Source organism: Coprobacter fastidiosus (assembly GCF_982245605.1).
On record NZ_CEVCIF010000028.1, the window covers coordinates 1 to 49,294 of the forward strand.

At 38.8% G+C, this 49,294-nt stretch carries 30 protein-coding genes and 1 riboswitch; of the genes, 17 read left to right on the forward strand and 13 right to left on the reverse strand.

Translation table 11 applies throughout. The features are described from left to right. Positions 1 to 269: 269 nt before the first annotated feature. The 5 genes from AC0UMU_RS08465 to AC0UMU_RS08485 are packed head-to-tail and all read right to left on the reverse strand — an operon-like array spanning position 270 to position 5,382. Positions 270 to 1,430: a MalY/PatB family protein gene (locus AC0UMU_RS08465; protein WP_022599557.1), complete on the reverse strand. Its 1,161-nt coding sequence runs from the start codon at positions 1,428 to 1,430 to the stop codon at positions 270 to 272. 3 nt (positions 1,431 to 1,433) lie between these two features. Next, positions 1,434 to 2,867 (reverse strand): MATE family efflux transporter, encoded by a 1,434-nt coding sequence (locus tag AC0UMU_RS08470; RefSeq protein ID WP_022599555.1) that lies wholly within the window; start codon positions 2,865 to 2,867, stop codon positions 1,434 to 1,436. Between the two features lie 18 nt (positions 2,868 to 2,885). Then, positions 2,886 to 3,752: a DUF3737 family protein gene (locus tag AC0UMU_RS08475; RefSeq protein ID WP_022599553.1), complete on the reverse strand. Its 867-nt coding sequence runs from the start codon at positions 3,750 to 3,752 to the stop codon at positions 2,886 to 2,888. Positions 3,753 to 3,769: 17 nt separating this feature from the next. Then, positions 3,770 to 4,339, reverse strand: coding sequence for a sugar O-acetyltransferase (locus AC0UMU_RS08480; RefSeq protein WP_022599551.1), 570 nt, complete (start codon positions 4,337 to 4,339; stop codon positions 3,770 to 3,772). 14 nt (positions 4,340 to 4,353) lie between these two features. Beyond that, complete coding sequence (locus AC0UMU_RS08485) at positions 4,354 to 5,382, reverse strand: cyclophilin-like fold protein (RefSeq protein ID WP_288641923.1); 1,029 nt, start codon at positions 5,380 to 5,382, stop codon at positions 4,354 to 4,356. 489 nt (positions 5,383 to 5,871) lie between these two features. Further along, positions 5,872 to 6,087: riboswitch (cobalamin riboswitch) on the forward strand. A 701-nt stretch (positions 6,088 to 6,788) separates the two neighbouring features. Between AC0UMU_RS08485 and AC0UMU_RS08490 the strand changes: the two genes are divergently transcribed. Further along, on the forward strand, positions 6,789 to 12,878 hold the full coding sequence (locus AC0UMU_RS08490; protein WP_473979912.1) for a BNR-repeat neuraminidase N-terminal domain-containing protein: 6,090 nt from the start codon (positions 6,789 to 6,791) through the stop codon (positions 12,876 to 12,878). A 66-nt stretch (positions 12,879 to 12,944) separates the two neighbouring features. Here the strand turns inward: AC0UMU_RS08490 and AC0UMU_RS08495 are convergent, their stop codons facing one another. Beyond that, a complete protein-coding gene (locus AC0UMU_RS08495; RefSeq protein WP_122304750.1) occupies positions 12,945 to 13,616 on the reverse strand; it encodes a DUF2461 domain-containing protein in 672 nt (223 codons plus the stop codon). A gap of 134 nt (positions 13,617 to 13,750) precedes the next feature. Here AC0UMU_RS08495 and AC0UMU_RS08500 point away from each other — a divergent pair, with 134 nt between their 5' ends. After that, positions 13,751 to 15,733, forward strand: coding sequence for an OPT family oligopeptide transporter (locus AC0UMU_RS08500; protein ID WP_022390683.1), 1,983 nt, complete (start codon positions 13,751 to 13,753; stop codon positions 15,731 to 15,733). A 78-nt stretch (positions 15,734 to 15,811) separates the two neighbouring features. On the opposite strand, the gene AC0UMU_RS08505 is transcribed toward AC0UMU_RS08500, so the two are convergent. Both AC0UMU_RS08505 and AC0UMU_RS08510 read right to left on the reverse strand, forming a co-directional pair. Continuing rightward, positions 15,812 to 16,174, reverse strand: coding sequence for a hypothetical protein (locus AC0UMU_RS08505; protein ID WP_009316728.1), 363 nt, complete (start codon positions 16,172 to 16,174; stop codon positions 15,812 to 15,814). 462 nt (positions 16,175 to 16,636) lie between these two features. Then, entirely contained in the window at positions 16,637 to 19,150 is a 2,514-nt protein-coding gene (locus AC0UMU_RS08510) for a Kelch repeat-containing protein (protein WP_337929201.1), read from the reverse strand. A gap of 342 nt (positions 19,151 to 19,492) precedes the next feature. Between AC0UMU_RS08510 and AC0UMU_RS08515 the strand changes: the two genes are divergently transcribed. Together AC0UMU_RS08515 and AC0UMU_RS08520 are read left to right on the forward strand one after the other, a co-directional pair. Then, a complete protein-coding gene (locus tag AC0UMU_RS08515) occupies positions 19,493 to 23,344 on the forward strand; it encodes a glycoside hydrolase family 3 N-terminal domain-containing protein (protein WP_288640594.1) in 3,852 nt (1,283 codons plus the stop codon). Positions 23,345 to 23,502: 158 nt separating this feature from the next. Then, a complete protein-coding gene (locus AC0UMU_RS08520; protein WP_278715658.1) occupies positions 23,503 to 24,858 on the forward strand; it encodes an MATE family efflux transporter in 1,356 nt (451 codons plus the stop codon). Positions 24,859 to 24,938: 80 nt separating this feature from the next. Here AC0UMU_RS08520 and AC0UMU_RS08525 read toward each other — a convergent pair whose 3' ends face one another. From AC0UMU_RS08525 to uvrB, 4 genes are all read right to left on the reverse strand, one after another. Beyond that, positions 24,939 to 25,940, reverse strand: coding sequence for a hypothetical protein (locus tag AC0UMU_RS08525; protein WP_288640597.1), 1,002 nt, complete (start codon positions 25,938 to 25,940; stop codon positions 24,939 to 24,941). Positions 25,941 to 26,088: 148 nt separating this feature from the next. Then, complete coding sequence (gene dpp5 / locus AC0UMU_RS08530; protein ID WP_472300794.1) at positions 26,089 to 28,191, reverse strand: dipeptidyl-peptidase Dpp5; 2,103 nt, start codon at positions 28,189 to 28,191, stop codon at positions 26,089 to 26,091. An 11-nt stretch (positions 28,192 to 28,202) separates the two neighbouring features. Next, a complete protein-coding gene (locus AC0UMU_RS08535) occupies positions 28,203 to 30,095 on the reverse strand; it encodes a YgiQ family radical SAM protein (protein WP_473979911.1) in 1,893 nt (630 codons plus the stop codon). 54 nt (positions 30,096 to 30,149) lie between these two features. After that, the gene (gene uvrB / locus AC0UMU_RS08540) at positions 30,150 to 32,180 is read right to left on the reverse strand and encodes an excinuclease ABC subunit UvrB (RefSeq protein ID WP_122303990.1); all 2,031 of its coding nucleotides are present in this window, start codon (positions 32,178 to 32,180) and stop codon (positions 30,150 to 30,152) included. 228 nt (positions 32,181 to 32,408) lie between these two features. Between uvrB and AC0UMU_RS08545 the strand changes: the two genes are divergently transcribed. The 4 genes from AC0UMU_RS08545 to AC0UMU_RS08560 all read left to right on the forward strand — a co-directional run bounded on the left by AC0UMU_RS08545 (position 32,409) and on the right by AC0UMU_RS08560 (position 35,540). After that, the gene (locus tag AC0UMU_RS08545; protein ID WP_009316738.1) at positions 32,409 to 33,710 is read left to right on the forward strand and encodes a phenylacetate--CoA ligase family protein; all 1,302 of its coding nucleotides are present in this window, start codon (positions 32,409 to 32,411) and stop codon (positions 33,708 to 33,710) included. Between the two features lie 14 nt (positions 33,711 to 33,724). Further along, a complete protein-coding gene (locus AC0UMU_RS08550) occupies positions 33,725 to 34,150 on the forward strand; it encodes an ACT domain-containing protein (RefSeq protein WP_009316739.1) in 426 nt (141 codons plus the stop codon). A gap of 240 nt (positions 34,151 to 34,390) precedes the next feature. Then, positions 34,391 to 35,194, forward strand: coding sequence for an outer membrane protein assembly factor BamD (locus AC0UMU_RS08555; RefSeq protein ID WP_022599526.1), 804 nt, complete (start codon positions 34,391 to 34,393; stop codon positions 35,192 to 35,194). 13 nt (positions 35,195 to 35,207) lie between these two features. Further along, a complete protein-coding gene (locus AC0UMU_RS08560; protein WP_009316741.1) occupies positions 35,208 to 35,540 on the forward strand; it encodes a DNA-directed RNA polymerase subunit omega in 333 nt (110 codons plus the stop codon). Positions 35,541 to 35,662: 122 nt separating this feature from the next. Here AC0UMU_RS08560 and AC0UMU_RS08565 read toward each other — a convergent pair whose 3' ends face one another. After that, positions 35,663 to 36,478 carry a phosphate ABC transporter substrate-binding protein gene (locus tag AC0UMU_RS08565; RefSeq protein ID WP_009316742.1) on the reverse strand — a complete coding sequence of 272 codons (816 nt, stop codon included), beginning with the start codon at positions 36,476 to 36,478 and terminating at the stop codon, positions 35,663 to 35,665. Between the two features lie 193 nt (positions 36,479 to 36,671). Here AC0UMU_RS08565 and pstC point away from each other — a divergent pair, with 193 nt between their 5' ends. The 9 genes from pstC (at position 36,672) to cas2 (ending at position 48,990) form a co-directional block, all read left to right on the forward strand. Continuing rightward, complete coding sequence (gene pstC / locus AC0UMU_RS08570; RefSeq protein WP_022599525.1) at positions 36,672 to 37,856, forward strand: phosphate ABC transporter permease subunit PstC; 1,185 nt, start codon at positions 36,672 to 36,674, stop codon at positions 37,854 to 37,856. 4 nt (positions 37,857 to 37,860) lie between these two features. Continuing rightward, positions 37,861 to 38,751: a phosphate ABC transporter permease PstA gene (pstA, locus tag AC0UMU_RS08575; RefSeq protein WP_022599524.1), complete on the forward strand. Its 891-nt coding sequence runs from the start codon at positions 37,861 to 37,863 to the stop codon at positions 38,749 to 38,751. Between the two features lie 12 nt (positions 38,752 to 38,763). Beyond that, complete coding sequence (pstB, locus tag AC0UMU_RS08580; RefSeq protein WP_009316745.1) at positions 38,764 to 39,516, forward strand: phosphate ABC transporter ATP-binding protein PstB; 753 nt, start codon at positions 38,764 to 38,766, stop codon at positions 39,514 to 39,516. A gap of 23 nt (positions 39,517 to 39,539) precedes the next feature. Next, a complete protein-coding gene (phoU, locus tag AC0UMU_RS08585) occupies positions 39,540 to 40,220 on the forward strand; it encodes a phosphate signaling complex protein PhoU (RefSeq protein ID WP_022390672.1) in 681 nt (226 codons plus the stop codon). 261 nt (positions 40,221 to 40,481) lie between these two features. After that, positions 40,482 to 40,973, forward strand: coding sequence for a discoidin domain-containing protein (locus AC0UMU_RS08590; RefSeq protein ID WP_278715648.1), 492 nt, complete (start codon positions 40,482 to 40,484; stop codon positions 40,971 to 40,973). 39 nt (positions 40,974 to 41,012) lie between these two features. Beyond that, a complete protein-coding gene (locus AC0UMU_RS08595) occupies positions 41,013 to 42,731 on the forward strand; it encodes a sialate O-acetylesterase (RefSeq protein WP_288640610.1) in 1,719 nt (572 codons plus the stop codon). A 468-nt stretch (positions 42,732 to 43,199) separates the two neighbouring features. Then, positions 43,200 to 47,498 (forward strand): type II CRISPR RNA-guided endonuclease Cas9, encoded by a 4,299-nt coding sequence (gene cas9 / locus AC0UMU_RS08600; RefSeq protein ID WP_288640612.1) that lies wholly within the window; start codon positions 43,200 to 43,202, stop codon positions 47,496 to 47,498. Between the two features lie 230 nt (positions 47,499 to 47,728). Continuing rightward, entirely contained in the window at positions 47,729 to 48,658 is a 930-nt protein-coding gene (gene cas1 / locus AC0UMU_RS08605) for a type II CRISPR-associated endonuclease Cas1 (protein ID WP_288640614.1), read from the forward strand. Then, complete coding sequence (gene cas2, locus AC0UMU_RS08610; protein WP_288640616.1) at positions 48,658 to 48,990, forward strand: CRISPR-associated endonuclease Cas2; 333 nt, start codon at positions 48,658 to 48,660, stop codon at positions 48,988 to 48,990. The genes cas1 and cas2 overlap by 1 nt, the downstream gene beginning before the upstream one ends. Positions 48,991 to 49,294 lie beyond the last annotated feature (304 nt).

Consider the following 49,294-nt stretch of genomic DNA (forward strand, 5'->3'; position numbering starts at 1 on the left):
AAGAGCAATTAACCTACGCTCATTTCCAATAAATTACACTCTTTTCGTAACTTCATGCTGCAAAGATATAAATTTTTAAAACAAACAGCTTGGTAATTGGCTTGTAAAATAAAAGCCCGTTTAAATTCTGTTCAAGATTATTTCGAAGAATCTTTTCAGGGATATTTTATATCATCGTTAAACTTATTAATGTTATAACAATAGAATATTAAGATATTAACAATGTCTTTTAATCAGCCCTTAGTAATAATTTCGGAAATTTAATTTTATCAATGTCCAAGAACTTTGGCGAGTCTTTTCAGACCTTCGATAAGAAGCTTTCTGGGGCAAGCAATATTTAAGCGGATAAATCCTTCTCCACCTGGGCCGTATAATGTACCGGAATTAACCATTAGTTTCTGTTTGTTTTGCAAACATGAAGTTATGTTGTCTGATCCGATTCCGGCGGCTCGGCAATCGATCCAGACCAGATATGTACCTTCAAGCGGAAGTACAGAATATTGAGGTAAATGCCGTTTAAAAAAGTAACGAATATATGTGTAATTTTCCCAGAGATATTTTCGTAAGGCATCGAGCCATTCTTCGCTTTTCTCATAGGCCGCTATTGTGGCGATGACACCGAATGGATTGACGTCGCACACTTCATTGTCGTTGATCGCTCGGTCTATCCGGCTGCGGATATTGCTGTCTGCTGCCACGATATTAGCAATCTGTAAACCTGCAAGATTAAAAGCTTTGCTGGGTGAGATGCAGGTTGCAGAATGCAATCGGAATTCTTCGGATAGAGATGCAAAAGGGGTATAATTGTGACCTTCATATGTCAGTTCGCAATGTATTTCATCTGCAATTATAAATACTCCGTTTTGCAGACAAATATCACCGATACGCTGTAATTCTTCTGATGTCCAAACTCTCCCGACCGGATTGTGCGGATTGCATAACAGCAAAAGTTTTGTTTCTGGATCGGCGGCTTTGAGTTCGAGATCATCGAAATCAATTGTGTAGCGTCCTTCTTGATAAATAAGATTGTTAGCTATCATTCTACATCCATTATTCCGGATTGACGAATAAAAACAGTTATAGACAGGTGTTTGGACGATTATTTTGTCACCGGGTATGGTCATGGCCTTAATAATAGCCGAGATTGCCGGAACTACTCCGCTTGTATAGATAATCCATTGAGAATCTATTTCCCATTGATGGCGGTTTATGAACCATTTGACTATTGTATCATAATAATTTTGCGGTACTTTGGTGTAACCGAAGATTCCGTGTTCCACTCTTCGTCGCAAAGTTTCGATAATTGCCGGAGCTGTGCGGAAGTCCATATCTGCGACCCACATAGGCAGTACATTCTCTTCCTCAGGAGTATCCCATTTATAGGAATTTGTCCCGCGACGCGGGATTATTTCATCAAAATTGTATTTCATAATTTATATTTTTAGTCGTACTTTATAAATCCATTTGCCTTGCCATAATCTGAAAAGAAATATCACTCCGCGGAAGCAGAGTTCGATACACATGGCCAGCCATACGCCTCGTAATCCCATTGTTGGGGCGAGCAAAGCCGCCAGTGTTAGTCTTATACCCCAAATACTTCCGAAATTCATCAGGCTGGGAATGAACGTATTGCCCACTCCGACAAATATGCCATAGGTTACGATAGCTGCTGCGAACATAGGCTCGGCAAAAGCCTCTATCCTTAAGATATCAGTTCCCAACGTTCTGATTTCTTCTATCGGAGTCATTACGCCGATGATTTGCGGGGCTGCTATATACATAAATACACCCATGATTCCCATAATCGATATTCCCGACCATACGGCTATATTTGCAAAGCGACGAAGCAATTTTAATCGGTTTGCACCAAGACTTTGCCCGACTAATGTTGTTGCTGCCTCGGAAATACCGTATCCGGGCATATAGCAGAGACTTTCGGCAATGATGGCAAACGAGTTGGCGGCAATGGCTATGATACCGAGTGGTGCTACTATAATTGTTGTCATAATCTGAGCACCGCATATAGCTATATGTTCAAATCCCATTGGAAAGGATATGCGGACAGCATTTCGTAATGTATCTTGCCGGAGTAAAAAATATCCTCGTTCCCCGGATAATTTCAGTATGGGCGAACGGTAACAGAGATACCACATCATCCCTCCGGCAGTTACCAACTCGGCAAGTACTGTTCCCAATGCTGCGCCTTTTACCCCTAAACCTGCGCCATAAATGTCGATATTCAGACCCATGATTTCGATCTGTCGTTTCGGAAATATCAGAAAGAAATTGAATATTATGTCAAGCAGACACATCAGTATATTTAATATGCTCGGTATATACATATTTCCACTACACCGTAACATTCCGCTGGCCAAAAAATTCATTTGTAATACCGGTAAAAAGAGAGAAAAAATCAGAAAATAGACAGATGAATCTTTTCTGATTATCTCGTCTCCGCCCAACCAGCCGGGGAGAAAGTCACTGATGAAAACTCCGATAGCTGCTAATGAAGAGCCGAATAGCAATGTCGCAGTAATGGATTGACGTAAAATTTTTCTTGCTCCGGCAAAATTTCCAGCTCCGATAAGATGTGCCACTTGCACGGAGAAGCCTGTTGCAGCTGCTGCACACAATCCCCAAAACAACCATGTCGTTGTTGATACCAGTCCGATAGAAGCCGATGCATTTGCTCCCAAACTGCCGACCATCGATGCGTCTACGTATTGCATGACAATAGAAGACAGTTGTGCCATAATAGCCGGGATACTGAGGTATACAGTTAGTTTTAACTGCTGTTTCAGGGTCATTTTTTTACCTTCCCGGATAAGAGATAAAAGATAGTCGGTTTTATTTACCCTTGTTCTCATCGATACATAAAGAATTTATTAATCGGAGAAACAAGTTCTTTCATCCCAAAGTTTCAATTTACAATCAGCTGGAGACTTGATATTCTTGTCAAGAATGATTTTACCGTAACTGTCGGCCGTTATACTGCCGGTGCGAGGATTTTTTACACTATGTATAGGACTCTTGATCGTGGCATTTACACTGCTGTACTCAAAAGCAAGATCGCAATCATCGGCCATGATGCAGTTTTCCAATATGAGATTTTCGGCATAGCATAATGGTTGAGTGCCAGAAATTTTGCAATTTATAAGACGCAGGTTGCGTGAATGCCAACCTAAATATTCACCGTTTAATTCAGAATCGTAAATTGTTACATTTTCCGTTTCCCACAAAGCATCTTTCGTAGTAATTTTTGCATTGTGCAGCTCTAAATTTTTCACGTATTGGAATATATATTTGCTGTCACTTTCCAGTCCGTCGATATAAATATCGTTACAAAACATAAACGGGTAAGTCCCTCCGTGTAGTTTCAAATTTTTTATATTCAGTCTGTTGCACCTCCAAAATACTTCGTCGGCATCTGTTATCTCAACATTGTTTATTTCGATATCGTGCATCTCACGAAACATTTTAGGCGCATCGATCCGAGTATTGGTCATTTTTAAATGATCGGAATACCACAAGGCAGAACGTCCTCCGATATCGAAAAAGCATCGGTCGATAATAAAACCATGTACGTGCCAAAAAGGATAATTCCCTTCAAATTTGCAATTTATGGCCTCTATGTTGCTGCATTCTTTAATAGCCGATTCTCCGGCATGAATAATCACATTTTCTAAACGAAGGTCATGTGACTCGAATAAGGGGCGTTCGCCCCCGAATTCGGCATTCGATATAGTTTTCATTTGTTGTAATTTTAGTGTTATTTATTTTCGATCAATTTGATAAATCGTGCAGGACTTCCGCCTACAATTGTATTAGCCTCTACATTTTTTGTCACGACCGCTCCTGCTCCGATAATGGCATTATCTCCGATACTGACATCTTGAAGAATAGTTGCATTAGAACCTATCCAGACATTCTTGCCGAGTATAATGGGTGCAGGATAAGTCGTTTTACGGTCTTCCGGAGCTAATCCGTGATTGAGTGTAGCAAACACTACGTTGTGTCCGATTTGGCAACCATCCCCGATTGTTATTCCCCCGTGGTCTTGGAAATGGCAACAAGCGTTGATAAATACATTCTCACCTATGGAAATATTCTTTCCGAAATCAGTATAAAATGGAGGGAACACTCGAAGTGTCTGCGGAACAGAATAGCCAAACAGTTCGGAAAGTAATTCTCTGACTTTATCGGGAACATGATATGCCGTATTCAGCCGGAATGTGATGCGTCTCGCTTCATTGCTCATATCATCCATGAAGTGGTGAATCTCCTCTGTATTAAGAGCCTTACGTGCTTTTACATATGCTTTGAAACTTTCGATAGTCATATTAATTAGTCATATTATTGTTGCTCGATTTTTACTTGTATGTCTCCATCAATGCTTAAAGCCTCGATACCATTACCGTTTATATGTCCTATTTTTATCAGATCATTACTATGTGACCAATTTTTGCAGAAAATGGCGACATTTCCCCATGGAACATAAATAGTAATGTCACCGGATATGGGAGTACAACCGCGAGTAACACCTTCAGTTGTCAAGGCTGGAGAAGGATAGAAGATTTTTTCGGTTATATTATTGTAGTCATTTAACGTTACTTCCAATGGCAGACGGGAAAGAAAATCTCGTGCAGCAGCGTTGTCTTCCATTGTTGCGGTAATGGTGCGGTCACCGATCTTGATGTTTATAATTGGGGAAGAACTCTCTGGTATATCCGATTCCTCCCGATCAGCACCTATTCTGTCGAGCCATTCAGTAATACGGCTCTCCATTTGCGGAAGGGTTGAAGAGGTCAATAGTAATGACTGCTCGATCAGGATAGACTCGGTACAGATCGATTGTGCTTCGTTAACAGAGGAGGTAATACCGCTGCTGCCGCTTGTAGCAAACAGGGCTATTTGTTTTCCGGAAAGTTTTGAAGCATGTTGATACAAAAAACTCTGCATCGGTGTTGCCATGCTTCCGTACCAGATCGGATAGCCGATAAATATAATGTCATAATTGTCAAAATTATCGACAGAAGTTTTGATAGCAGGATAATTGCCTTGGCGGATTTCTTCTAATTCTTTTTGTGCTCGATTGAGCATAGAATTATAGTCATCATCGTAGGGAATCTGAGGTTCAACCTCTAAAATATCGCAATCGAGTATTGATTGAATTGTTTGTGCCACATGTTCGGTATTATTTGTACGTGAACTGTAAAGGACTAAATAATGTCCATTTTTTCCGGAGATAGGTGTATCGGTTTTATCGTTATTCTCATTTCTGTTTTCTGTTTGTTCCGAAATAAACGATTCATCTGATTTTTCACAGGCTGTTATTGATAGAACAATAAACAGCAGAAATAAAATTGATAAATTTTTTTTCATTGTTTTTATTTTTGTAGTTAATATTCAACTTATGTTTTGAGGTGGAGTTTGGAAAATTTTTAAGTTTATGTTTTCGTTCATTATTGTATGACAAAAATAGAGAGTCTTAAAAAGAACTTTTGTAGATAAATTATCGGTTTGTTTAACCAAATTACGGATTATTGTTTGAAGGAAAATCAGGAAGAAGTCTCATAAGTAATGTCTTTTTAGGGGGGACATACTCGCTCAATAGGGGATAAAAGATGTGTAAAAACGCATAAGATTTTAACTTTTAATACGAAACAAACATAAATATGGCGTAAAGATTAATCTGTAAAAGAAGTATGTTCTGATAATATTTTCTTATTGGAAAATTTAGACAGCTTCTTCATACTCTTAATAAGAGTTCTATCGAGAGAGAAACAGTAATAAATAAATTTTTTAATTATAGGTAGTATATGTTATTTTATTATTTTAACATAGTAAATCCGATTAACAAAGATTAAACAGGTAAGTTTGCATTCGTATTGGTTCGCCTGCGTTTTTCTGCTCAGGTGATTAAAAGGGAATCAGGTGCAAGTCCTGAACAGTCCCGCTGCTGTAATTCTCGTTGATTCCGGACATTCATGTCACTGGGAAAATCGAAAGGCTCGTTTCGATTATGCTGGGAAGACGTCCGAAAGAGGAGAGATAAGTCAGAAGACCTGCCGTACATTTTCAGAATATCTTATGCTTTCGGGGGTTAAAGCAAAGGTAAGTATAAAATGTAACGTTAACGGGTTACGCTGGCTCTATACTGTATCTTTTCCTATAACTTTTTGTAAGTATAAGTTATTCGGTGATTTGAATATTATGTTTTGATTCAAATAATTGTTTAATTTAAAATGCTTATGAAAAGAATTGTTACATTCTTGATTGCTTTTACTCTTTTATGTGAGGCGAGGCAGGTTTGGGGCGAGACGACTGCCGTTACAATGCCGTACGGAGAAACAAAAACCGTTACGGTAACCGATCCGATAACATTTTATGATAGTGGCGGAAGCTCAGGCAATGCCGAATCGTGGAGCGATTATCCCGCATCAGTGTGTTTTGTGCCGGGAAATGCAGGCGAAGTTATAGAAGTCTCTTTTGAAGCAGTCGATGTAAAATCTGCTCAATTTAGAATTTATGACGGTTTTGTCGATGTCGGTTATGATGATTTACCCGACGGAGACAAAGGTGTAATTGCAGCAAATTCTGTTTTTCAGTCGGCTTCTCCTGACGGGAAGATGACAGTCGGCTATTATTGTCCGGGAATGTCGGGTACAGGCTGGAAAGCGGTCGTGAAAAGCGTATCTCTTAAAGATATGATAATCGGTGAATGCATCGCTCTTTCTACGGGCGTTTCTTCCGTTCCAGTAGGTTCGGAATGTCAACCGGTAATGCTAATTAACGTAAAGGCGGAAGGAAGTCTTAATCCGTTAACGGTAAGTGAATTATCTTTTAATCTTAACGGTACGGTTTCTGTCTCGGATTTACAGAATTTAAAAGTTTATTATTCGGGAAATAAATTACAGTTTAATGATGCTCATCTTTATGCTTCCGAATCGTCAGGTAGTTCTGATATTAAGGTATCCGGCTCGCAAGAACTTGCATCGGGAAATAATTATTTTTGGTTGGTAGGAGATGTAACGGCGGCGTATGTTGTCGGGAATAAAATAGCGGCACAATGTACGTCGATAAAGGTTGCCGGAAACGAGGTGCTTGAGACCCCGATTGCTTCTGTAGGAGAAGTTTATATCGGTAATGAGTTGAGCATGTCTGCGATGTGGCAGAATTGTTATGTAGGCCGGACATCTTTGAATTTTTATGATGATGGCGGGCCTGACGGAAAAATATCGGAGGGTTTTAAAGGGCAGACGACTTTTATACCTTCGACATTGGGTAGGCGGATTCAAATTGAATTTAAGAAAGTAGCATTATTCAGTACCACGACCAGCGATAAAAGCGATATACTAAAGGTGTATAACGGTAAATCGGTAAATGAGGCTGACTTGAATATTCAAATTTCCAATGGAGATATAATTACCGTAACATCTTCTTCAGACGATGGAGCATTGACTGTTGCGTTGACCAGTGTAACGGGTGCATTGTTCGGGGATGGTTTTGAAGCCGTAGTTTCTGAGGTCGAGCCCAAAGAAATGGCTGTGAAATCTATTGTTGCTGCGCAATATACCGACGGAACAATTATGGCTGGAGATCTTTTGCAACCTATTTTGTCGTTGAATATACAAACAGAGAATGTCCTTCCTATAATAGCGCAGACTTTTAAGTTTACTATATCCGGAACGACCAATCCTGCGGATTTGACAAAAGCATCGGTTTATTATACGGGTAAAAAAGCGGAATTCGGTTCTTCCAATAAAATAGGAAAGGTTATTTTAAACGGTAGTTCTGATTTTGAAATAACTGGTTGTACTCAGGAGCTGGGAGAAGGAAACAACTATTTTTGGTTGGCATACGATATAGATCCGAGAGCTGTGGCCGGAAATAAAATCGATGCGGGATGCACCGCTGTTGTCTTGTCGGGTAAGGAAGAGATTATTGCCGATACCAATCCGGAAGGCGACCGTACGATAAAAAATGAATACGTTTCTACGGTAGGAACATTTGAAAAAACGATTTATGGTAGTTGGACTTATACGCATACCCCCAAAAAGTATGGTAGTGGATATGAAGCTGTACAGGGAAATCAAATTGTTACATTTATTCCGTATTCTGAAGGTAAAATTATAGAATTGGAGTATCAGGATTTTGCCGTGAGTGCAAGCTCTGGATATTATGGAGTGGATGCTACTTATATAATTTATAGCGGTAAAGGAACGACCGGAGAAGTATTGTGGGAAGCAAATACCGCAGATAAGCGAAAAAACGGGCTGGAAACTATTATTCGTTCTAAATCGGAAGACGGAGCTGTCACTGTTCTTTTCAACGCCAATGATTCGTTTTATAATGCAGACGGCTGGCATGCTTTTGTAAGAGAATATCAATCGAAAGATATGTCGTTCGACGGGATAGATGTCGTGCAGGCAAGTTCGGACTTTGTAGCCGGAGGTACTGCCGATCAGGAAATTTTGCGGTTTAAGATAGTGACCGGAGGCGATAAAAACCCGTTGCCTTTAAATAAAATTGCTGTTGATCTGAAAAACAGTCAATCTTGTGTAGATAAAGTCTCCGTTTATTATACAGGTAAGAATGATGCGTTTGCAACAACAAATAAAATCGGCAGTGTTGATGTCGACGGTTCTGTCGGGAATCTGGAGATTCCTGTGTCGTCTGACTTTATTTTGGAAGAAGGAGATACTTATTTTTGGATAACTTACGATGTCAAATCCGGAACTGCACCATCACAGAAGTTAGATGCAAAATTATTGTCGGTTACCATAAATAATGTTTTGCAATCGGTCGAAAACGGAGATCCGGAAGGCGATCGGGAAATAAAGAATGTTTGTCTGTTACCGGTATCGGGACATGAAACAATCAATGTGGGAGATTTTCCTTATGTTTGTTATGATGACGGAGGTGCAGACGGAGAATATAGTGAGACCCAAGAAGGTGCTCTGACATTTGTTCCGAAACCGGGAGATGTAATAAAGCTGACATTCAAACGGTTCAAGACCAGTGTCCGTGATTATTTGGAAATATACGATGGTACAGGAGTCGAGAATGAAAATTTATCGGTGAAATATGATGGAGATATGAATGAAAGTTTACCGGAATCGATTATCTCTAAGGCAGAAGACGGTTCTTTGACAATCAGATTTAACAGAACGGGATACATCGTCAATGACGGTTGGGAGATAGAGGTGAGTTCTTATACGCTGAAACCGTTGAGCTGTGGTACAGTGAAGGCGATATCTGTTAATGAAAAAAGTGAACTTCTGGGTGGTTCTCTGAATGAAAAAATGCTTAAGGTTGCCGTTGAAGCTATCGGAGATAGAGGTTCGTTTGTTGTTGATGAACTTTCATTCGGAGTAACGAATTCGGAGAGTTTGATGAATACGAAAGTTTATTTTACCGGTACGAGTGATGTATTCAGTCCTGAAAGTCAGTTCGGCACAGAACAAACAGGCAATACTCCGGTATTTACGGGAGAACAGAGTATTTCAGCACCCGGAACTTATTATTTCTGGCTGACTTGTGATATAAGAAGCGATGCTGCAATCGGAACGGCATTGGGTTTTGTTCAATCCGGTATCAAAGTTAATGGAAATTCATTTGCAATAGAATCGTCAGAAATTGCAAATCTGAAAATTAAAGATGGATTCCATGGTACGCATACTATCGGAGAGAATGGAGAATATAAAACTATTACTGCTGCAGTCGAAGCAATGAAAGATGGTATAAATGGTGCTGTCGTTTTTGAATTAGAAAACGGAATCTATAATGAGGAAGTGATAATTCCGGAAATTCCGGGAGCTTCTGCTGCGAATACGATTACATTGAAATCTAAAAGTGGAAATTATAGCGATGTGACGATTACGGCAGAAAACCATTCCGGAGGATATGACGAACAAAACTCGGCTGTAATGACCATATTCGGAGCTGATTATTTGACGGTAGAAGGAATTACTTTTACTAATCCTGATAATACATATTATTATTTGATGGATGTGAAAAATGCAAGTAATTATGTTACTATTCGGAATTGTTATTTTAAAGGAGAGGTCATGACTTCTGAACCTGTTACATCAGATCCTCATAAATTATTGCATACGAATTTTGTAAATCAAGCTGTAGAAAATACTCCGGATACCTATATGACCGTTGAGGGCAACCTTTTTGAAGGAGGTTATATTGCGGTTCAGGCAGGTGGAGCAAATCCGACAGATACGAATAAAGGAACGAGGATTATCGGAAATACGTTCAAGAATCAATGGAGTAAAGCGATTTATCTGAATTATGATGTAGATGGAGTTATAGAGAAAAACGTGATTAGCAGCAACTGTTCATCGAAAAAAGAATATAATGGGATAGATATGAATACTTGTTATAATACGGTTGTGCGGAATAATGTGATATCTGCGACAATGCCCTATATCTGCGGCATAAAGCTGAGACCTGTTTCCGGTTCAGAAGAAAAGCACTTCCGCGTATATAATAATGTATTGAATCTGAAATCTTTGACGTCATCGGATAATGCGTATGCAATTTCGGTAACCGGAGGCTCTACGACAAATAAAATCAGCTTTGTGGATATTGTGAGCAATACGATACGTTTGAGTGGAAATAATACCGAAAAATGTGCCGGAATATATAATATTTCCAATTTCAGCGAATCGATTACGGTACAGAACAATATTATACAAAATGAAGCCGGCGGTTATGTTTATTGGATAAACAGCAAGCCGCTGAAAGCAACGACACTCAATAATAATGCTCTTTATACTTCCGGAACTGTTTTTGCGAAAAATTATACTACGATCGAGAATTGGTTGACCGGTTCTAAAGAATCTAATAGTATTAATCAAAAAGTGACTTTTCAGTCAGACGAAATACTTGCACTGAAAACTTTGGACGGCCTTAATGCCGGTATTCCGTTAGATTTTGTTGTTACCGATATTGTCGGAAATGTGCGTGATACGGAACATCCGACTATCGGAGCTTATGAATTTGTTGTAGCAGAATTGCCGGCGATGGAATCCGGATATCCGGTTTTGTTAGGAGATGTGACTTATAATTCGGCGGTTGTTACTGTCAAAGTAACGGCTAATGCAGAAGTCTATTATTTATTAAAGAATGACGAAAAAGAGCCTTCTGTGGAAGATGTTATTGCTGCCGATAATAAAGTTTCGGTTTCTAAAGGACAGGAAACAGCAATCCCGTTGACCGAATTGAAACAGTATACCGAATATTATGCGTTTTTTGTTTTGAAAGGTTTGGCAGACGGTCAATTATCAGAGGTTATCGCTATGAGCGCCTTTACAACAGTTTATGCACCGACATCTGTGTCCACATTTGAAGATGTGACCGTTACGGAAACCGGATTTGAAGATGGAACAGCTCGATTCAATGGTTTTGTCGTAGAAGAGATTACTGATGGAATAGAAGATAGCCGGAAAGCAGCAAAACTCCAAACAGAAGGAACTGTTACTTTGATAAATACTTCTGATGGATTGATATTGACCGGATTTTATTTGAAGTCGGATGCCGATGTTACAATATCTGCATCGAAAGGTCAACTTGAGATTTCTACCCGGACTATAGCCTCGACTCAGGATCGGTGGATATATTACAGTTTAAAAGAATGGGGAGAAATAACTTCTATAACTTTAAGTAGCAAGGGTAATGTTTATATAGATAATTTCAGCGGTAACCCCCAAAAACTGATGGTAACGGCAGACGATAAGACTGTTTCGGAAGGTGAGTCCGTAATTTTGACATCCGATGTTTCAGGAGGAGTTTCTCCATATACATATAGCTGGAGAAACTCGAAGAATGAAATCCTTTCCACTGAAGAACAGTATTCTTTTGTTCCTCAGGAATGCGGCGACTATACTTTGACTGTGACGGATGCTTGGGATGAAACTGCAACGATAACGGTTCGGGTAATTGTAACCGGAGAAGCTGCTGCCGCAACTTTTGAAAATTTATATCTTGATTCTGAAAGCTATTGGATGGGTGATCCGGAAGAATCTATGAGTTCATTTGTAAGCGGTTCTTATAAATTCTCTAATTATTATGAGCCGGATTATGCAACATGGGCTTATTTCGGTTATTCAAATGTGACTTCAACGGTTTATAATCCGGCGGATTTCCCTTCGAATCAATTTGGGGCGGCAGCCGGTAGCGGGGTACATGAATCTGAAAATTATGCGGTTGCGTATGCTTCAAGCTATTTTGGTCCGACGCAGGTTGAAGTCTTGAATAATCCGGAGGGAGATGTTGTCAAAGGCTGTTATGTAACGAATACAGCTTGGGTGAAATATGTAACGGAACAGGGTACGGGAATGAACTCGAGCGGGAAGGAAGATGCGAATCTGCCGTTTACTATCGGGGATTATTATAAAATAATAGCTACCGGAGATAATGGTAATTCGGCAGAATTTTATCTGGTAGATTACCGGAATTCGGCAGAAGGAATCGTTGTTGACACTTGGGAGTGGTTTGATTTAACTTCTTTAGGGAAGGTCAAGAAAATCACTTTTACGGTGGACGGCTCTCGAAAAAATGATTGGGGAACGACTATCCCGACATATTTCTGTCTGGACGATTTCAATGGGACGGAAAGTATACCTGAAGGTCTGTCGAATTCGGATACCGATAATTGTAAAGTGTATCTTTCGGGTGACATGTTGAGATTCGAGCAATGTTCAGGATATACATTCAGCATATACAATATCAATGGAACTTTGTCGGATAAATTCAATATAGATGACGATTATCAGACCATCCGGTTAAATAAGGAAAAAGGTCTTTATATCGTTGTCGGAATGAATGGAAAGAACACGATTACTCGTAAAATACAGTTACGGTAACAGACTCTAATAAAAAATGGCGTATCGATTATTTGCGATACGCCATTTTTTATTTTTATAAATCGATCAGTAATCATATACTTCATCTACGGTATAATTTAGAAAGCGGTTAAGCGGTTGCAAAACTTTAAAATCGGCGGCTGTTTCTTGTATCCAGTTATTGTCCTCGAAAAAACGGTCTTGCTTTTTTCCCATTACGACGTAGTCTTTTCTCATTAGTAATTCAGGATATTTGAAATCTTTCGGGAATGGCCGTGGAATTGTTTTAAGCATTTCACCGTCGAAAGCCGGATATACTTTTTTAAACTCCGGGTTTTCCGTTATTTCGATAAATTCATCGCAATGTTCATATACCGCTTCTCGTAATTCTTTCAATAGTTTTGATTCCGGACACCATACACCTCCGCCTAATAAACAGTTTCCCGGTTCTAAGTGTAAATAATATCCGGCACGTAAGCTTTTTTTACCGCCTTTAGAAGCTATATATGCCGAAAAAAATGTTTTATAAGGCGTTTTGTCCGGAGAAAAACGTGTATCTCTATAAATTCGATATACGCAATCTTTTGCCTCTAAACCAGAAATTTCTTCATCGAATACCGAAATGAGACGAATAAGCTCATCTACTCTATTCAAAAATGTAGCTCGTAATTCATAAAACCGATCTTTACGTTCATTAAACCAATCTCTATTGTTGTGTTGACGCAGTTCTGTTAAAAAATCAAGTATATCTTTCATCACTATTCATATTTTATAGATTGCAAACATAGCTAAAATTGACGCTATTTTTATTTTTCGTTACTGAAATTTCTGTAAAAATTAGTAACTTGCCATTCTTTTATTATGATTATGCTAACCCAAACTTTATCAAAGACATGAAAGAGGAAAAAAATCAACCGGTAGAGTTGCCTGAAAATGCATTCAGAGAATTAGGTGAAGGAGAAGAGTACCAGCCGGTTATGTCGCCTTCTAAAAATTATCCGGAGGTTACTTTATGGTCGGTCTCGTGGGGAATTATAATGGCTATTCTGTTTTCTGCGGCTGCTGCTTATTTAGGACTTAAGGTCGGTCAGGTGTTCGAGGCGGCTATTCCTATCGCTATTATTGCAGTCGGTTTGTCTAACGCTACTCGTCGTAAGAATGCATTAGGAGAAAATGTCATTATACAGTCTATTGGAGCTTGTTCGGGCGTTATTGTTGCCGGAGCGATATTTACGCTTCCTGCACTTTATATTATACCTGGACTTACTGTCGATTTTATGCAGGTATTTTTGAGTTCTCTTTTAGGTGGAATTTTGGGAATACTGTTTTTGATACCGTTCCGAAAATATTTTGTATCCGAGATGCATGGCAAATATCCTTTTCCTGAAGCGACAGCTACTACACAAGTGCTTATATCCGGAGAAAAGAGCGGTAACCAAGCAAAACCCCTGATTTTTGCAGGGTTGATTGGCGGCATCTATGATTTCGTTCTTTCTACATTTGGTTGGTGGAGTGAGGTACTATCTACACGAGTATTGCCGTTCGGTGAGACAATTGCCGAAAAGGCAAAAGCTGTTTTCAAAATAAATACGGGAGCGGCTGTATTAGGACTCGGTTATATTGTCGGTCTTAAATATTCTCTGATTATTTGTGCCGGATCTATATTTGTTTGGTTTCTTATTGTCCCTTTTATGGGGCTTTTTTGGGGAGATTCGGTCTTGACTATGGGAAACAGTGATATTGCTATTGCCGTAGGACAAATGACTCCCGAACAAATATTTACTACTTACGGACGCCATATCGGTATAGGAGGTATAGCTATGGCGGGAGTTATCGGCATAATACGTTCTTGGGGAATCATAAAAGGAGCTGTCGGTTTAGCATCTAAAGAACTTGGAGGTAAAGCTGAGGCAGTTATAACTTCGGTGAAACGTACGCAGCGAGATATTTCTATGAAATTTATCGCTATTGCTTGCATCGCAACACTGATTCTGATTTTATTATTTTTCTATTTAGGCATTATCCATAATTTTACACAGGCCTTTATTGCCTTTATTGTGGTATCTGTCATTGCTTTTCTGTTCACGACGGTTGCAGCCAATGCAATTGCGATAGTCGGGACAAATCCTGTATCGGGAATGACTTTGATGACATTGATCTTGGCTTCCGTTATTCTTGTAGCTGTTGGCCTTAAAGGTACATCGGGTATGGTTGCCGCCTTAATTATCGGCGGGGTTGTCTGTACAGCTCTTTCTATGGCCGGAGGTTTTATAACCGATTTAAAAATCGGGTATTGGTTAGGTTCTACTCCGGCAAAGCAGGAGGGTTGGAAATTTTTAGGAACGTTGGTTTCTGCAGCGACGGTAGGAGGGGTTATATTGATTTTGAATGATACATACGGTTTTACTTCTGAAAACGGTTTGGCTGCTCCTCAGGCGAATGCTATGGCAGCTGTTATCGAACCTCTTATGTCGGGGAAAGGCGCTCCTTGGCTGCTATATGGTATCGGAGCATTGATTGCCGTAGTACTGACTTTTTGTAAAATTCCGGCTTTGGCTTTTGCTTTAGGAATGTTTATTCCTTTGGAACTGAATACTCCTTTAGTTGTAGGAGGATTGGTAAGCTGGTATGTCAGTACACGCAGCAAAAATGCCGAAGTAAATAAATCCCGGTATGAAAGAGGTACATTGTTGGCATCCGGATTTATTGCCGGTGGAGCATTGATGGGGGTTGTCAGTGCCGGATTGCGTTTTGGAGGATTTGAATATAGTTGCGAGATGAATGATACAATAAAACAAGTACTTGGTTTAGTATTGTATTTGGCTCTGATTGGTTATTTGTTGAAGGACAGTATGAAAGCTCATAAAGTTCGATAAGTCAAGTTCTATATATAAGTAAAGTCGCATTATTCTGATTATCGGTAATGCGGCTTTATTTTTTTCTCGGATGTTTATTTATAATTGTTTTAAATGAGCCTTAATTTCTTTCTCTCCGCAATAAATTTGATGTAATACTTTCCGAATCGGGATACCTGTTTCACGAGATATTTCTTTAACTCCTTTACCGGCTAAAAAGAGTTTTGTAGGTAGTTGATATTCTTCATTAATTTCCTCGATAATGATATGGAGAGTATCAGTAGATAAGTTTCTGTATAAATCGGGGTTGAGTCGTAGCCTTGAACAATTGTCGATTGTTGATTTTGATGGAATGAAACTGGTAATATATTCTGTAAAAATATGTGTTAAATAAGTTGAATAGTCAAACATTTTTCCGAACCTTTTGGTTATTATTTCGGAAACATCGTATTTATTGTTCATGCACTTTCTCTTTACAATTATATAAATAAAAAGAGCCTCCGGTTTTTTAAATAAAAAGGACCAATTCTTATTTTTAACATACATGACGAATCATGTAACGGAGGCTCTAAATACCTTCTTTACATGATTCATCTATGTTAAATAAAAAAGAATTGGTCTTCGTAAAAATACAAAATACCTATAAACTGGCAAATAAAATAAGAGTAATTTATCGATTATTTTATAAGATATTTGGGCTTTTGTTTAAAATAGATTTTTTATTTGGAAAATTAATATGCTGTTGTCTAAATTTTTCAGACAAGAAAATATCATCAGACCATTTTTACGTTTTCTTCAGGTCTATAACGATGTTGACAGTATCGCTACAGTTTTCTTTTCGAGAGGGAAACAGACTATTCATATGGATTTCTCTCATGCTTGACCCGAGCAAAATTTAGACGGCCCCTAAAAACAAACTTATTATTATGAGGTGGTCTTAGAAGTTACAATAGTTGAAAATGATATTTTGTAATCCGTACCTAATAATGATTTATATTGTTTGCAGAAATTGTCGTATGTGCTTTTGGCAATGCTTCTTTTATCTTTTTTGTATAAAATAGAGCATTTGACCCTCAAAGCTTCTTCATTGAAAATATCATGCAAAAAAATGGTATCTGCGATCAATAATTGAATATCTTCTTTATCTTCAAATTCTTTCTTTTGTAAAAGAGAATGTAAAAGATCTAACGTTATGTCTGAATAATCGCTTTTGAAATTATCGATCCAGTCGGCTTGAGTATTAGGTAATAACGGACCGAAGACGAGTAATTCTAACAATTGGTATAATGTAGCCTCTTTAGTAAAATCATCGAAAGAGGTATCCTGAATAAATTGTATTGCGGCAACATAATCGCAAAAAACTTCGTTTCCGAATGTGATTTTCCAGAAATTATTTTCAAAAACAACCTGTATGTCTCCGACTTTTTCTAATAAAACCCGCAATTTGCGAATAGAGACATTGCGATTATTTCTTGCAGATTTTTCATCTTTATCTTCCCATAAGATACTATCCAGTTTGTTGCTGCTAATTCCTTGCTTTGTTTTTACGCTATACAATAATATGATTAATAATAAAGATTTTAGTATAGGAGTAAATTGGTTCGTTATATCTCCTCCTTCTTTATCTTTAACATTAAATCCTCCTAATAAGCTGATGCTGCTTTTTGATCTGTCAAATGTCTTTTTGATTTCTTCCTGAGGAGCTGTTTCTTTTTCTTTTATTTCGATAGAGACCGGTTTTTTATCTTTTTTCCGACGAGAGAATTTATATAAACCGTAGCCCGATAAAAAAATCAGAAAGATGATAACTCCTACCCATAACTTATTTTTCGAAGGGGTTTTTTGAATCGTGTCTTTTAATGCAATCGGCGGGAAATCTATCGAATAAATAGAGACTTCCGGATCGCTATTCCGTATTTCCCTGTTAAATATCGTATATAGTTTGCTGCTGTCGGGAGAGTAGTACAGATTACAAAATAGATACCCTGCCGACATGTCTCCTATATTGGTTGAGCATCTTTTTATTTCAGGATGGTTTAAAGAAATTCGGACTAAATAACCTTGTGATTTTGAGACATTGATTGCATAAAAGCATGAATCTGTCGGACTATAAATCATATTTCCTCTTAATAAAAGGTCTGTCTCATCTCCAATATTTGATTTGATTTCCCATATTTTTTTTATTCCGAATGTCGCTAAATCGACAGCATACAGGTCATATAAGTTATGACTGACTTCTTCTTGGCGTCCGTTTTTGCTTCCCTTGCCACCGAAAATGTAAAGAGTATTGTTTACGATTGTCGATACGGCGGAAAATCGAGGTGAAATCTCTTTGATTTGAAGACTGTCCCATCGATGAGTATTCAAATTTACCTTGAACAATGTGTTTTTATACAGATAATATCCATATCCTCCGAACGTAATTAAAGAGGTATCTTTAGGGGATATAGCCACAGTATGGTGTATATAGGCCGGATCCATACCGTTCGTGAAAGTACCGCTCCAAGAATTATTCTCCGATGAGAATACCGAAATTGATTTCTGGTCAAGGCTGTAAGATATGAGCCTATGGTTGTACGGATCATAAGTTATTTGGTTGTTTTTTTCACTGGCTAATTTTCCCTTGATATTATCTATTGAATATGACTTTTGTGTGATAGGATTAAGTACGGTCAGTTGATTGCTCCCGTTAATGATGTAAAATAAATTTTTATCAGAATTATATGTGATTTGGGGATTTCCTTTAATTTTTTGTTTATATAATTGATCCCATGAAGAGTGATTATCGATGAGCCATATAGGATTCTCTGTAATTGCGGGACATTGTTTTATGAGATCATAACAGATACTATCTGCATGTTGTTTTAGTTCCCAATGATATATTTCGTTGTCTTTGTTGTCTAATACCCGTACATTTTTAATATTGATGGGAGCGACATCTCCGACTTGAAAGTTTTTGATTCCGGAAGTCCCGAAATGGATAGTCACATTTTTACATCCTGAAAAATCAAAAGATTGAGTGCTTTGAATCGATCCGAACGAAAAAGTGATTTTATTATCTTTCGGCATTAATTTGACGCTTATCGGTATCCATTTATTGTATGTCAGATCTTGTGTAATCGGATGTTGACTTTCGTTGAGTATCCATGCCGGATAACGATCGTTTTTCTTGTTGGCAAGATATACGAGATCTATATTTTTTTGTGTATTTGTAATGATTCTCACGACATATCCCCATACAATCTCTTTTCGCAGCATGAGGTCGAATGATATGGTTCTTCCGTTTTCTATTTTTATAGGTTTTCCTCCATTCAATACAAGTCGTGTGCGTATTGTTCCCGGTTGTTGGTGTGATCTGAAAAATAATCCGCCGTTTATGTCAGAAGAATAAACAGAAATGCTGCATAATAAGCAAAATATGACAAAAAGTTTTTTCATGATGATAATGTGTGTGTTATATCTTGATATTGTATATCCATCCTGTTTTGACATTACAAATGTAATAAAAAAATGAAAGGAGAACATTTATTCTGCTATTTTTTGAAAAAGAGATATTTCTAAATATAATTATTTTAAAATGTATATGCATGGCTGGAGTCTTTGATAAAGGTTGCCGATTAATTTTTCAATTTACCGTTTTTTTAAGTGCATTTTAATTCTCTATAAAGTGAAAAGATAATTGTTCAAGAATATTTTTGTAACAAATTTTGTAGTCGGGAGAAATTTCCGGTTGCTTGGCTCGTTTTAAATTACTAATCAATAATTAAAAACACACACAGAATGAAAAAAACATGGAGAATTGTTTTGCCTGCGTTACTGGTGGGGTCGTTTATTTCTTTTGCCGACACGAAAGACAAAAGAGAAATAAATGATAAGGCAGTAACGGAAGAGATCTGTCCTTGTGAAATGGAAGGTATGGATCTCGAAGAAGCTTACAATCGTTCGATGGCAAATGCGGGCGTATCTCAACAAGTGAGTAAAGAGACTCCAAAGTATTTAAATCCGAACATTCCTATTGAGGAACGTATCGATGACTTATTGCCCCGGCTTACTCTTGAGGAGAAAGTAATTCAATTGAGTGATAGCTGGGGTTCAAAGGGCATTGCTCGGTTGAAGATTCCTGCAATGTTGAAAACCGAAGGATTGCACGGCCAGTCTTATGCTACCGGTTCTACCATATTTCCACACGGGATTAATATGGGTAGTACGTTTGATACGGAATTAATACAAGAAGTCGGTAAAGCTACGGCAATTGAGGCTAAAGCTGCAAATTTACGGGTTTCTTGGTCTCCGGTGTTGGATGTGGCGCGTGATGCCCGTTGGGGACGTGTCGAGGAAACTTATGGTGAAGATCCTTATCTCGTTGGTCGTATAGGTGTAGCATGGATCAAGGGTTTTCAGGGTGAACACATGTTTGCCTGTCCTAAGCATTTTGCCGGTCACGGACAACCGGTCGGCGGTCGTGATAGTCATGATTACGGATTGTCGGATAGAGTAATGCGTAATATTCATTTGGCGCCTTTCCGCGATGTTATTAAAGAAGCGAATGCATTCGGAGTTATGGCGGCTTATGGGCTTTGGAACGGAGTGCCTGATAACGGTTCGAAAGAGTTGCTTCAGAAAATCCTTCGTGAAGAATGGGGATTTGAAGGTTTTGTCGTTTCTGATTGTAGCGGCCCTGAAAATATTCAGCGGAAACAGTCTGTTGTGGGTACTATGGAAGAAGCTGCCGCTATGGCTGTTCGTGCCGGAGTAGATATCGAATGTGGATCGGCTTATAAAAAGGCGTTGGCTTCGGCAGTAAAGAAAGGCATTATAAAAGAAAGCGAATTGGATGCCAACCTGCGTCGAGTATTCAGAGCTAAGATGCGCTTGGGATTGTTTGATAGACCGAGTATTGAGAATATGGTTTGGAACAAACTTCCGGAATATGATACTCCCGAACATCGGGCTTTGGCACGTAAAGTAGCAGTAAAAAGTACGGTTCTTCTGAAAAATGAAAATAATCTTCTTCCGTTGGATAAAAATATCAAGACAATCGCTGTCATCGGTCCGAATGCAGATCAGGGACAGACTGGTGACTACTCTGCAAAATATGCACCCGGTCAGATAATTTCGGTTTTAGAAGGTGTCAAAAATCATGTGAGCTCTTCTACAAAAGTTTTGTATGCGCAAGGTTGTACGCAAATCGATATGGATACTACAGGTTTTGCAGAGGCTGTGAATATTGCGAAACAGGCTGATGCCGTGATTCTTGTTGTGGGAGATAATTCGAACCGACATGAGAACGGAAACAAAAAAAGTACTACGGGAGAAAATGTTGATGGTGCTACTTTAGAAATACCGGGAGTACAGCGACAATTAATTAAAGCTGTCGAAGCAACAGGAAAACCTGTCGTGCTGGTTTTGGTAAATGGTAAACCGTTTACATTGACATGGGAAGATGAAAATATCGAGTCTATTCTTGAAACTTGGTATCCGGGAGAAGAAGGCGGTAATGCAACTGCAGACATTATCTTTGGTGATGAGAATCCGTCCGGACGTTTGCCTATCTCATTTCCTCGTCATCCGGGACAGTTGCCTTTGTGGTATAATTATGAAACTTCCGGACGTAATTATGACTATTATGATATGCCGTTTACTCCATTATACCGTTTCGGTCATGGATTGAGTTATACGACATTCCGTTATTCTAACCTTAAAGCTACTACTAAAAGCGGAGATCCTGGTTTTGTGACTGTTTCGGTAGATATTGAAAATACCGGGAAAAGGCCGGGTGAAGAAGTAGCTCAGTTATATATAACCGATTTGGTAGCTTCGGTAAATACCGCAGTTATAGATTTGAAAGGATTTAAGCGTGTTTTCTTGAAACCGGGAGAAAAGAAAACCGTTACTTTCGAACTGAACCCTTATTTGCTTTCTTTATTGAATCCGGATATGAAACGAGTTTTGGAAGCCGGAAAATTCAGAATGCATGTCGGAGGAGTTTGTCCCGAACCGCCAAAAGGTTCTACCGAACATAAGCAGAAAATCGGTTTTAAAGATCCGAGCCAAGGTATTTCCGGTGAGTTTACGGTCGATAAAGACTACAAAGCAGATTTTGAATATACCGTATCGGCACCGAAAAGTGTAAAAGGCGGAGAATCGTTTAAGGTGGTCGTAAAGGTGAAGAACAGCGGAAATTTATTGGATATCGCTGATGTTAAATTGTATGGAAATAGTTTCTTGGATGATCGTCGTGCTGAGATCGAAGCCGGAGAAACAAAAGAAATGGTTTTTGATGTGCAGATGTATGCAAGCGGCAATCAGACTTTAACCGTAATTTTAGATGATCAGATAAAATCCGTTCCTTTAAAAGTTTCGAAAGTTCCGGCAAAACTCGTTTTGGAAGGTAGTTCGATCAATATGACCGAGAAAGGAGAAATGGTTTATGTCGCAGAGGCACGAAATGTAGGAAGTGAACCTTTTAATAAGAGTTTGGATGTGAAAGTAGAAGGCGTAACCGTTGCATCGCAGCCGTTGCGTTTGGATGCTGGAGCTAATCAGCGTGTCGAAATTAAATACGCATTCCCTCGTTCCGGTACATTCCGTGTGAAAGTCGGTACTGAAGCAGAGCAACAATTGATTGTTCCGGGAGGAATCGGATTGGCATTGCAAGACCCGTTGGCTTATATAACTTTCGAAGGAGCGACAGATAAAGAAGTCAAAAATGAGATTACCGGAAAAATGTTGCCGATTCAGGGTACAGCCCAAATTGTCGATGGCAAAAACGGAAAAGGTTTTAAGAAAGACAAAAAAGAGACTTTTGTCGATGCAGGCGGTATGGATTTGTACCGGAAACCGTTTACTTTATCTGCATGGGTTTATCTGAACCAGATGGATAACGGCCAGGCTATGTTCTTCGGTGGACAAGCTCCGATGGGGGCGGATGTCGATGTAACCGGAACACGGTTGGCAGCCGGTATTTTCCAAGAAAAAACGATTCTTTCTTACGAAAATAGCGACGTTCGCGGTAACAATAAATTGCAATCGGGAAAATGGATACATTATGTTTATACCTACAATCCTGAGAAAGAAGAAGGAGCGATTTACATAGACGGTCGTTTGGATAAGAAGGCTTTCCAGAAACCTTTTGCCGGACCACTGGAACGTATTGCCGGGTCTCAGCGTTTTTCATCAGGTAAATTTATTATGGATGATGTTCTTGTTGCCCGTACGACGATGGATGAGAAAGCCGTAAAAGAACTTTATACAAATGGTGTGGAAGCTATGCGTAAAGCTCAGAAAGTAACCGATTGGCGTCCTATGGATTCGGCTGTTGAAAAAATGAAAGCGTGGGCAGAATTAAATGCCGGTGGAAAAATTCAGGTTTTTGTTGAGGTTGCAGATAATAGCGGAAAAGTAATCGATTCTAAATCGGTACAGTTGAAGAGCGGAGAAAATGAATATTCTTTGGCAGGATTAAAAAAAGGTGACAAAGTTCGTTTACGTATAGATTTGTCATCTACAGCTTGGGACAGCGTCCCAGCCTTGCAAACGGTCGTTTTGGAAGGTGCTTCACCGATCCGTTGGTCGACGGTTGAAGAATGGATGAAAGGTTCTGCTTCTAATTCTTTGTTAATAGGATTGTGAATCGTAAGTATATAGAGTTAGTTTGTTGAGTAAAGGCGGTGTTCATTGTGGGATACCGCCTTTCTTTTAGACAGACTTTAATATTCCCGAACTTATATGGTCATCGATTTGAAATAAGATTTATATCTTTGCAACCTTTGATTTGATAAAAGTGTAGTATGTTGAAAAAAACATTTCGATTATACCGGGATCATTATGTAGCATTGTTGAGATTGGGAGTTCCGATTATGATAGGACAGTTGGGTATTATCATCGTCGGATTTGCCGATAATATAATGGTTGGTCATCATACTTCGGAGGAGTTGGCTGCAGCATCTTTTGTAAATAATCTTTTTAATCTTCCGTTGATGTTTGCTTTAGGCTTTTCTTTGGGGCTTACTCCGTTGATCGGGAATTTGGTCGGAAAAAATCAGGTAGCAAAAGCCGGTCAGACTCTTCGATGTGGTCTTATCGCCAATTTGCTTTTAGCGATTTTACTGATCGGGGTTATGTCCGTAGTTTATGTTAATATAGACCGGATGGGACAACCGGAAGAACTTTTGCCTTTAATTAAACCCTATTTCTTGATTCATTTGTCGGGTTTGATTTTTATCATGCTATTTAATGCTTTCAAGCAATTTGCCGATGGTATTATGGATACTCGTATCTCGATGTACATACTTTTGTGCGGTAATGTGCTGAATATTATAGGTAACTATTTATTGATATTCGGCCCGGGCTTTTTCCCGGAACTTGGACTGCTCGGAGCAGGATTTTCTACATTATTATCTCGTATTTTCACGTTGTCGGTTTTTGTGTATCTGTTTTTCTTTACGTCTCGTTATGGCAGATTTAAAGAAGGTTTTCGTCATCTTAAAGGTGATTCGGGAAAGCAATTGCTTCATTTAACCAAAATGGGGATGCCTATTGCTTTTCAAATGGGGATGGAAACCGGATCTTTCAATTTGAGTGTTATTATGATGGGATGGATCGGTACGGCAGCATTGGCGGCACATCAGGCCGTTGCAACTTTTACTACGATCGGTTTTATGCTTTATTACGGTATCGGGTCGGCTATTACGATTTTGGTAAGTAATGCTAAAGGAGCAGGAGAGATGAATAAAGTAAGATCGATAGCAAATGCCGGGTTTCATGTAATAATACTTTTGGCCGTATGTATTGTAATCATAATGGCTTTGTTCCGACAACAGGTGGGTTATCTGTTTACAGATTCGGAAGAAGTGAACGGAATCGTAGCATTGTTGATAATACCGACTATGGTATATCAGTTCGGAGATGGCTTGCAAGTTGCCTATGCAAATGCTTTAAGGGGAATAGGAGATGTGAAACCTATGGCCTTAATTGCGTTTGTCAGTTATTTCCTCGTATGTTTGCCTGCGGCATATTTATTTGGCTTTGTTTGTCAGGGTGGTGCTATGGGTATCTGGTGGGGATTTCCGATTGGTCTGACTTTGGCAGGAGTCTTGTTTTATTCTCGTTTCAGGTATAAGATGAAGAATTCGAAAATCGTGTAGTCTGGAGTTGGCCGGCAATGTAAAATATTCCGTACTATCCGGACATTCTACCGGATAGTACGGAATATTTTGATTATTTATTATCTGTCTCCGAAATAAAAACGGATACCTCCAAGTAAATTAAACCGGTTTAAGTTTATTCTGTCATAGTCGTTATAAACTATGGTACTATGTACATTTTCCATCTTTATATTTTTCAGGAATGCAGAACCTATGATTTCATTGAATGAGATACCTATTCCCATGTGTTTGTTAAGTTTATATTCGATTTCGATTCCATAATTAAACCCGATAGTCGATACATAGGTTTTTCCTTTTTCAATTCCTGAAGATATTTTGTCTGAGAATTTTAAATATCCGATACCGACTTCTCCGTTTATCATCCATTTTTTATTGAACGAATATTTTGTACAAAATAAAGGTGCGATATATGAAAATAAGACATTATGATCCATGTTCGTCTTTTCGTAATAACTGTCAGAACTGTACCCTGAATAAAAAATTCCCCATCCGAAATTTTTAATATAATGATGGAATGCCAAATCCCATGCAAGTCCGGAAGTCAGTTTATCATCGAATTGTTTATCTGTCCCGGTGAGCCCTTCTGTTTTAGGTAACCATCCGTAACCGACATTGAATGAAAAATCGACTCTTGGAGGTAAAGGGCGTACTTTGTTCAAGACACTATTTACACTATAATTGTAGAATGTCGTTTGTGTGTTGTATGTAGAATCGGATATGCCGGATTTGAGAATATTTCCTGAAATTTGGTGGCAGGAACTTGCGACACCCGGTAAAAGGTGATCGGTGATTTGCAGAATATCTCCTCCGGCTTTTCTTGTTTCTTCTTTGGCTATTTTCAGTACTTGATCATATCGGCATCGAATAGTAAAACTTCGGTCTAAAATAGCAACTTGTCCTATCAGAGTTGCAGCGACCGGGACTTTTTCTCCCTCATTTACGATCATGATTGTATCTTCTTGAGATAAAGACGGATATTCCTGTATCTTGTTTAATACAATTTTAGGAGAACAGGAAAAAAGAGTACATAATAATACTCCGGTAAGAATTTTATTTTTCATGGATATGTGTGTATATAGTTTGTGTATTGCAAATATAACAAAAGTATGTTGTAATTTTCAATTATAAATACTTGTTTTTTTGAATAAAAAGTGGGCGCAAAGACTTTGTATAAAACCTTTGCGCCCGCTTTCTACGTTTGGGATAACTTTATTTCTTTTCTTCCGGTTTTAACCAATGGTCGAGCCAACGGAAAAATATCCGTTGCCATAAAATGGCATTTTGAGGTTGCGCAATCCAATGATTTTCATCAGGAAAGACAACCATTTCGGCGGGAACTCCTCTTAATCGGGCGGCGTTGAATGCTGACATTCCTTGAGAGGCAAGTATTCGGTAATCGTTTTCTCCATGAGTAATTAGTATAGGAGTATCCCATTGATCTATAAAACGATGTGGAGAATTGGCATAAGAACGCTGAGCAACTGCATTGTCTTTTTCCCAATAAGCGCCACCCAAATCCCAGTTGGCAAACCACATTTCTTCTGTTTCTACATATTGTTGTTCTAAATTGAATATTCCGGCATGAGCGATAAATGCCTTGAATCGTTTTTGATGATGCCCGGCCAACCAATAAATAGAAAAACCTCCGTAACTTGCCCCGATTGCTCCGAGACGATTTTCATCGATAAACGGTTCTGTCTTTACTGCGTCGATAGCAGAGAAATAATCTTTCATATTCTGACCGCCGTAATCACCGCTTATTTGTTCCAGCCATTCCTGACCGAATCCGTATAATCCTCGTCGATTAGGTGCAACGATGACATATCCGTTTGCCGCCATTAACTGCAGGTTCCATCGATATGACCAGAACTGGCTTACAGGGCTTTGCGGACCTCCTTGGCAATATAGTAATGCCGGATATTTTTTATTCGGGTCGAAATGGGGAGGATATATGATCCATGTCAGCATTTTTTTATTGTCTGTTGTGGCAATCCAGCGTTCTTCCACTTTGCCCATAGTAATTTGATCTAAAGTTTCCTTGTTCTCGAATGACAATTCCGTAATTGCTTTATTATTTAGATTGATACTATAAATTTCATCCGGTTTTGAGAAAGAATGCTGTAATACGATCAGTTGATTATCATTTATCGGTTTTATATCGGCGTAGTCGACCTGTCCGGTTGTGATCTGTTCTATTTTTTTATCATCGATATGAATGTTGAAGATTTGCTCTATTCCTTGATATACGCTTAAGAAGTAGATCGATTGTCCGTCTTCTGCCCAATTTAACATGTCTAAGCTGTAATCGAACTCGTCTGTCAGATATTTCTTTTCTCCGTTTTGTATATCCATAACGAACAAGCGGTTTTTATCTGATTCGTATCCGTCACGTTCCATACTCATCCATGCTAAATAACGCCCGTCGGGAGAAAAACTCGGATGCGTATCATAACCCATCATTCCTTCGGTCAGGTTTTTGGTTATTTTCGTCTCGGTATCGTATAGATAAATATCGGAGTTGGTAGATATGGAATACTCCAATCCGGTTTTTTTTCGGCAAGTATATGCAATACTTTTACTGTCCGGAGTCCATGCAAAACCTTCTGTACCACCGAAAGGTTTCATCGGAGCTTCATACGGTTCGCCTTCGAGAATATCATTAATATTTTCTAACGTGCTGCCGTTAAAGTCTGCTATAAAAGGGTGAGGAATGGCTTCTACCCATTCGTCCCAATGTTTATACATGAGGTCGTCGATAACACGTCCGGTTGCTTTGGGCAGGTCCGGATAAATATCCGAGGCTCGTTGACCGTATTTTACATTCGAAAAGAATACGACCTTTTTCTCATCGGGAGAAAAGAGAAAACCGTTTATTCCTTTTTCTTGATTGCTGATTTGTTTTCGGTTCGATCCGTCGGCATCCATTATCCACAATTGAGAACTTCCGCTTTCGGATGTCAGAAACGCTATTTGTTTTCCATTGTTGATCCATACAGCATTTTGTTCGGATTTAGGAGTATGGGTGATCTGAATTTTATTACTTCCGTCAATGTCCATAACAAATAGTTCCCGATTGCTTTTGTTTTCGGGTATGCTCACGTATGTTACTCCATAAAGGATTTTTTTCTTATCCGGAGATATTTCTATACCCCCGACGCGCCCAAGAGTGTACATGACTTCCGGAGTCATGATTCCGTTTTCTACTTTGGGATGGCTTTTGCCTATGATCCCTTCGCTGCTCTCTTTCTGTGTCTGACAAGCAGACAAAAGTACCGCACTTGCCATAATGAGTTTGCTGATTGGTAATTTCATAAGTTTTACTATTATTTGTATTTCTTCTTTTTGTATTTTGTTTTTGATGATGTTTCTGTTTTTGTATTTTTTATGGGAGGACCGTATAGACGATTGATTAGATCCGGCCGTCCCATTCTTTGCAGTTCCGATAAAATCTGTTTTCGTTGATCGGGTTTATACCAGAAAAAAAACTGCCTTTGAGCCAATTTCTCGTTTTGGTTGCGGGCTGTATATATTTTTTCTCCCGTATAAGGGTGATATCCTGTATAATATATCTCGGTCGAAAGCGTCATCGGGGTAGGGGTGAAATCTTGAACTTGCTCGAGGTGAAAGTTCAATTTTTTTGTGATAGCGGCCAGTTCGGCCATATCCTCTTCTCTACAACCCGGATGGCTTGATATGAAATACGGAATGAGCTGTTGGTTGAGTCCGGTTTCATCGTTTATTTTTTCGAATGTCCGTTTAAATTCTTCGAATTTTTTGAAGTTAGGTTTCCGCATTAGCATCAGAACATTGTCGGACGTATGTTCCGGAGCAACCTTTAATCGTCCAGATACATGTCGGGTAATAACTTCATATGTATATTTCGAAGTACTTGCATTTACTTTTTCATCCTCATGACGGTGTTGTAATAGATCATATCTTATCCCGCTGCCGATAAAAGACTTTTTGATTCCTTTTATTTGATCTACGCTATGATATATATTTAACAACGGAGTGTGATCGGTATATAGATTTTTGCAGACTTCGGGATGTATACAAGACGGACGTTTGCATTTACGACATATTTCCTGACGGGAACCTCGCATCTTGTACATATTGGCCGAAGGTCCTCCTAAATCGCTGATATATCCTTTGAATCCGGGCATTTCCGTAATTTGTTTTACCTCGTTCATAATCGATCGTTTCGAGCGGGAGGCTATGAATTTGCCTTGATGGGCGGAGATCGTACAAAATGCACATCCTCCGAAACAGCCTCTATGTAAATTTACAGAAAACTTGATCATTTCGTATGCCGGAATGTTTTTCCCTTTATATTTAGGATGAGGCAGACGAGTATAAGGCAAGTCGAAAGAAGCGTCTATCTCGTTTTCGCTCATAGGAGGATAAGGTGGGTTTACCTTTATAACCGAGTTTTTATATTTTTGCCATAATCGGCGAGCCTCATATCGGTTCGATTCCTCTTCGACATGGAAAAAATTGCGGGATTGTTTCTTTTTGTCTTGCAAGCATTCTTCATGAGAGAACAAAACGAGATCGGTTGCGCTTTCATGTGCGTGAGGCAACTCGTTTTCAGGTGTAATAACGGCGGTCTGTCTCAAGTCTTTGATCTGACCTGTTTTTTCACCGTTCCGAAGCCGCTTTATCAATTCTCTGATCGGGAGTTCTCCCATACCATAGATGAGCATATCTGCTCCGCTATCGATCAAAATACTCGGTCTTAAACGGTTTTCCCAATAGTCATAATGAGTAACTCGTCGCAGTGAGGCTTCTATGCCTCCGATAATAACCGGTATGTGGGGGTAGAGTTTTTTTAATATTTGAGTATATACTATTGTCGGATAGTCGGGTCGCATTCCTGCTCGTCCGTCTGGAGTATAAGCATCATCGGAACGAAGTCTTTTATTTGCCGTATAATGGTTGACCATTGAATCCATAGCTCCGGCAGAGACCCCGAAAAATAATCTGGGTTCTCCTAATTTCTTAAAGTCCCTTAGATCGTCGCGCCAGTTCGGCTGGGGAACAATAGCGACACGTAATCCTTCGGATTCCAGAATACGTCCGATTACTGCAGCCCCGAAAGAAGGATGGTCGACATATGCATCTCCTGAGAAAAGAATTACGTCCAGATAATCCCATCCTCTGATCTCAAGCTCCTTTTTTGTAGTCGGTAACCAATCTTGTAGTTTATATTCTTTCATTGTCGTCCGATTGTTTCTTTGTTTTATCCGGTTTATGAAATTCAGTTTGCTGTATTACAATGAATCGTATCGGTCTTGTAGTTTTACCAATTCGTCCCGGTATTGGGCAGCTTCGATAAATTCCATTCGTTTAGCAGCTTCAACCATTGCTTTCCGGGTATTTTCAATAGCCTTTTTCAATTGGTCTTTATTCATGTATTGGACTACCGGATCGGCAGCTATGTTGACATGCGAAATATCATATTCCTCTTTATATAAAATCGGTTGACCTTTTTCGGTTTGAACATCCGCTTCTTTTGTGAGAATAGAGTTTCTGGCTTTTTGTATTGCTTGAGGCGTAATATGGTTTGCTTCGTTATAAGCCAACTGTTTTTCTCTGCGCCGATTAGTTTCATCGATCGTTTTTTGCATGCTTTCGGTAATTTTGTCTGCATACATGATTACCATTCCGTTCAGGTTTCGGGCGGCCCGTCCTGCCGTTTGAGTTAAAGAACGATGAGATCTTAAAAAGCCTTCTTTGTCTGCGTCCAGTATGGCGACTAATGAGACTTCTGGCAAATCTAAACCTTCACGAAGAAGATTTACTCCGATAAGGACATCGTAAAGCCCGTTGCGTAGATCCTCTATGATTTGAATACGTTCTAACGTATCGACGTCTGAGTGAATATAATTACAGCGAATGTCGAGTCGTAACAGGTATGTGTTCAATTCTTCCGCCATACGTTTGGTAAGAGTCGTTACCAGAACCCGCTCGTCTTTTTCGATTCTTTGTTGTATCTCTTCGAGTAAATCGTCTATTTGATTGAGACTTGGTCGGACTTCGATTATTGGATCGAGCAGTCCGGTAGGGCGGATAACCTGTTCGACGATAACGCCCTCGCTTTTCATCAACTCATAATCTGCCGGAGTAGCGCTGACGTAAATAGTCTGTTTGGTAAGATCTTCGAATTCTGAAAATTTCAGCGGACGATTATCTATTGCAGCCGGCAATCGGAATCCATATTCTACAAGATTTACTTTTCTGGAATTATCCCCTCCGTACATTGCCCTTATTTGAGGTATTGTAACATGGCTTTCATCGATAATGGTTAAGAAATCTTTCGGGAAATAGTCTAACAGACAGAATGGTCTGGTGCCGGCAGCCCGTCCGTCGAAGTATCGTGAATAGTTTTCTATTCCGGAACAATGTCCCACTTCTCTGATCATTTCAATATCGTATGTTACCCTCTCATACAAGCGTTTGGCTTCAATTTCTTTTCCTATCGACTTAAAAAACTCGACTTGTTTTCCTAAATCGAGTTCTATTTCACCGATTGCCCGGTCTATTCGTTCTTTAGTAGTTACAAAAATATTAGCCGGATATATTTTATATTCATCGAATAGAGTAATCGTGTGCCCGGTCATCGGATCTACACTTTCTATCGATTCTATCTCTTCTCCCCAGAAGATAATGCGCAAGATGATTTCCGTATAGGCCAGATATATATCCACCGTATCTCCTTTGACCCTGAAATTTCCTCGATTCAGTTCGATTTCATTACGGGAATACAAACTGCCTACGAGTGCTCGTAAAAATGTATTCCGTTCTATATTTTGACCGACACGGACATCTATCACGTTGCTATGAAAATCTTCCGGGTTGCCGATACCGTAAAGACATGAAACCGAAGATACGACGATAACGTCTTTGCGGCCTGATAATAAAGCTGATGTCGTTGAAAGCCTGAGTCGGTCTATTTCTTCGTTGATTGCCAAATCTTTTTCTATATAGGTATCGGTTGTCGGAATATAGGCTTCCGGCTGGTAATAATCATAATATGATACAAAATATTCTACGGCGTTATCGGGGAAAAAACTTTTAAATTCTCCATACAGTTGGGCTGCCAAAGTTTTGTTATGACTCAGGATCAACGTCGGTTTCTGAACTTTTTCGATGACATTAGCCATGGTAAATGTTTTACCTGACCCGGTAACTCCCAGTAGGGTTTGAGCGGAAAGTCCGTCTAAGACTCCCCGGCTAAGCTCTTCTATTGCTTCCGGTTGGTCACCGGTCGGTTGGTAGGGTGAAACGATTTTGAACTCCATAAATGCCATATATATTTTGATTTGCGAAGTTACGAAAAAACTCGGAGAAACGGCTGTATCCGTTCTCTTTTCATACTATTACCTTCAAACTTTCTATTGTCTTCTTAATCATATATTTTACTTTCATTTTATTGTATTTTTGCTAAACAAATAGTAGGATTGATATTTTTTTATTTACTTTGTCGTCATAGTATGAAATTAAACGAAAAATAAAAGTTGTAATATACCATGATTTGGAATGAAACGATCGAATGCATGAGTCGGGATGAAATGCGCAAGTTACAGGGAATCCGGCTGCGGCAAACCGTGGAAAGAGTTTATCATAATACTCCGTTTTATCGTAAGAAAATGCAGGAACTGGGAATAACCCCTAACGATATAAATAGTATTGATGATATCGTCAAACTCCCTTTTACGACAAAACAGGATTTGAGAGATAATTACCCCTTTGGGCTTTTTGCAGTTCCGATGTCGGAGATTGTGCGTTTGCATGCTTCTTCGGGGACGACCGGTCGTCCTACTGTCGTAGGATATACTCGCCAGGATTTGGCGACTTGGGGAGAGGTTGTAGCTCGTTGTCTGTCTGCTTATGGTACGGATAAGCACGATATATTTCATGTCTCTTTCGGTTACGGGTTGTTTACCGGAGGTTTGGGCTTGCACTATGGTGTAGAGAATTTGGGTGCGACGGTTATTCCCATGTCGAGTGGAAATACGGCTAAACAGATACAGTTGATGCATGATTTCGGCTCTACGGCTTTGGCTTGTACCCCTTCTTACGCTCTTTATTTAGCTGATGCGATAAAAGATTCCGGTATCCCTCGTGAAGAATTTAAGTTGAGGGTCGGTATGTTCGGAGCAGAGCCTTGGTCTGAAAATATGCGCCGTGAAATAGAATCTAAATTGGGTATCAAAGCTTTTGATATTTACGGTTTGAGTGAGGTAATGGGACCTGGTGTGTCTTATGAATGTGAGTGTCAACATGGTGCGCATATCAGTGAGGATCATTTTTTCCCGGAAATCATCGATCCCAAAACATTCGAACCATTGTCGCCGGGAGAGTCGGGAGAATTGGTATTTACGACGATAACGAAAGAAGGATTGCCTTTGCTTCGTTATCGTACCAAAGATTTATGCTCTCTCATATATGATAAATGCGATTGTGGGCGGACCACTGTGCGTATGAGCCGGATCACCGGACGCAGTGACGATATGTTGATTATTCGGGGAGTAAATGTATTCCCTTCTCAGGTCGAGAGTGTAATTCTTGAACTGGAAGAATTCGAACCTCATTATATGCTGATTGTTGACCGTAAAAATAATCTGGATACATTGGAAGTTCAAGTAGAGGTTCGGGAGCAATTCTATTCGGACGAGATCAACAGAATGATGGAGCTGAAAAAGAAAATAGGACACCGACTGCAAAGTGTTCTCGGTATTGCTGCCAATATAAAATTGGTAGAACCTCGTAGCATAGAACGCAGTCAGGGAAAAGCTAAACGAGTGATTGATAACCGCAAAATTGATTAAAAAACGATACGATTATGATTATAAAACAGCTATCGGTTTTTCTTGAAAACAAGACCGGACGTATTAACGAAGTAACCCGTATATTGGGAGAAGAAGGTGTAAACCTTTCGGCATTTAGTATGGCTGAAACCGCAGATTTCGGCATTCTTCGTGTTATTGTTTCTGACCCGGATAAAGCTTTGGAAGCTTTGAAGAAACACCATTTCGGAGTCTCTTTGACCGATGTCGTCTGTCTTAACTGTCCGAATACGCCGGGAGCTTTGGCTAAAGCATTAGGGTATCTTTCCGATGAAAATGTTTTTATTGAATATATGTATGCATTTGCAGCCGGAGATGTTGCCCATGTCGTTATTCGTCCGGATAATATAGAGAATTGTATTCGGGTATTGACCGAACATCGGCTCGAATTGATGGCTGCGCATCAGTTGTATAAACTTTGATAAAAAATTTGATGAATATAGAATAGTGCCGTATATTTGTTTTCATAAGACGGATATACAGCACTATTTCGTATATTTGGAGACATGTAAAAATTCAAATGGATTTTGAAGTGTCGGTCTGAATTTTGCGTAGAGGCTCTCAAACTTGATGACTCAAAACAGTTTCTTAATCCGTTAAAATTCATTTTTTTGTTTTCGTTATTCAATCAGTTTATCTACATTTGCACATTATTTGTCTATATGAAGAAGAGAATTTTATATTTATTTGTATCGGTATTATTTCTTGCTTCGTGCAGTGAGTATAATAAAATACTTAAAAGTACCGATTATGATATGAAATATGAATATGCCAAGAAATATTTTGAACAGAAAAAATATGCTCGGGCATATACTCTGTTAGGAGAGTTGGTGACAATATATAAGGGTACAGATAAAGCTGAAGAATCCCTTTATCTGTTGGCTCGTAGTCATTATATGGCGAAAGATTATTCAACATCGGGGCAGTATTTTACAACATACTATACAAACTATCCTAAAGGCCAGTTTGCAGAGCTTTCCCGTTTTTATGCCGGTTATGGTTATTATTTGGATTCTCCCGAGCCGGAACTCGATCAGTCGGGAACCTATAAGGCAATAGATGAGATGCAGATGTTTCTGGAATATTTTCCGAGAAGCGAAAAAGCAAAGGAAGCTCAAGATATAATCTTTGCTTTACAGGAAAAATTGGTAGAAAAAGAGTGGTTGAATGCACAATTATATTATAATTTGGGCAACTATATGGGTAACAATTATGATGCGGCTGTGATTACTGCACAGAATGCTCTGAAAGATTATCCCTATACAAAGAGAAAAGAAGATCTTTCGATGTTGATCTTGAAATCGAAATATCAAGAAGCTATACAGAGTGTGGAAGAGAAAAAGATAGAACGGTTCAGAGACGTGATCGATGAATATTATAGTTTTATCAATGATTTTCCCGATGGAGCAAATGCAAAGGATGCTAAGAAAATTTTTAATGTAGCAAGTAAATACGTAAAAGATTAATCAATACAATAATATGGATTACAAGAAAACGAATGCACCGACAAACACTGTTACCCGTGATATGATCGCTTTGTCATCGGATACAGGAAATGTTTATGAGACTGTTTGTATTATAGCAAAAAGAGCTAATCAGATTTCTGTAGAAATGAAAAATGATCTGGAAAAGAAGTTACAGGAATTTGCTTCTTTTAATGATAATCTTGAAGAAGTATTCGAAAACAGAGAGCAGATTGAAATCTCAAGATATTATGAAAAGTTGCCGAAACCTACACTGATCGCTGCTCAGGAATATCAAGAAGGTAAAGTATATTACAGAAATCCGGCTAAAGAAAAAGAGATAATCTAAATTCCTTTTGAAATAAAACAAAGAAAAAGACGACTCCGAAAATTTTTTTCGGAGTCGTCTTTTTCTTTGTTTAAAATTCTACTTATTCAGGTTCTATCTCAGGCAATTTTGATTTGAGTATTTTATCGGATTGGAACATAGCCGTTATCTTTGATTATGCTCTGTCCTTCATCGGATAGTAAATATTGAATAAATGGAGAGATCGTTTTCTCATTTTGTTTATTATAGTAATAATAAAGCGGGCGAACGATCGGATACAATTTTCGGGAAGCATTGGAAACTGAAGGTAATGAGTAATTTTTGTTGTCGTATGATATAGCTAATGTCTTGATTTTAGGACTTACGTATGCTAATCCCACATACCCTATAGCGCCTTTAGTTTGACTTACCGACTGAATTACAGCTCCGGTTGCCGGCATAGAGAGTGTTCCGCTCATATAATTTTTATTCTTTAGGACGCTTTCTTTGAAAAATTCATAAGTCCCCGAGGATGTTTCCCGAGTATATACTACTATCTTTTGATCTTTACCGCCTACCTGTTTCCAGTTTTTTATTTTTCCCCGGAAAATATCTTCCAATTGTTTTCTCGTGAGTTTATTTACCGGATTGTCTGGATGAATGATAACGGCAAGAGCATCGTAAGCGATAATAACTTCTTGAATATTTTGTTTCGCCTCTTTCAATTTCATTTTTTCACTGAATTTGACAGGACGCGATAGCATTGCTATATCGGTAGTATTGTCCATTAAGGAGGATATTCCGACACCGCTTCCACCTCCTGTAACGGTAACATGTGCTTTAGGATATTTTTTCATGAAATTTTCTGCTGCTTGTTGTGAAACAGGCAGAACGGTATCGCTTCCCTTAATACGTTGTGCATATAATGATGTTGTGGCGAGGAATAAAGAAATAATCAGATAACTTTTTGTTCGTTTCATATTTTTTGTTTTATTCGCAAAGAAATAGAGCTGATATTACAAAAGGTTTACAATGGTGTTATTTGACAGTTACAAAACCTCTCTCGGATATTTTTGTAATATGAATGTAATAATTCTGAAACAGTTTATTCAAATCTCCTTTACACGATCTTAATATGAGTTTCATTCCTTTGTGCCAACAAACAGAAACACGATGAAAAAAGTTTTTGAAAAGATTGTAGAAGGTATCCTCACTTGTAGCGGATATATAACAAGTATTACTATTTTGCTGATCGTAGCTTTCCTTTTTACAGAAGCTTTCGGTTTATTTAATAACAAGGTAATAGAGGACGGTTATGTTTTGGTCTTGAATAAAGAAAATGAGATCGGAAAGTTAAGCAGCAGAGAAATAAAAGATATTTTCGATGAGGAAATCGTTAATTGGAAAGAAGTGGGAGGAAAAGATTTACCTATAAAGCTTTTTAGACTGGAAGATTTGACTGCTTATTATTCTGAAGCTGAATTGGGAGAATCTTATGAATTTGCATCATCTAAAATAGAGACTCTGATTAAAGATGACCCCGGAATCATCGCTTTTATACCCCGAAAATTTGTTGAGAATCCTCAGAATGTTCATGTTTTAGAAGATCAAACGATTTCATTAAAAGAGGTATTTGCCGGAACAGAGTGGTTCCCTACGGCAACGCCGGCACCGCAGTTCGGATTCTTGCCTTTGATTACGGGAACATTATGGGTAAGTTTCTTTGCCATACTTATAGCATTGCCTTTCGGTCTATCCGTATCTATCTATATGTCTGAAATTGCCACTCCGAGAGTTCGGAGCATCCTTAAACCTCTTATTGAATTATTGAGTGGAATTCCTTCGGTAGTTTATGGATTTTTCGGTTTGATTGTCATTGTTCCTATAATACAGAAGGTGTTTAATTTACCGGTTGGAGAGACTGGTTTGTCCGGAAGTGTCGTTTTAGCGATTATGGCTCTACCGACTATCATTACTGTTGCGGAAGATGCCATGAGAAACTGTCCCCGTACGATGCGCGAAGCAAGTCTGGCTTTGGGAGCTTCTCGTTGGCAGACTATATATAAAGTCGTTGTTCCGTTTTCGATTTCCGGAATTACTTCGGGAGTAGTCTTGGGAATAGGTCGGGCTATAGGAGAAACGATGGCGGTTTTAATGGTCACCGGAAATGCGGCGGTAATCCCTGTTTCTATTTTAGAACCTTTAAGAACGATACCCGCTACTATCGCTGCCGAATTGGGAGAAGCTCCTTCTGGAGGAGCTCATTATCAAGCACTTTTTATGCTTGGTGTAGTGCTTTTCTTTATTACGTTGATAATAAACTCATGTGTAGAATACGTATCATCAAAAAACAAGTAAAAACATGAATATTCGCAATATTTATCCATCCGGGTATGAGGTCCGGAAAAGACGTTCTCAACACTTTGCATTCGGAATTTTTTCTTTTCTGAGTGTTCTGGTAGTAGCTATTCTGTTTGCTATTTTGGGCTTTATCATTTACAAAGGAATCGGGGTTATTAGTTGGGATTTCCTTACCGAATCTCCGACAGACGGGATGACTGCGGGAGGTATATGGCCGGCGATTGTCGGAACATTTTATTTGATGGTCGGAAGTGCCTTGTTCGCATTTCCGGTTGGAGTGATGAGCGGTATATACATGAACGAATACGCTCCTAAAGGAAAGTTGGTGCGTTTTATACGGGTTATGACAAACAATCTGAGCGGAATACCTTCCATTGTATTCGGACTGTTCGGTATGGCGTTGTTTGTAAAATATCTGAATTTTGGGGATAGTATTATAGCCGGTTCATTAACTTTAGGGTTGCTTTGCGTGCCGCTGGTGATTCGGACGACAGAGGAATCTCTGAAAGCTATTCCCGATAGTCTGCGAGAAGGTAGCCGGGCATTGGGAGCAACTAAACTGCAAACGATATGGCATGTGATTTTACCGATGGGAATGCCCAATATTATTACCGGTTTGATTCTTGCGTTAGGGAGAGTTTCAGGAGAAACAGCCCCCATATTATTTACTTGTGCTGCTTATTTTTTGCCACAGTTGCCCGAAAGTATTTTTGATCAGTGTATGGCGTTGCCTTATCATCTGTATGTTATCTCTACAAGCGGAACAAACATGGAAGCTCAGTTACCGCTGGCATACGGAACGGCATTGGTTCTGATCGCTATTATTCTGTTTATCAATTTACTGGCAAATGCCTTGAGAAAGTATTTTTCAAATAAAGTAAAAACAAATTAATATAAAAAGAAAATGAATAAGATCGATGCCCGAGACGTAAACTTTTACTATGGGAATTTTCACGCTCTCAAAGGAATAAGTATGCAGATCGAAGAAAAATCTGTCGTGGCATTTATAGGTCCGTCGGGATGTGGAAAATCCACATTTCTTCGATTGTTTAATCGTATGAATGATTTGATTCCCGATACACGTTTAAATGGGGAAATTTTGATTGATGGGAAAAATATATATGATAAGGATATACAGGTCGATGAATTGCGAAAAAATGTGGGAATGGTTTTTCAGAGACCCAATCCCTTTCCGAAAAGTATATTCGAGAATGTTGCTTATGGATTACGTGTCAACGGTGTAAAGGATAAAGAATTTATTCGGAATCGCGTAGAGGAAACCTTGAAAGGAGCAGCTTTGTGGAATGAAGTGAAAGATAAGTTGAAAGAATCGGCTTTTGCTCTTTCGGGAGGACAGCAGCAGCGGTTGTGCATTGCACGTGCTATGGCGGTTTCTCCTTCGGTTTTATTGATGGATGAGCCGGCTTCGGCTCTTGACCCGATCTCTACGGCAAAAGTAGAAGAGTTGATTCATGAACTGAAAAACGATTATACGATTGTTATCGTAACACATAATATGCAACAAGCATCGCGTATCAGCGATAAGACAGCTTTCTTTTATATGGGAGAGATGGTTGAGTATGACGATACTAAAAAGATATTTACAAATCCGGGTAAAGAGGCCACGCAAAATTATATTACCGGTCGCTTTGGTTGATATTATTAGAAATAGATAAGGTTATGGTCGAATTTATAGAATCGAAGTTAGTCCGTCTTCGCAAAGAAGTGGATGAAATGTGGGAGCTGGTAAGAACGCAGATTGATAAATCTGGAAATGCAGTGCAAAATTTGAATAGGGAAGATGCACAGACAGTCATTGTAAGAGAAAAACATGTCAATGCCTTTGAATTGAAAATAGACAGTGATATAGAGGATATAATTGCTTTATACAGTCCGGTGGCGGTAGACCTTCGGCTCGTTCTGGCAATGCTGAAGATCAATTCGAACCTGGAACGAATCGGAGATTTTGCAGAAGGAATAGCTCGGTTTGTAATTCATTGTCCTGAACCGTTAAATGAAGCATTGATGGAAAGATTGCAGTTAAAGACGATGTTTATGACAGTTCTTGATATGTTGGATATGGCTAAGCGAGCTTTGGATGAGGAAAATCCGGATTTGGCTACATCTGTTCTTGCTAAAGACAATTTATTAGATGATATAAATTCGGCGGTAACGCCTATTCTTGCCGATTATTTGGGAGAACATCCGGATGATCGGTTGACTTGTCTGAATTTGGTCAGTGTATTTCGTAAGTTGGAACGTGCGGGAGATCATATTACGAATATGGCAGAAGAGATAATCTTTTTTGTAAATGCAAAAGTATTGAAACATCAGGGAAATACAGACGAACATTATATTTGATTTGCCCCAAAAAATATATTTAAGGGGGGAATGAGCAATTTTAACATAGTTCATTCCCCTGTTTTTTTATAATTATACCTAGGCATGTTATAGTTTTCTTGAGAAATTGAGTCGTTACTTTTTTGATTTTACCATATTTCCGATATTAAGCTATTTATTAATTTTCAATTAAGTTCGTTTTCCGAAAATCGTTAAGCGCTCATTCCTATATTTGTTTATATAAAGACACATTTTATATATTAATCATTAACTTTTAAAATCATGAATGCAAAAAGAATTACCGTATTTGTTTTATGTGTTATCGTTTCGATCGGAATGTTACGAGCTGCAACGAATAATGAGAATAAAGAAAAGGATACTGACCGTACGGGATGGACTGTAACAGCATCTAATTATAAGTATGATTTTCAAAATCCTTCTAAAACTGTCGATGGTGATCTCGATTCTCGTTGGACATTGGGAAAACCGCAAGTTGCGGGAGATTGGATTATTGTCGATATGAAGACTCCTCAGAAATTTAGTGTGATCGAATTACAGCAAGGCCGTAGTGCAAATGATTTCCCTCGAGGTTATGCCGTATATCTCTCTAAAGATGGAAAAGATTGGGGAAATCCAGTTATTACGGGAGAAGGGATTAAAGGAGATGCAACGGTAATAACTTTTCCTTCATCTGTCGAAACGAGATATATAAAGATCGCATTGACTAAAGATGTTTCGACTTGGTGGAGTATTCACGAATTTCTTGTAAAATAATGTAATGATTTTATGGCAGAATAAAATTGGAATAAGATCATGAATAAATTATTATCGATAAAGCAGATAGCTATTATTGCCGGAGCATATCTTTTATGTAGTTGTCCGGTAAAAGCCGATATTCGTATGCCACGAATTTTTGGCGACCATATGGTATTGCAGCAGGACTCTCAATTATCTATATGGGGATGGGCCGATCCCGGAGAAAAGGTGGTCGTGACTCTTGCCGGAAAAAAGGGGAAAACGATTGCCGGAGCAGATGGTACATGGAAGATCTCCTTGAAGCCCATAAAAACGAAATCGAAAGGGCAAACCCTTACGATAAAAGGAAATAATAAGATCGTATATGAAGATGTATTGATCGGAGATGTATGGGTCGCTTCGGGACAGTCTAATATGGAATGGGGTATTAATAAAAATCATTACAAAAAAGATGTAGATGCTTCGGCAGATTCCCTGTTACGGTTATTTTTTGTCCCGAGAAATACCTCGCTTGATCCTCTGTCCGATATTTATATGCCCGAAGATACCCAAAACCCCGAATGGGCTGCAAAATGGGTTTTATGTACACCTGAGGCATTGAGGAAAATAAACGGACAGGGATTTGCAAGTGCTGCTTATTATTTTGCCCGGGACATTCGTCAAGCGAATGACCGTCCTTTGGGAATAATACAAAGTGCATGGGGAGGTACACGTGCTGAGGCTTGGACGAGTCTGTCTGCTTTGAAGGCTGAACCTAAGTTGAAACGTTATGTCGACCTTTATGAAAGAAATGTCAGGATAAACCCTGAGGTTGTTGCTAATTATAAACAGAGGAAAGCCGAGTTTGACGTAGCAATAAAAAAGTGGAATAATACTGTGGGTAAAGAGTGGGACAAGGCACAAAAAGAATGGGCTATTGAGGTAAAGAAGGCTCAGGCGGCCGGACTTCCTGTTCCGGAAAAACCGAAACCGAGTTCTCCCCGTCCTTCAGATCCGCCCAAACCGAATGGAGGAAATAACGGACCGACCAATCTGTTCAATGCGATGATCAATCCCTTAATTCCTTTGTCGATAAAAGGAGTAATATGGTATCAGGGAGAATTCAATTCCGGAGGATCAGGGAAAGAATATGCTACGCTGTTCCCTTGCATGATAAATGATTGGCGGCAAAAATGGGGAATAGGAGATTTCTCTTTTATATACGTACAGTTGCCGAATTTCGGACCTGTCGATCAGAAACCTTCAGAAGAAGGACAAGGCTGGCGTTGGGTGCGTGAAGGACAATTAAAAGCTCTTGCTTTGCCCAATACGGCTATGGCTGTGACTATCGATGTCGGTGATCCTTTCGATCTGCATCCGATCGATAAATATGACGTAGGACATCGTTTGGCATTAGCAGCAAGAAAATTAGCATACGGCGAAAAGATAATTGCTTCTGGTCCATTATACCAAAGCATGACGATAGAGGGGGATAAGGCGATTATTCATTTCAGTAATTGCGGAAGCGGATTGACAATAGCATCTTCTCCCTATACACCTAAAGGAGAAAAGCCTAAAAATTCCGAGAAACTTACCGGGTTCTGCATTGCCGGAGAAGACCGTAAATTTGTTTGGGCTGATGCCGTGATCGATGGAGATCGAGTGATTGTCTCGAGCCCGAAGGTGCTGAAACCTGTTGCTGTGCGTTATGGATTTTCCAACAGTCCGGTTTGTAACCTGTACAATAAAGAGTTGCTTCCGGCATCTCCTTTCCGTACGGACAATTGGGAAAAATAATTAGAATAGCGATTATTGAGGTTTTACCAACCCGATAATCGCTATTTGTTTTTTATTGTTTTATAAGATTGATTACTGATAGATGTGAATAGTAAGAATAGATAGTGGTAATATAGACAGAGGTTCAGCTTGTATTTGCATTTTTTTCGCTGGTATATGAATTGTTATTACGTTGAAAAATTTTGATTATAAGCATTTTTAATTTTTTCAAAATCTTCCCCCATATCAATTGCATTAAATTGTGCTGTTTATTTTTAATGCTCTTTTTTGAATTTAGTTTATTGAAGGTAGTAGCAGGTATAAAAAATCCCCCGCAGAAGGGCGAGGGAACCTAATGTTTTCACAACGGAATGATCCTTATTGTGATTTGCTTCATTTTAGTATGACAAAAGTATAAAATAAATGGTTTATGTGCAAATATTTTTAAAATAAAATTTTTATATTTGGGAAAGTTAAAACAAATATATCATGAAAAAGATTTTAGGTCTGGATTTGGGTTCGAACAGTATAGGGTGGGCATTGGTAAATGAAGCTGAAAATAGAGATGAGGCATCATCGATCATTAAGTTGGGTGTGCGAGTGAATCCTTTGACTGTCGATGAAATGCAAAATTTTGAGAAAGGGAAAAGTATTACTACTAATGCGGACAGGACTCTTAAAAGAAGTATGCGCCGTAATTTGCAGCGGTATAAATTGCGGCGCGATGCATTAATAAAGCTTTTAAAAAAAGTTGGGTTTATAACGGATGATACTATTCTTTCGGAGCAAGGAAACAGATCGACGTTTGAGACTTATCGTTTAAGGGCGAAAGCTCCCGATGAAGAAATCTCTTTACAGGAACTTGCACGTGTGTTGTTGATGATCAACAAAAAACGGGGATATAAAAGCAGTCGAAAAATAAAAGAAAAAGAGGCCGGAACTTTGATTGACGGAATGGAGGTTGCTAAAAAATTGTATGATGAGGATTTAACTCCCGGGCAACTTTGTCTACAGCTACTCGAATCGGGCAAAAAGTCTTTGCCTGATTTTTATAGTTCCGATTTGCAGGAAGAGTTTGATAGAATATGGAACTTCCAAAAACAGTTTAACCCGAAAGCCTTTTGTGATACCGCCAAAGAAGAAATCAAAGGAAAGAATAAAAGCCAGACATGGGCTATTCTGGCGAAATACTTTATTTGGACGGATGAAATGGTTGTTTGGAATGAAAAAGAGTCCAAAACAGAACGTGTGGAAAAAAAATGTAAACTTGTCGGTCTTAAACGGACTGTCAAAAAGGAGGAACAAAGAAAAGAGAACTATCGTTGGCGTGTACAAGCTCTTACGGAGCAGCTTGACTTGGAAAAAGTTGCAGTGGTGTTGCAGGAAATTAATGGACAGATAAGTACTTCAAGTGGTTATTTAGGAGCAATTAGCGACCGGAGCAAGGTCCTTTATTTTAATCGTCAGACGGTAGGTCAATATCAAATGGCTGAACTGGAAAAGAATCCCAATACAAGTCTGCGTAACATGGTGTTCTACCGGCAGGATTATTTGGATGAGTTTGATAAAATTTGGGAAAAGCAGGCGGAATTCCATAAGGAGTTGACCGTGGAGCTGAAAAAAGAAATTCGTGATATTATTATCTTTTACCAAAGACGCTTGAAAAGCCAAAAAGGTTTGATCGGTTTTTGTGAATTTGAAAACCGAGAAATTATGGTGGAGAAAAATGGCAAGATGCAAGCTAAGGTGGTGGGATGTAAAGTCATACCTCGTTCACATCCTTTGTTTCAAGAATTCAAAATATGGCAGACATTGAATAATGTAGAAGTATTTGCCGGTGAAAAAAAGTGTAAGCGAAAGAGAACGGATGCTTTTCCCGGATTGTTTGACGGTACGGAGGATACTTTGATGGTAGAAGGATGGCGATATTTATATCAAGAAGAAAAAGAGATATTGGCTAAGGAACTCTCCGTAAAAAAGAGCCTTAAAAAAGAATATATTTTAAAACTCCTGTTCGACAATCCTCAGGATTTGGATATGAATTTCGAACAGATAGAAGGAAATGATACGGGGAATGTCCTCTTTTCGGCATACAGCAAAATGATCGAGAAGTATGGCTATGAACCGTTGGATTTTGGAAAACCGACAGATAAGATAATAGAACAGTTGCAAGTTATCTTTGCCGATCTGGGATGGAATACAGATTTGCTTTTCGTAGATTTGAATAAAGAGGGTAAAGATTTGGAGAAGCAGCCTTATTTCAAGCTTTGGCATTTATTATATTCATTTGAGGGAGACAATACACCGACCGGAAACGGAAAGTTGGTTGAAAAGCTTATGGAGCTTTGCCATGTGGGCAAAGAGTGTGCCTTAGAACTTGTGAATATTTCGTTCCAAAACGATTATGGAAGCCTGAGTGCTAAAGCTATTAAAAAGATTTTGCCTTATTTGAAAGAAGGCAACCGATATGATGTGGCATGTGGATATGCAGGCTATCGCCATTCTAAATCTTCTCTGACTAAAGAGGAGATAGAAAATAAGGTATTGAAAGATAAACTGGATATTCTGCCTAAAAACAGCTTGCGTAATCCGGTAGTTGAAAAGATTTTGAATCAAATGGTGAATGTGATTAACGCAATCATTGACACTTATGGAAAACCTGATGAAATTCGAGTAGAATTAGCGCGTGAATTGAAGAAAAGTGCTAAGGAACGGGAAGAACTGACTAAAGCTATTGCAAAAAGTACCCGTGAACATGAAGAAATACGTAAAGTATTGCAGGAAGAATTCGGCATGATAAATGTGAGCCGTAATGACATTATTCGCTATAAACTTTATGAGGAATTGAAGGATAACGGATATAAAACGTTGTATTCCAATCAGTATATACCCAAAGAAAAAGTGTTCAGTAAAGAGATAGATATAGAACACATCATTCCGCAAGCTCGGCTTTTCGATGATTCATTGTCGAATAAGACATTGGAGTATAAAGCGATTAACATTGAGAAAGGAAATAAAACAGCTTATGACTTCGTAAAGGAGAAATATGGAGAAAAAGGCTTGCAACAATATCTTAATCGTTGCGAAAGTTTGTTTAAAGGTCATAGAACAAAACTCCGGAAATTGAAAATGGGGCAGGAAAATATTCCGGAAGGATTTATCGATCGGGATTTGAGAAACACACAATATATAGCTAAAAAGGCTCTCGCTATGCTGAATGAGATTTGTCGCAGAGTAGTAGCTACCACCGGTTCTATAACAGATAGATTGCGAGAGGATTGGCAGCTTGTGGATGTATTGAAAGAATTGAACTTGCCTAAATATGAGACTTTGGGTTTGGTAGAAGTGTATGAAGATAAGGATGGACGAAAAATTAAAAGAATAAAGGACTGGACAAAAAGAAATGATCATCGGCATCATGCCATGGATGCTTTAACCGTAGCTTTTACCAAAGATGTGTTTATTCAATACTTTAACAACAAAAATGCGGCATGGCAGGCTGACTGCAAAGAGCACTCCGATATAATAGGTATAAAGACTCGTTATTTTGAGAATGGAAGGGCTTTGCCTCCTATGCCGTTAGTGCGGTTTCGTGCAGAAGCGAAAAGTCATTTGGAAACTTTGTTGGTATCTATTAAGGCTAAAAATAAAGTAGTTACTAATAATGTGAATTGTACAAAAAGAAAGGGCGGAGAAAATAAGAAGTTACAACAAACCCCGCGAGGACAATTGCATTTAGAGACTATCTACGGTAGCCATAGACAATATGTTACGAAAGAGGAAAAAGTGAATGCTTCTTTTGACTCCTCTAAAATTGCGACAGTGTGCAAACAGGCTTATCGGAATGCTTTGCTTGAACGGTTGGCGGCTTTTGGTAACGATCCCAAGAAAGCGTTTACCGGTAAAAACTCGTTGGAAAAAAATCCGGTTTGCCTTGATAGGGAACAAACGGCACGAGTACCGGAGAGAGTACGAACGGTTGAGCTGGAAACTGTTTATACCATACGTAAACCTGTCGATCCAAATTTAAGTGTAGACAAGGTGGTTGATGCAAAAGTTCGTTCTATTTTGGAGCAACGTTTGAGAGAATATGATGGAGAAGCCAAGAGAGCATTTGTTAACTTAGATGAGAATCCTATATGGCTGAATGAGGAGAAAGGAATAGCTATCAAGCGAGTGACTATTCGAGGTATTAATAAGGTGCAATCATTGCATGGCAAGAAAGATAAAAACGGAAATCTGATTTTAGATGAAACAGGAAAGAAAATCCCTGTGGATTTTGTGAATATAGGCAATAATCATCACGTGGCTATTTATCGAAAACCTGTTTTAGATAAGACAGGACAAGAGATGCTTGATAATGAAGGTAATCCTGTGTATGAACTTGACGAAGTCGTGGTTTCTTTCTTTGAAGCTGTCACACGGGTGAATTTAGGTTTACCTGTCATAGATAAGAATTATAACAAAAGTGAGGGCTGGCAGTTTATGTTCACGATGAAACAGAACGAGTATTTTGTGTTCCCTAATGAGAAAACCGGATTCGACCCGAAAGAGGTGGATTTGTTGAATCCGGAAAATTATGCGGTGATCAGTCCTAATTTGTTTAGGGTACAGAAGATTACGGAAAAAGATTATATGTTTAGACATCATCTGGAAACTAAGGTTGTTGATGATAAGTTTTTAAAAGAAATTACATGGAAACGTATTCGAAGGCCCAATGAGTTAGATGGTATAGTTAAAGTCCGAGTAAATCATATAGGGCAGATTGTCTCAGTAGGAGAATATTAAAAGTAGATTATTTATAAGGAATTCCTCAGAGCCTGTCTCAATTTTGCTCGGGTTGGGTTTGAGAGTGCCTTTCGAGGATGTTTTTCTGATTTTATGAGGAGGATAGCGGGCTATTTGACGAGTGAAAACGGGAAAGAAGACCGGAAGAAAACGCAAAAATGACCTGATAGTATTTTTTATTGGAAAGTTTAGGCAGCTCTTAGAAACTTAATGACTAAAATCTGTGCATTATGATTAAGAAAACACTTTATTTTGGAAACCCAGCCTATCTATCACTAAGAAATGCCCAATTAATAATAAGATTACCGGAAGTTGTTGATAATGACACTCTCCCTGAATATTTTAAACAAGTATCAGAAGTGTCCAAACCGATAGAGGATATCGGTGTTATAGTATTGGATCATAAACAGATAACTATCACTTCAGGGGTATTGGAGGCATTCCTTGAAAATAATTGTGCTGTTCTGACATGTGACAGTAAAAGTATGCCGGTAGGTTTATTACTTCCTCTACATGGAAATACTACACAGAACGAGAGGTTTAGGCAGCAGTTGGATGCTTCTCTGCCATTGTCGAAACAACTTTGGCAGCAGACGGTAAAAGCTAAGATAGAGAATCAGGCAGCTGTGTTAAAAGAGTGTACCGGAGAAGAGATAAAGTGTATGAGAGTGTGGGCGGCCAATGTGAGAAGTGGAGATCCGGATAATCAAGAAGCTCGTGCTGCAGCTTATTATTGGAAAAACTTGTTTCGGATAGAAGGTTTTACAAGAGATAGGGACGGTATTCCGCCTAATAATTTATTGAATTATGGTTATGCTATTTTACGTGCCGTTGTTGCTCGTGGGTTAGTGGCAAGTGGGCTTTTACCTACATTGGGAATACATCACCACAACCGCTATAATGCTTATTGTTTGGCAGATGATATTATGGAGCCATATCGTCCCTATGTAGATAGATTAGTTTATAGCATAGTTAGGCAAGGGGGAAATTACGCTGAGTTGACAAAAGAGTTGAAAGTCCGATTACTGACTATTCCTACATTGGAAACCAATATTGCCGGAAAACGAAGTCCGTTAATGATAGCTGTTGGACAGACTACTGCTTCTTTGTATAAGTGCTTTAGTGGAGAATTGCGTAAAATATCCTATCCGGAAATGTGATGGACCGATTTAGTGAATATCGTGTTATGTGGGTACTTGTACTATTTGATTTGCCTACTGAAACGAAAAAGGATAAAAAGGCATATACAGATTTTAGGAAGAGTCTGCAAAAGGATGGCTTTACAATGTTTCAATTTTCCATTTATGTTCGTCATTGCGCCAGTAGCGAAAATGCAGAAGTACATATAAAAAGAGTTAAATCTTTTCTCCCGGAGCATGGGAATGTAGGAATTATGTGTATTACAGATAAGCAATTCGGAAATATTGAGCTTTTCTATGGTAAGAAAACAATGTCGGTGAATACTCCGGGTCAACAATTGGAACTGTTCTAAAAAGAAAAATCCTGCCATTGTGCAGGATTTTTCATAGGAAACAACATCGTTTTTTTTATTCTGATTTGTTCTGTAAGTCATTAATTAATAAAATCTTACAAAGATAGCGATGTTTCCGATACTTCAAAGATACTAAAATGAAAGCAAATCACAACTCTCTACTATAGCGTGTATCGTTGATTTTGATGTTTCCGATACTTCAAAGATACTAAAATGAAAGCAAATCACAACGATTGTGTGTATGTATTGTGTAATTGAATCTTTTTTGAAAATATATATTTCATCGTATATATAATAAATTGAA

Bases quoted from the DNA above. Each gene is read 5' to 3' on its own strand.
- pstB (WP_009316745.1), top strand. From the start codon at position 38,764: ATGAATAAGATCGATGCCCGAGACGTAAACTTTTACTATGGGAATTTT.
- cas9 (WP_288640612.1), top strand. From the start codon at position 43,200: ATGAAAAAGATTTTAGGTCTGGATTTGGGTTCGAACAGTATAGGGTGG.
- AC0UMU_RS08535 (WP_473979911.1), bottom strand. From the start codon at position 30,095: ATGAAAGAATATAAACTACAAGATTGGTTACCGACTACAAAAAAGGAG.
- AC0UMU_RS08565 (WP_009316742.1), bottom strand. From the start codon at position 36,478: ATGAAACGAACAAAAAGTTATCTGATTATTTCTTTATTCCTCGCCACA.
- AC0UMU_RS08465 (WP_022599557.1), bottom strand. From the start codon at position 1,430: ATGAAATACAATTTTGATGAAATAATCCCGCGTCGCGGGACAAATTCC.
- AC0UMU_RS08560 (WP_009316741.1), top strand. From the start codon at position 35,208: ATGGATTACAAGAAAACGAATGCACCGACAAACACTGTTACCCGTGAT.
- AC0UMU_RS08485 (WP_288641923.1), bottom strand. From the start codon at position 5,382: ATGAAAAAAAATTTATCAATTTTATTTCTGCTGTTTATTGTTCTATCA.
- AC0UMU_RS08510 (WP_337929201.1), bottom strand. From the start codon at position 19,150: ATGAAAAAACTTTTTGTCATATTTTGCTTATTATGCAGCATTTCTGTT.
- AC0UMU_RS08550 (WP_009316739.1), top strand. From the start codon at position 33,725: ATGATTATAAAACAGCTATCGGTTTTTCTTGAAAACAAGACCGGACGT.
- AC0UMU_RS08480 (WP_022599551.1), bottom strand. From the start codon at position 4,339: ATGACTATCGAAAGTTTCAAAGCATATGTAAAAGCACGTAAGGCTCTT.
- AC0UMU_RS08470 (WP_022599555.1), bottom strand. From the start codon at position 2,867: ATGAGAACAAGGGTAAATAAAACCGACTATCTTTTATCTCTTATCCGG.
- AC0UMU_RS08525 (WP_288640597.1), bottom strand. From the start codon at position 25,940: ATGAAAAATAAAATTCTTACCGGAGTATTATTATGTACTCTTTTTTCC.
- AC0UMU_RS08545 (WP_009316738.1), top strand. From the start codon at position 32,409: ATGATTTGGAATGAAACGATCGAATGCATGAGTCGGGATGAAATGCGC.
- pstC (WP_022599525.1), top strand. From the start codon at position 36,672: ATGAAAAAAGTTTTTGAAAAGATTGTAGAAGGTATCCTCACTTGTAGC.
- AC0UMU_RS08595 (WP_288640610.1), top strand. From the start codon at position 41,013: ATGAATAAATTATTATCGATAAAGCAGATAGCTATTATTGCCGGAGCA.
- uvrB (WP_122303990.1), bottom strand. From the start codon at position 32,180: ATGGAGTTCAAAATCGTTTCACCCTACCAACCGACCGGTGACCAACCG.
- AC0UMU_RS08500 (WP_022390683.1), top strand. From the start codon at position 13,751: ATGAAAGAGGAAAAAAATCAACCGGTAGAGTTGCCTGAAAATGCATTC.
- AC0UMU_RS08520 (WP_278715658.1), top strand. From the start codon at position 23,503: ATGTTGAAAAAAACATTTCGATTATACCGGGATCATTATGTAGCATTG.
- AC0UMU_RS08555 (WP_022599526.1), top strand. From the start codon at position 34,391: ATGAAGAAGAGAATTTTATATTTATTTGTATCGGTATTATTTCTTGCT.
- dpp5 (WP_472300794.1), bottom strand. From the start codon at position 28,191: ATGAAATTACCAATCAGCAAACTCATTATGGCAAGTGCGGTACTTTTG.
- pstA (WP_022599524.1), top strand. From the start codon at position 37,861: ATGAATATTCGCAATATTTATCCATCCGGGTATGAGGTCCGGAAAAGA.
- phoU (WP_022390672.1), top strand. From the start codon at position 39,540: ATGGTCGAATTTATAGAATCGAAGTTAGTCCGTCTTCGCAAAGAAGTG.
- AC0UMU_RS08515 (WP_288640594.1), top strand. From the start codon at position 19,493: ATGAAAAAAACATGGAGAATTGTTTTGCCTGCGTTACTGGTGGGGTCG.
- AC0UMU_RS08505 (WP_009316728.1), bottom strand. From the start codon at position 16,174: ATGAACAATAAATACGATGTTTCCGAAATAATAACCAAAAGGTTCGGA.
- AC0UMU_RS08475 (WP_022599553.1), bottom strand. From the start codon at position 3,752: ATGAAAACTATATCGAATGCCGAATTCGGGGGCGAACGCCCCTTATTC.
- cas2 (WP_288640616.1), top strand. From the start codon at position 48,658: ATGGACCGATTTAGTGAATATCGTGTTATGTGGGTACTTGTACTATTT.
- AC0UMU_RS08590 (WP_278715648.1), top strand. From the start codon at position 40,482: ATGAATGCAAAAAGAATTACCGTATTTGTTTTATGTGTTATCGTTTCG.
- cas1 (WP_288640614.1), top strand. From the start codon at position 47,729: ATGATTAAGAAAACACTTTATTTTGGAAACCCAGCCTATCTATCACTA.